Origin of the sequence: Celeribacter sp. PS-C1 (assembly GCF_019429625.1) — a bacterium.
Classification (GTDB): domain Bacteria; phylum Pseudomonadota; class Alphaproteobacteria; order Rhodobacterales; family Rhodobacteraceae; genus Celeribacter.
Genome location: NZ_JAHXRW010000004.1, coordinates 340,493 through 384,060, shown reverse-complemented (window position 1 = coordinate 384,060; position 43,568 = coordinate 340,493). Strand labels below are relative to the sequence as shown.

Genomic DNA, 43,568 nt, shown 5'->3' with positions numbered 1-43,568 from the left:
CGCACCCGACGATGTCGGAAATGATGCACGAATCCGTGCTGGCCGCTTACGGCCGGGCGCTTCACATCTAAGGGCGACACACGCGCCAGTGAGAGAGATCGGCCGCGCTTCGGTGCGGCTGATTTGTTTTGATACAGGCGGCATGCATTTCGCTTGATGTATCAATATCTGTGATGGGTGATATTATATGCGCCCCTCTTGTGCATAAATGTAGGTCATGTAATCTGACGCTTATGACTGATTGGGATTCTCTTCGTTATATTCTCGCCGTGGCGCGCGAGGGCGGGCTTTCGGGCGCGGCGCGTGTGCTTGGCGTGAACCATGCGACCGTGTCGCGGCAGTTGGCCAAGGCCGAAGACGCCGCAGGTGTTCGTTTCTTCACGCGTCTGGCGTCAGGCCTTCAGCCGACCGAAGCCGGGCAGGTTGCCATCGCGCACGCAGAAGAAGTCGAGGCGCGCATGGTTGCGCTCGATATGGCTTTGGCGGCGCGGGATGAGACCGAAGAAGGCGAGTTGAAAGTGACCATTCCGCCTTTGATGGCGGAAGACAACTTTGCCGAAGACATCAAGGAATTCAAAGCGCTGCATCCGGGGATCGACGTTCATCTTTTGGGTGCGACCGAGGTACTGAACCTGCACCGGCGCGAGGCGGATGTGGCCATTCGTGTGACCCAATCGCCGGAAGAAAGCCTTTGGGGCCGCATGGTAACACCGCAACGTGCTGGGTGGTTTGCCTCGCCAGAGTTTGTTGAGCGCTACAAGGACGTGTTGGAGCGCCGCGATATGGAGACGGCGCTGCCTTATATCGCCTTCTCTGCTTGGTTCACCACGACGCCCGCGGGGCTTTTCTCTGACCTGCCGCCCGTGCGTGCGGCAATCAAAACCGACGATATGGTCTCCGCCATGTCATTGGCGCGTCAGGGTATGGGCATGGTGCGCACCTCGCATCTTTTGGGGTCGAGCGATCCCAAACTGGTGCGCGTGCCGGGCGTGCCTTTGTCCGATCACATCCCGATCTGGGTGCTGACCCATCCCGATCTGCGCCATGTCCCGCGTGTGACGGAATTCATGCGCTTTATCGCCAACCGGATTACGGCCCGGCGCGCGCTCTACATGGGGCCGGACGAGCCCTCGGCCGATGCGGCAACGCGGTCCGATGGGGCGAAACTCGAGGGCACGATCAGCGAGATTGCAGAATAAAAGAACGGCCCCAAGTTGAAACTTGGGGCCGCTTTTTTCGACCGGGGGCGGTTAGACGTTGTGCAGTTCACCACCGCCCGACACCCAATCATGTAGGCCGCCGAGGTTTTGCACATCTTCATGGCCCAGTGATTTCAAAAGCCTCACGCCGCCCGACGACCGTGCCCCGGAGGCGCAATAGAGCACCTTCGTGGTGGTCGTGTCCTTCATTTCCGGCAGGCAGTTGGGCGAGTTGGGATCGCACTTCGCCTGAAGCTCTTGCAGAGGAATATGCAGCGCACCTTTCGCGGTGCCGGACATATGTAGTTCCATCGCATCGCGCACATCAACGAGCACTAAGGTGCCTTTCGCCATGCCGGCTCTTACATCATCCACGGAGATTTTCGGGGCGCCGCCGCCAAACAATCCAAACATAGGGGTCACCTTCGCAGTTCTTTGTTGCCTTCTTTTACCGCAGGACGGGTGGGGGCGTCTGTGATGTAATCACGCTGGGCCGCCGGGGAGGCGATCTGACGTGTTTCTGTGGTTAAAAAAGGGGCGACAGGCGCGCTAGTTCTTGTTATGTTCTCAATTTCCTGTTGGAAGAGGCAACGCTCTCCACTAGATAAGAGGGCAGAATCCGAGTGGGGTGCCCGATGGCCGAGTTGAAATCGATCGAAGTGCGCGGTGCGCGCGAACACAATCTCAAAAGCGTAGATGTGGATATCCCCCGAGACGAATTGGTGGTGATCACCGGGCTGTCCGGCTCGGGCAAATCCTCGCTGGCCTTTGATACGATCTATGCCGAAGGGCAGCGGCGCTATGTCGAAAGTCTTTCGGCCTATGCACGGCAGTTTTTGGACATGATGGGCAAGCCGGATGTGGATCACATTTCCGGTCTCAGCCCTGCAATTTCCATCGAGCAAAAGACCACGTCGAAGAACCCTCGTTCGACCGTGGGCACGGTGACGGAGATTTACGACTACCTGCGTCTGCTGTTTGCGCGCGCGGGCACTCCCTATAGCCCTACGACCGGCGAGCCGATTGAGGCGCAGCAGGTGCAGGACATGGTGGACATCACCATGCGGATGGAAGAAGGCACGCGAGGATACCTCTTGGCGCCCATCGTGCGCGACCGCAAAGGCGAATATCGCAAGGAATTTCTGGAGCTTAGAAAGCAGGGTTTTCAGCGGGTGAAGGTCGATGGCGAGTTCTATGACCTCGACGAGCCGCCCACGCTGGACAAAAAATTCCGTCACAACATCGACGTGGTGGTGGACCGGATCGTGGTGCGTGAGGGCTTGGAAACCCGGCTGGCGGACAGCCTGCGCACCGCTCTGGATCTGGCCGATGGCATCGCCATTCTGGAAACCGCGCCGAAAGAGGGCGACCCGGAACGCATCACGTTTTCCGAGAATTTCGCCTGTCCGGTGTCTGGGTTTACGATCCCCGAAATTGAACCGCGGCTGTTTTCCTTTAACGCGCCTTTCGGCGCCTGCCCGCATTGTGACGGGCTTGGCGTCGAGCTGTTCTTTGACGAACGCCTTGTGGTGCCGGATGCAGCGCTGAAAGTGGCCGACGGGGCGATTGCACCCTGGCGCAAGGGCAAGACGCCCTATTTCCTGCAAACCATTGAGGCGCTTGCGAAACATTACGGGTTCAAACCCTCGACGCCGTGGAAAAACTTGCCCGCCAAGGTGCAGAACATGTTCCTCTACGGCTCCGGTGAGGAAGAGATCAAATTCCGCTATGACGACGGCGGGCGGGTCTATGAGATCGAACGCAGCTTTGAGGGTGTGATCCCCAATATGGAGCGGCGCTATCGCGAGACCGACAGCAATTGGGTGCGCGAAGAATTCGAGCGTTACCAGAACAACCGGCCCTGTGGCCATTGCGGCGGCTATCGCCTGCGTGAGGAGGCTCTGGCCGTTAAGATCGACCAGCATCACGTCGGGCAGGTGGTGGAGAAATCCATCAAGGAGGCGTTCCAATGGATCGACGGGGTGATGGAGACGCTCAGCCCGCAGAAACAGGAGATCGCGCGGGCCATCGTCAAGGAGATCCGTGAACGGCTCGGGTTCCTGAACAATGTCGGCCTCGAATACCTCACGATGAGCCGCAACGCAGGCACCTTGTCGGGCGGCGAGAGCCAGCGGATTCGTCTGGCGTCGCAGATCGGCTCGGGGCTTCAGGGTGTGCTTTATGTCCTCGATGAGCCATCCATCGGCTTGCACCAGCGCGACAACGACCGGCTGATCGGCACGCTCAAGAACCTGCGCGATCAGGGCAACACGGTGATCGTGGTCGAGCATGACGAGGACATGATCCGCGAGGCGGATTACGTCTTTGACATGGGGCCGGGCGCGGGGGTGCATGGCGGTCAGGTGGTCGCCAAAGGCACGCCGCAGGAGATCGAAGGGGACGCCGCTTCGCTCACCGGGCAATATCTGTCGGGCACGCGCGAGATCGCCGTGCCGACCGCGCGCCGTAAGGGCAATGGCAAGAAATTGACCGTGGTGAAAGCGACCGGCAACAACCTCAAAGAGGTCACCGCCGACTTCCCGCTGGGCAAATTCGTCTGCGTTTCCGGCGTGTCGGGCGGGGGCAAATCGACGCTCACCATCGAGACACTGTACAAGACCGCCGCGACACGTTTGAACGGCGCGCGGGAGACGCCTGCGCCCTGCGAAACCATCAAGGGGTTCGAGCATCTCGACAAGGTCATCGACATCGACCAACGTCCCATCGGCCGCACCCCGCGGTCGAACCCGGCGACCTATACGGGTGCCTTCACCCCGATCCGCGACTGGTTCGCCGGTCTGCCGGAATCGAAAGCGCGCGGGTACAAGCCGGGGCGGTTCTCTTTCAACGTCAAAGGTGGGCGCTGTGAGGCCTGTCAGGGCGACGGTGTGATCAAGATCGAGATGCATTTCCTGCCCGATGTCTACGTCGAATGCGAGACCTGCAAGGGCAAGCGCTACAATCGTGAAACGCTGGAAATTCAGTTTAAAGGCAAAAGCATAGCCGACGTTCTTGATATGACGGTCGAGGATGCGCAGGAGTTCTTCAAAGCGGTGCCGTCGATCCGTGAAAAGATGGATGCGCTGATGCGGGTCGGCCTTGGCTACATCAAGGTCGGGCAACAGGCGACGACGCTTTCGGGCGGTGAGGCGCAACGCGTGAAGCTGTCGAAAGAGCTCGCGAAACGCTCTACGGGGCGGACGCTTTATATCCTCGACGAGCCCACCACGGGTCTGCATTTCGAAGATGTGAAGAAGCTGTTGGAAGTGCTGCACGAGCTGGTCGATCAGGGCAATTCGATGATCGTGATCGAGCACAATCTCGACGTGATCAAGACCGCCGACCATATCATCGACATCGGTCCCGAGGGTGGCGATGGCGGGGGTCAGATCGTCGCCTCCGGCACGCCCGAAGAGGTGGCCGAGGTCGCGACGTCGCACACCGGGCGTTACCTCAAGCCGATGCTGGACAAAGCCGCCAATCGGAAGGCGGCGGAATGAGCGGCATGCCAAAGCTCGCGGTGCTTGCAGTCTGTGAGCGCGACGGAAAATTCCTCACGGTCCAGCGCGGCAAAGCGCCCGCGCGCGGCTCATGGGGCTTTCCCGGCGGGCATGTGGAGTTCGGCGAGACGCTGGCCGAGGCGGCGGTGCGGGAACTCCATGAGGAGACTGGCGTGGTGGCGACTGCGGGTGCCGTAATCGACCACGTCGAATTAATCGAAGCGGGCTCCTATCACTTCCTGCTCATGGCGGTGCGCTGTGACTATGTTTCAGGCGAACCGTTGGCTGCCGACGATGCGGCGGATGTGGATTGGATGAGCCTCGAAGATCTTCTGACGACCACCCGCGAATTGTCAAAAGACGTCACGCGCGTGGCGCAAAATGCGCTTAGGGCGCGGGGCGTCGCCACGCTTTGAGCGCAAGCGCCAAAAGCAACACCGTGCCAAGACCGGCCAGCGTCGCAACTCCCCATTCCGAACCCCAGTTTTTCACCACGATGGCGACCAAAGCCCAAGCCGTGCCCAGTGGATAAAGCGGCGCGTCGGGCCGCAGACGGCTGCCCGCATAGGCCACCGCAAGCGCGCCGATGAGGCAAATATAGGCCCAGCCGACCGCGCCGAAGATAATGCCATAGCCCGCGCCGACATAGCCCAAAGAGGCAAAGGACGCCGCCGTCAGCCAGCCCGCGAAAAGCGCATTGGGCGCGCGGGCCAGCCACGGATCAAGCACGGGGGCGTGGCTCATGGCTTTGAGCGCGAATGCCAACATGGCAAAGATCATCACGGTGGCGAGGATCGGGCTGGCGACCGCGACGCTGAGCCAAGGCGCGCCGATCACGAGCGCAATGATCAGCGGCCCCCGCATCGGCGCCCAGTCGGGGGCGTCATGGCGTTTGAGGCCGACGGCAGCGGAAATGATCAGCCAGAGGTAAATCACCCCCCAGATCGAGAACGCATATCCCGCAGGCCCCACGGGCGCATTGTCTTGCGGGATCGGGAAATCTGCTTGGTCGTAGCCCCGGAAATCGGGCGCCAGAAGTGGGCCTGCGATGGCGAAGGCCAGAGCAGCGGCGAGGTGGAGAAGGGCGATCAGGCGTGTCTTGGTCATAGGATTGATCTAGAACGAAAAACGGCGCCGTAAAGGGCGCCGTTTGTTTGAGTATTTGTCGCAGCAAAGGAGGTTCAGACGAGGTGACCTTCGGCTGTCAGCGTCAGCTTGCCGCGCAGGTAGGGCGAGAGCGCCTCGGGCAGGGTGACGGAGCCGTCGGCGTTCTGGCCGTTTTCCAGCACGGCGATGAGCGTGCGGCCGACCGCAAGGCCCGAACCGTTCAGCGTGTGGAGAAATTCCGGCTTGCCACCGTCTTTAGGCTTGAACCGCGCGTTCATGCGGCGGGCCTGAAAATCGCCACAGGTCGAGACCGAAGAGATCTCGCGGTATTTGTCCTGACCGGGCAGCCAGACTTCGATGTCATGGGTGCGCACGGCGCCAAATCCGATGTCGCCGGAACAGAGTTTCACGGTGCGGTAGGGCAGGCCGAGGGCCTCAAGGATGTTCTGCGCCTGGGTGGTCATGCGGATGTGCTCCGCCTCAGATTCGTCGGGGCGGGTGATGGAGACCATCTCGACCTTTTCGAACTGGTGCTGGCGCAGCATACCGGAGGTGTCGCGACCTGCGGAGCCGGCCTCAGAGCGGAAACATTGCGTGTCGGCGACATAGCGGCGTGGCAGGTAATCTTCGTCCACGGTCACATTGTTGACGATGTTCGTCAGCGTCACCTCGGCGGTCGGGATCAGCCACCAGCCATCGGTGGTTTTATAGCTGTCCTCGCCGAATTTCGGCAATTGCCCTGTGCCGTAGAGCATCTCTTCGCGCACCAGCACCGGCGTCATGGTTTCGGTCAGGCCATGGTTGTCGACATGGGTGTCGATCATGAACTGCGCCAACGCGCGGTGGATGCGGGCCACGGCGCCGGAGAGCAGGACAAAGCGCGCGCCGGAGAGTTTCGCCGCCGTCTCGAAATCCATCCCGGCTTTGACGCCTTCGATCTCGTAATGCTCTTTCGGCGCGAAATCGAACGTGGCGGGCGTGCCCCAGCGGTGAATTTCGACGTTGTCGTCTTCGTCCGCGCCATCCGGCACGTCGGCGGCCATGATATTGGGCAGGCCCATGAGGATGTCGCGCAGACGCTCGTCCTCGGCCTTGGCTTCGTCATTCAGCCGGGCAATTTCGGCCTTTTTCTCGGCCACTAGCGCGCGAAGGCGCTCGAACTCAGCCTCGTCGCCTTTCGCCTTGGCAGCGCCGACCTCTTTAGAGGCTTTGTTCTGCTCGGCCTTGGCTTCTTCCGCGGCGGCAATCTTGGCCCGGCGGTCGGCGTCGAGGGCGAGGACCTCGGAAGACACGCCAGACAACCCTCTGCGCGCCATGGCGGCGTCGAAAGCTTCGGGGTTTTCGCGAATGGCCTTGATGTCATGCATCGGTTGGGTCCTCGGAGGTTGGTTGATCTCGGCGCGGTTATGCAACAGGGGAAGGGAGGAGGGAAGGGGATTTCGGTGAATATCTGTCTCCGTCATGCTCTTGGCCCTTGCTTCCGGCCGTTGCCGCTCACATGTAGCCTTCACGATCGAAAAAGAGGGACATTATGACAGCCAAAGCCATTCACTCCTGTATCCGCGTCTTTGATGAGGCGCGGTCTGTTGCGTTTTATGAGGCGGCGTTTGGGCTGACGGTTGCGGAAAAGCTCGACTTCCCGGAGTTTGCGCTGATCTACATGTCGAACCCGCTTTCCGAGTTCGAGCTGGAATTGACCGTCAACAAAGGCACCTCAGAGCCTTATGATCTTGGCAATGGCTACGGGCATTTCGCGGTGTCGGTCGCGGACTTGGAGGCCGAGCACGCGCGCATGGACAAAGCCGGTCTCACTCCCGGCAAGGTTGTCGATTTCGCACCCGCTGGCACCCGCGTGGCGAAGTTCTTTTTCATCACCGACCCGGACGGCTACAAGATCGAGGTGATCCAGCGCGGCGGGCGCTTCAAGTAAGCGTTTAACAGAGCCGTGAAACCCTTCGCCCCTTGCTGGACAAGGGGAAAGGCCCACTATAGGGTGCGCGGCGACTTTCATGGGCGAAAAGCCCTCCCAAAGAGACACAAAGGACCAACAGATGCTCGTGACCCCCGCTTATGCGCAGGCCGCAGGTGGCGCCGCCGCCAACCCCGTAATGCAGTTCCTGCCGCTGATCCTGATCTTCGCGATCATGTATTTCCTCATGATCCGCCCGCAGCAAAAGAAGATGAAGCAGCACAAAGCGATGATCGAAGCCGTGCGTCGCGGTGACGAGGTCGTGACCGCTGGCGGCATCATGGGCAAGGTTGCCAAGGTGCGCGAAGACGGCTTTGTCGAGGTCGAGATCGCCGAGGGCGTCAAGGTCAAGGTTCAGAAGGCGACGCTCGCCAACGTGGTGTCGAAAACCGAACCTGCCGCGGAAAAGTAATTTCGCGCGCGTGAACATTCAAAGGCCCGCACTTGCGGGCCTTTCCCATTAAAAGACGTCTTAGGACATTCCCATGTTGCAAATGCCTCTCTGGAAACGGATCGTGATTTGGGGCCTCGTCGCCCTTGGCCTTTTGGCCGCGCTCCCCAATGCTTTTTACCCGCGGGTCGAAGGCCATAACGATGCGATCGTCGCCATCGAGAGAGCGGGTGAGACGCCCGAGCGCGCCGCAGCCCGAGATGCTTGGCCGTCGTTCCTGCCGTCGTCTTTGGTGAACCTGGGCCTCGATTTGCGCGGTGGCGCGCATCTCTTGGGCGAGGTTGAAGTGTCCGAGGTTTATGCTGCGCGCATGGATGCCTATTGGCCGGAGGTGCGTGATGCGCTGCGCGATGAGCGCGACAGGGTTGGCACGATCCGCCGTTTGGACGCCCCGACTGGCCAGCTTCGCGTGCGGATTTCCGAACCCGCAGGCATGGAAACCGCGCTGTCTGCCGTGCGCGCCTTGGGGACCGCCGTCGTGTCCCTGACCGCAGCGGGCGAACGCGACATCACCGTTTCCGCCACCAATGATATTATTACCGTGCAACTGTCGGAGGCTGAAAAAGCCGCTACCGACGATCGCACCATGCAGCAGTCTCTTGAGATCATTCGCCGCCGTGTGGATGAGGTCGGCACCCGCGAGCCGACGATCCAACGTCAGGGCGAGGACCGCATTCTCATTCAGGTTCCGGGCATTGGCTCCGCCGCCGAACTGAAATCGCTGATCGGCACCACCGCAAAGCTGACCTTCAATCCGGTCGTGGGCCGGACAACGAACCCGGACGAAGCCCCCGGCGCGCGCAACTTCCTCGCGCCGTCGATCAGCGAGCCGGGCGTCTATTACATTTTGGAGCAGACCGCTGTGGTCTCTGGCGATGAGTTGACCGACAGCCAACCGGCCTTTGACCAAAACGGGCGGCCTTCGGTGACCTTCCGGTTCAACCCGACCGGCGCGCGTAAGTTCGGTGACTACACCGCCGCCAATGTCGGCGCGCTGTTCGCTATCGTGCTCGACAACGAAGTGATCTCCGCGCCGCGCATTCAGGACGCGATCCGAGGCGGCTCTGGCCAGATCACCGGCTCTTTCTCCGTCGAGGAATCGACCGAACTGTCGGTGCTTTTGCGCGCAGGTGCGTTGCCCGCCAAGATCAACTTCCTCGAAGAACGGACCATCGGGCCTGAGTTGGGCGCCGACAGTATCGAAGCGGGCCGTATCGCTACGATGGTGGCTTTTGCTGCCGTGCTGCTCTTTATGGGGCTGGCCTACGGTCTCTTTGGTATGTTTGCCAATATCGCGCTCATCATCAACGTCGGGCTGTTGTTCGGTCTGTTGTCCTCCATCGGCGCGACGCTGACGCTGCCCGGGATCGCCGGGATCGTGCTTACGGTCGGGATGGCGGTCGACGCCAACGTGCTGATTTTCGAGCGCATCCGCGAGGAGTTGAAAAACTCGAAATCGACGGGCCGCGCCATCGAGCTTGGCTATGAAAAGGCGCTGTCGGCCATCATCGACGCCAACATCACCACCTTCATCACCGCAGCGATTCTCTTTGTCATGGGCTCCGGCCCGGTGAAAGGTTTTGCCGTGACGCTTGCGCTGGGTCTGATCACCTCGGTCTTTACTGCGATCTATGTGACCCGTGCCATGGTCGTCGCCTGGTATGGTCGCAAGAACCGCAAGGGTTGGAAACTCAACGGGGTCAATCTGGTGCCCGCCGAGACCGCGATTGATTTCTTCAAACGTGCGAAACTGACCTTTGGCTTCTCCGCCACGATGGTTGCGGTGGCGCTGGCCGCCTTCCTCGCCATCGGCCTCAATTTCGGCATCGACTTCAAAGGCGGCACGACCATTCGGACGCAATCCGAATCCGCCGTAGATGTGGGCGATTACCGCGCGGCGATGACCGATCTGGGTCTGGGCGACATTTCGATCACCGAGGTCTTCGATCCGAATTTCGACGAAAATCAACACGTCGCCATGGTCCGCATCCAGGCCCAAGACGATGTCGAAGCGATCACGCCGGAGACCATCCAACTGGTCGAAGACGCGCTCAAGACCGTCGATCCCTCGATCACCTTCCCTTCCGTCGAATCCGTCGGGCCGAAGGTCTCGGGTGAGTTGATCTGGACCGCGGTCGAGGCCGTGGCCGCCGCCATCGCCGCCGTGCTGTTCTACATCTGGCTGCGGTTTGAATGGCAATTCGCGGTCGGCGCCGTGGTGGCGCTGGTGCATGACGTGGCGATCACCATCGGCATCTTCGCGCTCTTTGGCATCCAGTTCGACCTCACGATCATTGCGGCTTTGCTGACCATCGTCGGCTACTCGCTCAACGACACCGTGGTCGTGTTCGACCGGGTGCGTGAGAACCTGCGCCGCTACAAAAAACTGGACCTCGCAGGCGTGTTGAACATGTCGATCAACGAGACCCTGTCACGGACGGTCATGACCTCCGGCACCACTTTGATCGCACTGATCGCGCTTCTGGTGCTGGGCGGCGACGTGATCCGGGGCTTTGTCTTTGCGATGACCTTGGGCGTTGTGGTCGGCACCTGGTCGTCTGTGTTTGTCGCCTCCAACATCCTGTTGTGGCTCGGCGTCAAACGCGACTGGGACAAGAAAGAGCCCGCCAAAGGCATTCAGGCCGACGGCAGCGCGGTTTGACGCGCGGGTTTGAGTATTTTAAGCACAAAGGAAAGGCTCGCGCGGGACGCGGGCCTTTTTATCAAGGGAGACAGCCATGCAGTTCAATGAAATGCCGTTCGAGGATGCCGTGCCGGTGGATGGCTATGGTCCGAACATGTTTCGCATCGACGGCAAGGTCTATGAGGGCGCGATGCTGGTCTGTGGCGACACGGTGGTGCCTTGGGGTGGCTATGCCGACACGGCCTCTCTCATTGAGCTGCGCGGGCGGATTGATTTCATCGTGATCGGCACGGGGCCAGAGATGACCCATCTGCCCAAGGATTTCCGCGAAGCACTGGACGCGGCAGAGATCGGTTTGGAGCCGATGGCGACGCCGACGGCGGCGCGGACCTATAATGTGCTGGCCTCAGAGGGGCGGCGTGTCGCGGTGGCGTTGCTGCCCGTTTGATCGCGGCTTGATACAAGTCAGATAAGAATCTCAGAATCGCTGTAAACAGGGCCGCATGAGTTTGATTTCCGTAAAAGATCTGACCGTCTCACGTGGCGGTATGCCGGTGCTCGAAGGGCTGAGCTTTGCCGTCTCTGCGGGCGAGGTGTTGGTGCTGCGTGGCCCGAACGGTTCTGGCAAGACCACGCTCCTGCGCACGCTGGCCGGTTTGCAGCCGCCCTATGCGGGCGAGGTGACGGCCGAGCCCGAGAGCGTGGCCTATGCGGCTCATGCGGATGGGTTGAAAGCGACCTTGAGTGTGGCGGAGAACCTTGGCTTTTGGGCCGGGGTCTACGGTGGGCATGACATCGAGCCTGCGATCCAGCATTTCAATCTCGACGCGTTGCGCGACCGTCCGGCAGGGAACTTGTCGGCGGGGCAAAAGCGGCGTCTGGGTCTTGCGCGACTGATGGTGACCGGGCGCCCGATCTGGGTGCTGGACGAGCCGACGGTGTCTTTGGACGCGGCGTCTGTGATGCTCTTTGCCTCGGCGGTCAAAGCCCATGTTGCGGCGGGCGGGGCCGCCGTGATCGCGACCCATATTGATCTCGGTTTTGAGGAAACCGTCTTTGATGTGACGCCCTTCAAAGCCCGCATGGATGTGGTCCGCGACGATTTCGACGAGGCGTTCTTATGATCCGGCTGTTGTGGCGCGACATCACTCTGGCGTTCCGTTCTGGCGGCGGTTTCGGGCTTGGGCTCGGGTTCTTCCTGATCCTCGTGACGCTAGTGCCCTTTGGCGTTGGCCCCGATGGCGAGATGCTGAGTGCGATTGCGCCGGGCATCCTCTGGGTCGGTGCTTTGTTGGCCTGTCTTCTGTCGCTGGACCGGATTTTTGCGTTGGATTTCGAGGATGGCTCGCTCGATCTTTTGGCCACAGCTCCCATCCCGTTGGAGGGCGTGGTCGCGATGAAGGCTCTGGCGCATTGGATCACCACGGGTCTGCCCCTCGTGATCGCGGCGCCTGCGCTTGGGTTCCTTCTGCATCTCGACAGCGCGGCCTATCGTTGGCTGATCGTGACGCTGCTCATTGGCACACCTGCGTTGTCCTTCATCGGGTCTTTCGGGGCGGCGCTGACCGTGGGGCTGAAACGCGGCGGGCTGTTGATGAGCCTTCTGGTGCTGCCGCTTTACATTCCGACGCTGATTTTCGGCGCGGAGGTGGTCCGGCGTGGGGCAGGTGGCTTTCTGGTCGCTACTCCTTTGGCGATGCAGGCGGGGATCACTTTGGGGGCCATCGCCTTGCTGCCCTTTGCCGCAGCGGCGGCCATCCGGGTCGCTTTAAGGTGAGTTGAGATCATCTGCGCGAGAGCATAGTCTGGCGCGGACCATTGGGGAGAGAGCGAGAATGGCCATCAACTGGAATGCCTTTTGGGAATGGGCAAACCCGCGCAAATTCATGCGCTGGACTGACCGGGCTCTGCCCGTGATTTCGGTTCTGGCCGCTGTGATTTTCGTAAGTGGGCTCGTTTGGGGCTTTTTCTTCACGCCCGATGACTATCGTCAGGGCGCCACGGTCAAGATTTTCTACATCCACGTGCCGAGTGCGATGATGGCGATCAACATCTGGGCGATGATGTTGGTGGCCTCTCTCATCTGGATCGTGCGGCGGCATCATGTCTCGGCCTTGGCGGCGAAATCTGCCGCAGCGATTGGCATGACGATGACGCTGATCGCGCTGATCACAGGTGCCGTCTGGGGCAAGCCGATGTGGGGAACCTATTGGGAGTGGGACCCGCGGCTGACCTCGTTCCTGATCCTTTTGCTGTTCTACATCGGCTATATGGCGCTTTGGGAAGCGATCGATAATCCGGACACGGCGGCGGATCTGACCTCTGTACTCTGCCTTGTGGGCTCGGTCTTCGCTCTTCTCTCGCGTTATGCGGTTCTCTTTTGGAATCAGGGGCTTCACCAGGGGGCATCCCTGTCTCTGGATGCCGAGGAAAACGTCTCCGATGTCTATTGGTATCCCGCGCTCGTGGCGATTGCAGGGTTTGTTTTGCTGTTTGTCTCATTGGTGCTCCTGCGCACCCGGACTGAAATTCGCGCGCGCCGGTTGCACGCGCTTGAGATGCGCGAAAGGGTGAAAGATGCCTGATCTCGGAAAATATGCGGGCGACGTGTTGATGGCCTATGGCGCAACGCTTTTGCTTTTGGCCGGGTTGATCTGGTGGTCGCTGGTGCGGTCGGCCAAGGTGAAACGCCTTTTGAAAGCGGCTGAGGAGCGGAAAAATCATGGCTAAATTCAACCTGCTCATCGCGCTGCCGCCCTTGTTGTTTGGGGGGCTTGCGGGGCTATTCATGTTTGGCATGGGGCGTGAGGACGCGGAGCAATTGCCCAGCTCTCAGATCGGGCGCGCGGCGCCGTCGATTGAGGGGGTGGGGCCTCTGGGCGAACTTGCGCCGCTCTCGGATGACATGTTGCGGACAGGGGGCGTGAAACTGGTGAACTACTGGGCGTCTTGGTGTGCGCCCTGCCGCGCCGAGCATCCGCAACTCGAAACCTTGGCCGAAGAAGGCGTCACAATCTATGGCGTCAACTATAAGGACGAGACGGATAATGCTCTGAAATTCTTGAATGAACTGGGAAATCCCTTCGCTGCGGTCGGCCAGGACGAACCGGGCCGCACAGCGCTCGAATGGGGCCTCTACGGCGTGCCTGAAACCTATATCCTCAATGCCGAAGGCGAGATCGCCTACCGTTTCGCCGGTCCGATCACGGTCGAGATCATGGAGAAATACATCAAGCCAGAGATCGCAAAAGCCGGGCAGTGAGGGCGCATGATGTCGCTGTAACTTCCCCGTCTCTTGCAAGCGCATGATGTGCTTCTAGCACGCATTAAGATTAATCTGATTAAGGTTAATGCGTTGGTGTGAGGGGCTCTCTTTTGGTGTTCACATTGTGAACTTTGTACTCGCTTGTGAGGAGAGCCTAGAAAACCCGCCAAATTTTCGGCGGGGTTTGCATTTTTAACGCTCTAAAAGATCAGCTCAGAGCCTGATCCAGATCGCCGATCAGGTCGTTGGCATCCTCAATCCCGATGGACAGGCGCAGGATGTTCGGACCGGCGCCCGCTTTGACCTGCTCTTCCGGAGCAAGCTGACGGTGGGTCGTTGAGGCCGGGTGGATGACCAGCGAGCGGGTATCACCAAGGTTCGCCACATGCGAGAACAGCTTGAGCTTGGAGACGGTTTCGACGCAGGAATCATAGCCACCCTTGAGCGCCACGGTGAACAGCGCGCCTGCGCCGCGCGGGCAGATGCGGGTCATGCGGTCGTAATAGCTAGACGAGGGCAGGCCGCTATAGGTCACAGCCTCGACGCGGTCGTCGCCATTGAGCCAATTCGCGATTTCGCGGGCGTTCTGGACGTGTTTCTGCATCCGGAGCGACAGCGTCTCAATCCCCATCAACGTATAATGCGCCGCCTGCGGGTTCAGCGTCATGCCGAGGTCGCGCAGCCCCACGGCGATGCCGTGGAAGGTAAAGGCGAGCGGGCCGAAAGTGTCATGGAAATCAAGCCCATGGTAGGCGGGCTCGGGCTCAGAGAGCGACGGGAATTTGCCCGAAGCGGACCAGTCGAAGGTGCCGCTATCGACGATGCAGCCGCCGGTCACAGTGCCGTTGCCGGTGAGGTATTTTGTTGTGGAATGCACGACCAAGGTGGCGCCGTGGTTGATCGGATTGCAGAGATAGGGTGTCGCCGACGTGTTGTCGACGATCAGCGGAATTCCGGCTTTTCGGGCGATCTCGCCCAACGCGTCGAGGTCCATGATCGCACCCGTCGGGTTGGCGAGGCTTTCGCAGAAAATCGCCTGGGTGTTCTCGTCGATCGCGGCACGGACGGCGTCGAAATCGTCGAAATCCACGAATTTTGCGGACCAACCAAAGCGTTTGAAGGTCTGTGTGAATTGCGTCAGCGTGCCGCCATAGAGGCGGGTCGAGGCGACGATGTTCTTGCCCGGCGCCATGAGCGGGAAGAGCGCCATGATCTGCGCGGCATGTCCGGAGGAGCAACAAACAGCACCTGCGCCACCTTCGAGCGCGGCCATGCGGTTTTGCAAAGCGGCGACGGTCGGGTTCGTGAGGCGCGAATAAATATAGCCGACCTCTTCGAGGTTAAAAAGCCGGGCGGCATGATCGGCGTCTTTAAAGACATAGGCCGTGGTTTGGTAAATCGGCACCTGACGCGCGCCGGTGGCCGGATCCGGCTCGGTGCCTGCATGCACTTGAATCGTGTCAAAGCCTTGTTTTTTATCGGACATTTTGCCCTCCCTAATCGCAAAATCCCTGTGACCTTACGCGCGGTCGAACGCGCTTTCAACAGGGAGACTGACAACAGGGAGACTGCGCAAGGAGATGGTGAGCTCTGTTCAAGTGCTCGCGACCGCCTGACAGATTACGAGCGTTCAGCCCGCAAGGATCATGAAGGCGAAGAACGGCACCAGAAGCAGGAGCTCAGTCAGGGGGAGTGGGCTTTGTGGCAATGGGATATGGTTCATCATGCGTTTCATGATAACAGACCTCGGGCGTAATCGTTAATCAAAACTGACGTCAGGGCAGCTTGAAGCGGAAACAATGCGTTTCTCCTTTGTTCTTGTTGTCCGCGCTCCGCCGAGGGCGCAGGTTGTAGGAAACAAAGAGGTTCTGAGATGGCAACAATCTACCATAATCCTCGTTGCTCGAAGTCGCGCGAGACGCTGAAACTGATCGAGGCGGAAGGGATCACGCCCGAGGTCGTGCTCTACCTCGAGACACCGGTGTCGCGTGAAAAACTGGCCGAATTCGTGGCGCGCTCCGGCCTGCCTGCAAGCGCGTTTTTGCGGGCGAAAGAGGAGGAAGCGAAGGCGCTTGGGGTGACGGCAACATCCGACCCTGAGGTCATTTTGGATGCTATTGCAGCCCATCCTAGGCTGATGGAAAGGCCCGTGGTGGAAAGCGCGAAGGGCGTCGCTTTGGGACGTCCGCCCGAAGCGGTCAAATCTGTGTTGTAAGGCCTTCTTCCGCCATGATCCGACGCCCGTCCTCGCAGGCGGGCGATATCTTATAGCGGGTGCGCAACTCTGACATATAGTCGCGCAGCATCGGCACGCGGCGCGGGCGGAACGCCTCTTCGCCCAATGACAGAGACAGGATTGAGCCGACGAGAAATTGCCGAAATGCTCCGCGCAAACGACAATGGGCGAGCAGCATCAGCTCCTGATCGAGATAGACTATGGCCAGCGGCCAGATCATGCGCGTGCTCTCTCGCCCCTCCCGGTCGCGGTAACGCAGGTGCAGGGCGCGTTCCTCCCAACAGGCTTGGCGAATGAGCGAAAGGTCGGCTTCGTACTGTTTTTGTGGCTGATACCGGTGCACGAGCCCCACAGAATGTTCGATATGTGTGCGTTTTGTCTCTGGTAAACTAGCGGTGATCTTACTCAGCGCATCGCTTGCGGCCTGTGACAGCGCCGGATCTCCGCGCAGACGCACCTCGGACAGACCTAAGACCAGAGCCTCGATTTCCAACTGTGACAGGCTTTGCGGCGGCAGGGCGAAATCCTCGGTCAGGGTGTAGCCAAATCCCGCCTCTCCCTCGATCCGCGCACCGGCACAGCGCAACGCCTCAATGTCGCGATAGAGTGTGCGTTGAGAGACGCCGAGTTCCTGCGCCAAAAGAGTGGCCGTTACCGGCGGGCGCAGGCTGCGCATGAGATGCATCAGGCGAAACAGGCGATCCGATTTGGCCATAGGGTCTCCTTTTTCACGCGAAAGTGCCAAAGCCCTGCTGACGGTTTCTGTCAGCAGAAGACTGCCATGGTCCGCCTGAATTGCAAAGCTCTGAAAGGACAGACCATGCTCACCCTTTATCATGCCCCCAAGTCGCGCAGCTCGCGGATCGTCACGCTTTTGATGGCGCTCGACGCGATGTCGGAGGTCGACATTCGCCTGACCGATATTCCGCGTCAGGACGGGTCTGGTGGGCGCGATCCGCACAACCCGCATCCCGAGGGCAAAGTGCCGTTCCTGATCACGGACGATGGCGAGACGATCCGCGAAAGCAATGCGATCATGCTCTACCTGACCGACCGTTTCGCATCTGATTTTGCGCCCAACGTCGGGGAGGCGGGGCGGGGCGCCTATCTGACCTGGCTGTTTTGGTACGGCAATGTCTTGGAGCCCGCCTATGTGCATCAGATCGCCGGGCTGTCGCACCCGGCTCTGACGGCCACCTTCCGGGGCATGCCGGAGGCGGTGGCCTATCTCGTCGCGGGGCTTGAAGGGCGAGATTTCCTGTTGAGCGATCAGTTCAGCGCCGCCGATCTGTTGATCGCGTCGCCGTTTTTGTGGTTCCCGGAGGCGACACCTGATGTGGCGGTGATCCGCGACTGGGTGGCGAGGTGCGGGGCGGAGCCTGTGATGGCAGAAGCCGCCACCTATGACGCGAAAGCCGCACAAGAGATGGGGCTTGTCCCCGCCTGATGGACTTTCCGGACGTCCTGTGGTCTCTCTGGCCGGATCCACGCCAGAGAGACATCAGATGCAGTTCGATTTCACCACGCTTCCCGCCCGCGATCGCTATCGCTTGCTCACCAATTTCGTGGGGCCACGCCCCATCGCCTTGGTGACCACGGTGAACCCGGACGGCAGTTCGAACGCCGCGCCGATGAGCTTTTTCAACGTGATGTCGTCTGAGCCGCCGCTTTTGGTGTTGGGCATCGCCTCCAAGCCGGAGCAGGAAAAAGACACCGCCGCCAACATCCGCCGCACCGGCGAGTTTGCCATTCATATGGTCGACAAGGCGCTCTCCGAGGCCATGTTGATCGGCGGTCTTGCGGTGCCGACAGGGGTGGATGAATTGGCGTTGGCGGGCGTTGAGACGGAGGCCTGCACGATGATTTCCGCGCCGCGCATCACCGGCGCGTCCTGTGTGTTTGAATGCAAGACCGAGCGTCTTTTGGACTGGCCGAACCGGGTGCTGGTGATTGGCGAGGTGGTGCAGATGCATGTGCGCCGCGACTGCCTCGATGCCGAGGGGCGCTATGTGAACCCCGAGGTCTATCAGCCCATCGCGCGGCTGCATGGCGACAATTATGTCGGCTCCGAGGATCAATTCGTGCTCACCGCGCCGCCGATTGAGACGGTCTTCAAAGGCTAGGATGCTGGTCTCAAGGTTGCGCGGATCTGGTCCCTTCCGGTGCCGGGAAATCCAGTGCAGCATGCCGTCATGGAGCCGATTCTACAGACAAAACTGAGCTTTGCCCCCTGGGCCGATCCGCGCACCGCGCGGTTGCCTGGGGTGATCCCCTTTGAGCTGCATGACTGGCTTGAGGTGGACACGGCTTATGATGCGCAGATGGCCTTGCGCGATCATTTGATTGCCACGACACCGGAGGAGGTCATCGCGTTGGATGAAAGCGCGCGACCGGCGGCTTTGGAATTGCTTGACATGCTTCTGGGTCTCTTGCCAGGGCTCGGGTTTACCATATCTGAGACGGAGATCACGCGCCCCGATGGTGTAACTGTACCGCTTGATCGCGACCAGCCGATGCACAGCTTGGGGCGGCTTTTGCAATGCGATATCTGCCTGATGCAACCCGACCCAAGCGGCGCAACGGAAGAGAGCGTGCTGACGGGCGGGGTGCTCTGTTTTCCCTCCGGCTGGCGGTTGCCCGAGAAATTCATGAAGCCGATGCTGCGTATTCATCAACCGATCGAGGCCTACACCCCCGATCTCGCCACGCGGGTGCAAAGGATGATGAATGGCGTGCAGGTGGGCAGGGGGCTGATGCGAGGGACGGCCTCGCGATCCGATGCGCATCTTTGCGATCCGCGCTCCGAGGGCGAGTACCGTCACGGCACGAACACGTCGAAGTACATCCGGGTGGAGCGCCAAAGCCTTGTGCGTTTGCCGGAAACCCGTGCTGTGGTGTTTACGATCCACACGCAGGTCGTGTTGCCGGAGGCGTTGACCCCGGATCAAGCCGCCGCTTTAGACGCGCGCCCGATCCGCCTCGCGGATTGATCACCACTCCTGCGAGAGCGCCAGAAACTTGGCGAGGCTGTCATCTTCGGGAAAGCGTTTTTTCGCCGCCTTGGCTGTGGCAATCGCGTCGTCGATACGGCGCAGTCCAGCCAGCGCAATCGCTTTTTGCACATGGAGACGCGCACTGGTCTTGGAGTGAAATTCCAGGCCCCGCTCCGCCACCTCCAGCGCGTCTTGCGGGCGCTCCACGATGTTCAAAGCGCGCGCGTAAAAATAGGTGACATCCTCGTTTTCACTGTCGAGATCCATCGCCGCGCCACAGTCCTCCACGGCCAACTCATCCTTGCGAAGCTCTTGGCGCACGACGCAGCGCGACAGATAGCCCTGCATTGTCGGGGCCTCTTTGAGCACCCGCGTGTAAAGCCATTCCGCCGTCTTGTCATAACCCAGTTCATGCCAGGTCCAGGCCAGCATCCGCTGGGTGTTGTGCGAGGGTTCCAGATGTTTCGCGCGGCGCAAGTCTCGGAGAGATTTGCCGTTTTCCCCCAGTTGCCGCCACTCCACCCCGCGCGCGGCCAGCGCCTCGGCCAGTTGATAGTCCGAAAGCTCGGTCTCAAGTGCGGCGGTGCAGGCCTCCACTGTCTCGACCGGCTGCCGATTGGCGTTCAAACTGATACAGGTTTCATACTCCGCAAAAGCCCCCTGCGCCCAGAGCATCAGCCCGCCCGCCAGAACCGTTCCAATCCGCATTCCGTTCTCCTTTTGGGAGAACCTAACCCGTTTCCTTTGCTGCCGAAAATACTCAAAACAAAAGCCCCGTGTGTCCACGGGGCTTTCGCATAACAGATTGGCGTTTTGCTTACGATTTCGCGAGGTTGCGCAGCACGTAGTGCAACACGCCGCCGTTTTCGATGTATTCGATCTCCGGCGCGGTATCGATGCGGCATTTGACCTTGATGGTCTTGGTCGTGCCGTCCGCGTAGGTGATCGCGCAATCGAGCGTCTCAAGCGGTTTCACCGTGTCGAGGCCCATGATGGTGACGGTCTCATCGCCCGTGAGGCCCAGGGTTTTGCGGGTGTCGCCGCCGGTGAATTCGAACGGAACAACGCCCATACCGACTAGGTTGGAGCGGTGGATACGCTCAAAGCTCTCCGCGATCACGGCTTTGACGCCCAATAGCGCGGTGCCTTTCGCGGCCCAGTCGCGCGAGGACCCTGCGCCGTATTGTTCGCCGCCGAAGACCACCAAAGGCGTGCCCGCTTTCTGATAGGCCATCGAGGCTTCGAATACTGAGGTCTGTGCGCCGTCCGGGCCTTTGGTGTAGCCGCCTTCGACGCTGTCCAGCATCTCGTTCTTGATGCGGATGTTGGCAAACGTGCCGCGCATCATCACCTCGTGGTTGCCGCGACGCGACCCGTAGGAGTTGAACTCGCGCACCGGCACGCCGCGCTCTGTGAGGTATTTGCCGGCAGGGGTGCTTTCCTTGAACGAGCCAGCCGGCGAGATGTGGTCGGTGGTGACCATATCGCCCAGAATGAGCATGACTTTCGCGCCTTCGATGTTCTGGATCGATCCTTTCTCGGCCCCCATGCCTTGGAAATAGGGCGGGTTCTGGATGTAGGTCGATTCCGGCGGCCAGTCGTAGGTTTCGCCACCCGAAACCTCAACGCCTTGCCATTTCTCGTCGCCCTTGAAAACATCGGCATATTTCGCCTGAAACGCTGCGCGGGTCACGGTTTTCTCAACGAGTTCCGCGATCTCGGCGTTCGACGGCCAGATGTCTTTCAGGAAGACGTCATTGCCATCTCTGTCTTGGCCGAGTGGCTCCGACGTCAGGTCGATGTTCATGTCACCGGCCAGCGCGTAGGCGACGACCAGCGGCGGGGAGGCGAGGTAGTTGGCGCGCACATCGGGCGAAATCCGGCCTTCGAAGTTGCGGTTGCCAGAGAGCACGGAGGTGGCGATCAGGTCGCCCTCGGCGATGGCTTCGGACAGCTCGGGCGCGATGGGGCCGGAGTTGCCGATACAGGTCGTACAGCCATAGCCCACAAGGTTAAAGCCCACGGCGTCGAGGTCCTCTTGCAGGCCAGCGGCCTCCAGATATTCGGTCACCACCTGAGAGCCGGGGGCGAGCGAGGTTTTCACCCAAGGCTTGCGGTTGAGGCCCAAAGCGCGCGCTTTGCGCGCCACAAGGCCAGCGCCGATCATCACATAGGGGTTCGATGTGTTGGTGCAGGACGTGATCGAGGCGATCACGACGGAGCCGTCATGCAGCTCGTAATCCTGACCTTTGACGGCCTTGGATTTGTTGATGTCGACGGCTTTGGTGGCCGCGGGGCCTTCCTCCAACATGTCTTTGGCGGCGTCGGAGACGTCGATGCCGCGGTAATCGGCGACGACTTTCTCGAAAGCCGAGGCGGCTTGCGTCAGCGCGACATAGTCCTGCGGGCGCTTCGGGCCGGAGATAGCGGGCACGATGGTGCCCATGTCCAGTTCGAGCGTGGAGGAATAGATCGGATCGTAATCCGCGCCACGCCAGAAGCCGTTCTCTTTCGCATAGGCCTCGACCAGCGCGATGCGGTCTTTGTCACGGCCGGTTTGTTCGAGATAGCGCAGCGTCTCGGCGTCAATCGGGAAGAAACCACAGGTCGCGCCATATTCCGGCGCCATGTTGGCAATCGTCGCCCGTTGCGCCAGCGGCAAGTTGTCGAGACCGTCGCCGTAGAATTCAACGAATTTGCCAACCACGCCATGTTCTCGCAGCATTTCGACGACTTTGAGCACCAAATCGGTGCCGGTGGTGCCCTCGATCATCTCGCCGGTGAGTTTGAAGCCCACGACCTCAGGGATCAGCATGGAGATCGGCTGGCCGAGCATGGCGGCTTCGGCCTCGATCCCGCCAACGCCCCAGCCCAGAACGGCGGCGCCATTGACCATTGTGGTGTGGCTATCGGTGCCCACGAGCGTGTCGGGGTAGGCGACTTCCACGCCGTCCGGGTCCGTGTCGGTCCAGACGGTCTGCGCGAGGTATTCGAGGTTCACCTGGTGACAAATCCCGGTGCCCGGCGGTACGACGCGGAAGTTCTCAAATGCGGTCTGGCCCCATTTCAGGAACTGGTAGCGCTCCATGTTGCGCTCATATTCACGATCGACGTTCATCTGGAAGGCACGCGGGTTGCCGAATTCGTCGATCATCACGGAGTGGTCGATCACGAGATCGACCGGCACCAGCGGGTTGATTTTCTTGGCATCGCCGCCCAGGGCCTTGATACCGTCACGCATTGCGGCGAGGTCGACCACGGCGGGAACGCCGGTGAAATCCTGCATCAACACGCGGGCGGGGCGATAGGCGATCTCGCGCGGGTTCTGACCACCATTCTCGGCCCATGCGCCAAAGGCCTTGATGTCATCAGTGGAGACGGAAAAGCCGCCATCCTCGAACCGCAGCATGTTCTCCAGCACCACCTTGAGCGCGGCAGGGAGTTTAGAGAAGGTGCCGAAGCCGGCCTCTTCTGCGGCGGGGATGGAATAATAGGCGAGCGTTTTACCGTTTACCTCTAACGTGCGGCGGGTTTTTGCGGTGTCTTGACCGACAACAACTGTCATGGAATGCCTCCGGCTCTTACTAAAACTGCGCGGTGCAACGATCTGTTGCGCCTGACGTGGCTCTCATGAGTCTTAGCGCATTCTTGCGTCATGTCCATGACCGGGCGGGCAATGGGGATGTGTTTCGGTGGACAGGGCAGAGGGCAGGGGGGTAGAAGAGATTTTAACTGCGGGCGCTGGCATATCTTGCATCCGCCGCGCACTTCGTATACTTTTGCATACAAATAATTCGAGAGTCGGGTGAAGCAAAGATTTGTGGCCCGGCTTTTGAGCTTTCTGTCACCAACTCGCATCTCAAATCGCAGGGACCGTCATGAGCTTGTACACCGACTACCTAACCGAAATCGAAACGCGCAAAACCGAAGGCTTGCACCCGAAGCCCATCGACGATGGCGCGCTGGTTGCTGAGCTGATTTCCCTGATCGAAGACGAGGGCAGCGAGCACCGCAAAGACGCGCTGAACTTCTTCATCTACAACACCCTGCCGGGCACGACCTCCGCCGCTGGCGTGAAAGCCGCGTTCCTGAAGAAGATCGTTTTGGGCGAAGTCACCGTGGCCGAGATCACCCCGGATTTCGCCTTTGAGCTTCTGTCCCACATGAAGGGCGGGCCGTCTGTTGAGGTTCTGCTCGACATCGCGCTGGGCGACGATGCCGCACTGGCCGCGAAAGCCGCAGAGGTGCTCAAAACTCAGGTCTTCCTCTATGAGGCCGACACCGATCGTTTGAAAGCCGCCTATGAGGCCGGCAATGCGGTCGCCAAAGACATTCTCGAAAGCTACGCGAAGGCTGAGTTCTTCACCAAGCTGCCGGACGTCGAAGAAGAGATCAAAGTCGTCACCTATATCGCCGCTGAAGGCGACATTTCCACCGACCTTCTGTCCCCGGGCAATCAGGCGCACTCGCGCTCTGACCGTGAACTGCACGGCAAATGCATGATCACGCCCGAAGCACAGGCCGAGATTCAAGAGCTGCAAAAAGCCAACCCCGATGCCCGCGTCATGCTGATCGCGGAAAAAGGCACCATGGGCGTGGGCTCGTCGCGGATGTCCGGCGTGAACAACGTGGCGCTTTGGACCGGCAAGCAAGCCTCTCCCTATGTGCCGTTTGTGAACATCGCGCCGGTCGTGGCAGGCACCAACGGCATCTCGCCGATCTTCCTCACCACCGTTGGCGTGACCGGCGGCATCGGTCTCGACCTCAAGAACTGGGTCAAGAAAGTCGATGCCGATGGCAAGCCGGTGCTTGACGAGAATGGCGACCCGATCCTCGAGCAGAAATACTCTGTCGAGACGGGCAAGGTGCTGACCATCAACACCAAAGAGAAGAAACTCTATGACGCTGACGGCACCGAGCTGGCTGATGTGTCCTCCGCCTTCACGCCGCAAAAGGTCGAGTTCATGAAAGCCGGTGGCTCTTATGCCGTTGTCTTCGGTAAGAAACTCCAGACCATCGCCGCTGAAACCCTCGGTGTCGAGGCGCCGCTGGTCTTTGCGCCGTCGAAAGAGATCACCAAAGAGGGCCAAGGCCTCACCGCTGTTGAGAAAATCTTCAACCGCAACGCCGTCGGCGTTCTGGCGAAAGAGCCGCTTCTGGCCGGTTCCGATGTGCGTGTGAAGGTCAACATCGTTGGCTCGCAGGACACCACGGGTCTCATGACTTCGCAGGAACTCGAAGCCATGGCCGCCACCGTGATTTCACCCTCCGTGGACGGTGCCTATCAGTCCGGCTGTCACACGGCGTCTGTTTGGGACAAAAAGGCGCAGGCCAACATCCCCAAACTCATGTCCTTCATGAACAAATTCGGCCTGATCACCGCGCGTGACCCGGAAAACCACTACCACGCCATGACCGACGTGATCCACAAGGTGCTGAACGACATCACTGTGGATGACTGGGACATCATCGTGGGCGGCGATAGCCACACCCGCATGTCCAAAGGCGTGGCCTTCGGCGCCGACTCCGGCACCGTGGCTCTGGCGCTGGCGACCGGTGAGGCGACCATGCCGATCCCCGAGTCCGTTAAAGTGACCTTCAAAGGCGAAATGAAGGATTACATGGACTTCCGCGACGTGGTGCATGCCACCCAAGCGCAGATGCTCAAGCAATGCGGAGACAACGTCTTCCAAGGCCGCGTGATCGAAGTGCACATCGGCACGCTTCTGGCGGACCAAGCGTTCACCTTCACCGACTGGACCGCGGAAATGAAGGCGAAAGCTTCCATCTGTATCTCCAATGACGACACCTTGATCGGCTCGCTGGAACTGGCGAAATCCCGTATTCAGGTGATGATCGACAAGGGCATGGACAATGAGGCGAAAACGCTTCAGGGCCTGATCGACAAAGCCGACAAGCGCATCGCGGAGATCTCCTCCGGCGCGAAACCGGCGCTGACCCCGGACCAAGGTGCGAAATACTTCGCGGAGGTTGTTGTTGATCTCGATCTGATCGACGAGCCGATGATCGCCGACCCGGACGTGAACAACGCCGACGTGTCCAAGCGCTACACCCACGACACCATCCGCCCGGTTTCCTACTACGGCGCCGAGAAGAAGGTGGATCTGGGCTTTGTTGGCTCCTGCATGGTGCATAAGGGCGACATGAAAATCGTCGCTCAGATGCTCAAAAACCTCGAGAAAGAGACGGGCAAGGTCGAATTCAAAGCGCCGCTCGTGGTGGCCGCGCCGACCTACAACATCATCGACGAGTTGAAGGAAGAGGGCGACTGGGAAGTGCTTCAGAAGTACTCCGGTTTCGAGTTTGACGATCTCTTCCCGAAGGCCAACGCGCGCACCGAGTATGAGAACACGCTCTACCTCGAACGTCCGGGCTGTAACCTCTGCATGGGCAACCAGGAGAAAGCCGCCAAAGGTGACACCGTTCTGGCGACCTCGACCCGCCTGTTCCAAGGCCGTGTTGTGGAAGACAGCGAGAACAAGAAAGGCGAAAGCCTCTTGGCCTCCACCCCTGTTGTGGTGCTCTCCGCGATCCTCGGCCGCACGCCGACGCTCGACGAGTACAAGCACGCGGTGGAAGGCATCGACCTGACCAAATTCGCCCCGCCGCTTCAGGTGCCGAGCACGGCGAAATCCGCACATTTCTGATCCGTCAGAGATAAAGTTTGAAGAAGGGCGGCACATTATGTGTCGCCCTTTTGCATTGGTCTTCCGGCTGTGACCCTCACGGCACGTTCAACGCCCTGTAACAGCATCTCGCAAATCCTTGATTGGCCTGAAACGCGCAATCGGCTTACACCTGTTGGGCAACCGACGGAGCCGACATGCGACAGATTTTTGCAGCTATGACATCCATTCTCCCCTCTCGCGCCCTGCGGAGCGGAGTTTTGGCGCTTGCTGTTGCCTTGCCGTTCGCGGTGCCCGGGGTCGCTCAAGACGCTCAAAGAGAGGCGAACCAGCCGCTCGTCGTGGTGGAACTCTTCACCTCGCAGGGCTGTTCCTCTTGTCCGCCCGCTGATGCAATGATGGCCGAGCTTGCGACACGCGAGGGGGTTTTGCCGCTGTCCTTGCATGTCGATTACTGGGACTACATCGGCTGGCGCGATGAGTTTGCGAAACCGGAATTTACTAAGCGTCAAAAAGCCTATGCCCATGCCGCTGGCAAACGCACGATCTACACGCCACAACTTATTGTGCAGGGCGCCGATCATCTGGTGGGCGCCAAGCCGATGCATCTGGCCGATCTGATCATGCGCCATAAGGCCCAACCCGCCGCGCCCGTGAACCTTTCCGTGTCGCAATCGGGTCAGACTTTGATGATTACGGCGATGCCGATGGGCGGTTTGCCCGCCAACATGCGTCTGCAAATCGTGCGCTTTGATCCGCATGAACGCGTGTCCATCACCCGTGGTGAAAACGCCGGGCGCGAGGTGGATTACACCAATATTGTCACCGAATGGCGCCCGCTCGTCGATTGGAATGGGCAGGAGCCTCTGGCCGTGTCGCTTGATCTCGATGGCCCCGACAGCGCCGCCGTGCTGCTTCAGGCGACAAGCCCCAACGGCCCTGGTCCTATCTTGGCCGCAGTGCGCGCCGAGGCTCCCATCGGTCAAATCGCCTCGCAGTGAAGTCGTGCGATTTGGTGACCGGGTTTAATCCAACGTAAAGGCTTCGCCGCTAACAAGGTCCCGATGTTGCGCGTTGCAACCTGACTGGAGACTGTTGTGCGCCTTATGCCCCCACTCCCCTTTCACTCTGTTTGGATCCTGTTTCGGGCAATTTTTGCGTCGTTGGTTGCGCTTGTCGTGACTAGTCTGCCCATGAGGGCTGCTGAGCCAGAGGCAGGGCTGCTGAGCCGAGATGATATCTCTCAGGTGCTTCAGGCGTATTTCGACGAGGAGATCGCCGGTTTGGTGCAGGAACCAACGCTGCTTGGTGCTATTCGTGCGCAGAACGAGCGCACAAAAGATCTGACAGAAGCGGAAATTCTCGACCTCGATCTGCAGTGGCGGGCTCAGGTCGGCGAAAAGGAACGCCCATTGGTCGATGCGGTGGTGAAGGGGCCTTCGGCCGAGCGTTTGTTGCACAAAATCGCCCGTGCAGGGGGCGTGATCGCGGAAATTTTCGTTATGGATGCGCAGGGCTTGAACGTGGCTGCCGCAGCCGCGCCCTCGGATTATTGGCAGGGAGATGAGGCCAAGTTCAAGAATTCTTTTGGCGCGGGAAAAGACGGTATGGAGATCGGCGAAATCGAATTCGATGCCTCAATCGGCATCTCTCAGGCGCAGGTCTCGGCCACCATTGTCGATCCGTCTACGGGCGAGCCAATCGGCGCTGTGACCGTCGGTGTCGTCGCGGATTTGCTGCTGTAACTTGATGCTTTAAGACATGCGATCTTGCGCGGCCTTTTTCGCCATGGCTTTCGCAAGACGCTCCGGCTTCCAGCGGCGGTGAATCCAGAACCATTGTTCCATATGCTTCCGCGTGATGGCCTCTAGACTATCGTTCAGGGCCTGCGCCATCTCTTCCGGTGCGCCATGTGGGATCGGCGTCTCGACCTGAACCCGGAAATTCAGCCCATCCGCTTCGCGCACGCCATAGATCGGCACAAGCAGCGCGTCATATTTCAACGCGAGCTCTGCCGCTGAAAGCGCGGTGCGGGCCGGTTTTCCGAAAAACGTCAGCATCGCGCCCTGATGGACATAGACGTCAGAGAGAAACCCGATCATCCCGCCGGATTTCAGATGTTTCAAAAGCTGCGCGTACCCCTTACGACCGCGCGGAAAAAGGGGCTGGCCGATGGTGCCGATCGCTTTGACATAATGCGCGTTGAAGAATTTGTTCTTCATCGGATTGTAAAGCGAGCCGACATCATAGCCGTGGGCAATGAGGGCGGCGCGCGGCACGTCGTAATTGCCGAAATGCCCGGTGTGCAAGATGACAGGGCGGCGATTGTCCCGTGCGTCACGCAGAATCTCGGCGCCGGGGCCATCAAAGCGGATGTCTTTCATCTTGGCGATGAATTCCGGGCCGGAGTAAATCTCGATCAATGTGCGGCCCGCGTTGTCCGGTACTGCCCGCGTCAGGCGTTTGACCTCCTCTTCGGGCAGATCGGGCAGGACGTGGTGCAGGTTTTCGCGCACGCGGGACGTATAGCCGGCCAAAGGGGCAAAGACCCGCGCCATGAACCAGCCCATAAACCGCACTCGCGCGCTGTACGGCAGCGACAGTGCCAGTGCCAAAAGTCCACGCGTCGCGAGATTGCCCAGGTACTGCCCCAGCGTCCCCTCGATCTCTCCGCGTTTGATTTTCATGGCTGACCCATCTCTTCGGGCACGGTGACAGCTGTGCCGGTCTTGCGTTCTCGGTGCCAGACATAGAGCGCGGCGGCCACGATCACAAGGCCACCCAGAACGGTCCAGAGATCCGGCAAACTGTCGAAGACGACATAGCCCAGAGCGACGGCGACGAGGAGGCCGAGGTGTGAAACGGGGGCGATGGCGGAGGCCTCGGTGACGGAATAGGCGCGGATCAAGGTCAATTGCGCGAGAGTGCCGAGACAACCGATGGCCAGCATCAGCCCCACTGAGATGGCGTCCGGGCGCACCCAGGTGAAGGGCACGATTATACTCATCAACGCAGTGCAAAAGAGCGCGGAGTAGAGCAGGCCGGTGATCGGACTTTCTTTGAGGCCGATGTGCCGAGTTGCGAGGGCATAGGTCGCGACGCAGGCCGCCGCGGCCAAGGGCATCAAGGAAGCTGGGGTGAACACATCAGAGCCGGGGCGGATGATGATGAGGGCACCGAGCAGACCAAAGGCGACGCCCAAGCCCCGGCGCGGGCCGACTTTTTCTTTCAGAAACAGTGCTGCCCCCAAGGTGATCAGCATCGGCTGCAATTCGGCGATCGCGATCACCTCAGCCAACCCAAGATGTTGAAGCGCGCCAAAGAAGAACGCGGTCGCGCCGAGGAGCATGATGGCGCGCAGCATTTGAAGCCAAGGGTGGTCTGTGCGCAGCGCGCGACTCAAGCGCGGTGCGAAGATCAGAACCAACACCAGGAGCTGCCCGGCATAGCGCGCCCAAAGCACTTGGGACAGGCTCACGCGCTCCCCCAAAAGTTTGGCGGTCATATCCATCACAGCAAAAGCCGTGACGGAGATTAGCAAATAGATGACGCCGCGCGAGTGCGCGGGGAGGCGGGAAAACCAATTCATAGGGGTGACGCTAGGAGCGGCGCCGCCTTTTGTCCAGCGGATCAAACACGAGAGCGATCCGCGATAGGGCGGAGGAGGCGCAGTCTCAGTCGTCGCCGGTCAAAAGGAAGATCTCGCCGGTGGCTTCCAAATCGCGGATCGCGCTGACGACTGCGTTCATCGCCTCTTCTGTATCGCTGTCCTTCACCTTGCCAAGATTCTCCATCTCTTCGCGCAGCCCGTCCGCCATGCGTTTGGACATATTGGAGAGGATAAAATCGGTGGAGGCGGCAGCTTCGCCGGTGGCGCCCGCGAGCGCTTTGATCAGTTGATCCTGCTCGACACCTCGCACGACTTTTGAGATGTCCCGCGGGTCGATGCGGGTGGCAATGTTGGCATAGGTGAAGATGTTCTTACGGACCTGCTCGGCGAAGGCCTTGTCGGTTTCGTCGAGCCCCTCAAGCACACCGTCACGAGTGCTCGACGAAGAGAAATTGAGGATCGCGCCGACGCGCTCTGGCGGCTCGTCGGCGAAGGCCTGAGACGGTTGCGCGTCGAGTTGCGCGGCCAGCGAAAGGCCGATGCGCTGCACCACCTCGGGCGAGACGGAGGAGGTCAGAGAAATTGCATAGGCCACACGCCGCGCGCGTTCACCGGGGAGCATGGACATGAGCTGCGCGGCTTTGGATACTTTGAGTTTCGACAATAGCACGGCGCCCACCTCGACGCTTTCTTCCTGAAGGATGGGCAACAGTCGGGGAATGTCGACATCTGAAATGCGTTGCCACGGGTCGCCGGTAAGCGAGAAGCCCGCATTGGAGCGCAGTTTCGAGGCGATCGTCGCAGAGATCGTGCCATGGAGCACGTTGAGGGCCCCCTCAAGACCGCCGGGAAAACTAAGTCCGATAGCTTCGAGTTCTCCGAGAAATTCCTCGACCACTGAAGTTAGCGTGGTCTTGTCGATATAGCGTAGATCGGTCAGCTGATGGGCCAGCTCGACCTGCATCTCTTCGGGAAATGTGGCCAGCGGCAGTTTGACCTCTTGAGACGCGAGAAGTTTGACGATGATCGCTGCTTTGGCCTTTTTCGACAGGCGGGCGGGCATGCGAGAAACGGGAGGTGGTAGGTCGAAGCTTTCATTACCCCCCCCCCATGTTTTCCAGCCCGCCCAGATCGGGCAGGGCCCCCATGTCATCGGATATTTGTGGCAATCCTTCCACGCGCGCCTCACAGCCATTTTAGCGATTCACTTTGTTGGAATCACCATGGAGGATGAGCCTTAACGCAAAGTGACCAGCGGTGAGAAACTTGCCAAAAATCGTTCGGGACGGTGGCGCTTAGCCCATGACCTGTTCAACGCAGGTGCCGGTTTCCTTGTCCCAGGTGTAGCCATCCGCGCAGGAGGCGAGTTTTTGTTCGTGTGAGCAGCTGGCATCCTGAGCGGCGAGGGAAAAGGGGGCGAGCAGGACAGTGACGAGAAGGGCGCGTTTCAACATGAAAATCTCCCGAAAGCATGGTGACCTTCGGGAGACTGTATCACAGAATCAGTGATTTTCTCAGGGGTTTGAACAGCGCGTTTATTCGCCAAACACCCGCTTAAAGATCGTGTCGACATGTTTGGTGTGATAATCCATGTCGAATTTCGCATTGATGCCGTCAACGCCCAACGCCTTGACCACGTCTTCGTCGGCCAGAAGTTGTTCGCGGAAATCGACGCGATCTTCCCAGACTTTCAACGCGTTGCGCTGCACCATAGAATAGGCGTCTTCGCGCGACACACCGGCTTGGGTGAGCGCCAGAAGCACGCGCTGGGACATCACGAGGCCCGGGAATTTGTTCATGTTGGCCAACATGTTCTCCGGGTAGATGATCATTTTGTCGACCACACCGGCGAGGCGGTTGAGCGCAAAATCGAGGGTCACAGTGGCGTCCGGACCAATGCCGCGCTCCACAGAAGAGTGCGAAATATCGCGCTCGTGCCACAGGGCGACGTTTTCCATCGCGGGTACCACGGTCATGCGCACGAGACGGGCAAGACCCGTGAGGTTCTCGGTCAGAACCGGGTTCTTCTTATGCGGCATCGCCGAGGAGCCTTTTTGGCCCATGGAGAAAAACTCAGCGCCTTCCAACACTTCGGTGCGCTGCATGTGGCGGATTTCAATCGCGATGTTCTCGATCGACGACGCAATCACGCCCAAAGTGGCAAAGAACATGGCGTGGCGGTCACGCGGGATGACTTGCGTGGAGATCGGCTCCGGGCGCAGGCCCATCTGTTCGCAAACATGCTCTTCGACGGCCGGGTCGATGTTGGCGAAGGTGCCGACAGCGCCGGAAATCGCGCCGGTGGCAATCTCCCATTTGGCTTTTTCGAGACGGTTCTTGTTGCGATCCATCTCGGCGTAGAAGCGCGCAAAGGTCAGACCCATGGTGGTCGGCTCGGCGTGGATGCCGTGGGAGCGGCCAACGCGAACGGTCATCTTATGCTCAAGGGCGCGTTTTTTCAGCGCGGCCAGAACCTTGTCGACGCCCTCGAGGAGGATGTCGGCGGCGCGCACGAGTTGAACGTTGAGGCAGGTATCCAAGACGTCAGAGGAGGTCATGCCTTGGTGCACGAAACGGGCTTCTTCGGAGCCAACGTGTTCGGCCAAGTGCGTCAGAAAGGCGATAACGTCATGTTTGGTGACGGCTTCGATTTCGTCGATGCGGGCAACGTCGAATTCGACATCTTTGGCTTTCCACACGGCGTCCGCGTTTTCCTGCGGGATCACGCCAAGTTTCGCTTGGGCGTCACAGGCGTGGGCCTCAATCTCATACCAGATTTTGAACTTGGTGGCGGGTTCCCAGATGTCGACCATCTCTTTGCGGGCATAACGGGGGATCATCGGCAGGCCTTTCAGGTTTCAAACGCGTCGCGGCTCTCTTACGGGGATGGGGCGCGGCGCGCAAGTCTGACGCATACATAGTAGGGGCAAAAGCCAATGGCGCAGCGGATGAGAAAACGCTGGTCAGAGCGCGATGATCCTGAGAAAAACGCCACAGATTGCGGGCGTGCCGTTTGGCCAGCGCCGTGAGGAGGGTGGGATGATCCGATTGCAAGACTTTGCCGGGCTTTGGTCCATGGCGCGAGAGATCGAGGATTTTCGCGCTGATGCGTGCTTCGAGTTGACGGGCACTTGCGAATTTGTGTCCCACGATCAAGGCGGGTTCTGGCAGGAAGAGCGCGGGCTTTTGCATCTGCCGGGGCGGGATAAGCCCTTGCAAGCAGAGCGGCGGTATCTTTGGCAGGCGGCCGTGGCCCCCGCGGAAGAGATCGCGGTGTTTTTCGACGATGGGCGGTTTTTCCATAGCTTCGATCCGAATGCGGCCACGCCTGAGGCCGATCACGCCTGCGATCCAGACAGCTATCAGGTGCGCTATGAGTTCGGCGATTGGCCCAACTGGTCGGCCAGTTGGCGCGTCACAGGTCCGCGCAAGGATTACCGGTTTCAAACGCGCTATTGGCGCGAGGCCTAACGTCCCATCAGATTGACGATGCCGTCCCGCAGGAGGCCGAAGAGGGCGTGACGCAGGTCGTCCTGAACCACAAGCAAACCGAGAAAGATGAAGAACCCGCTGAAGCGAAACCAGAAGCCCATGCTGTAGACGCCGTCAATGAAACGGGCAAAGCGGCTGGGGTTAGGTTTATCATTCATGGTTTTGTGGTCAGCGAGGTGCTGCCGATCCTGAGTTCGTCAATCAGCGCCTCGATCGCCGGGACAAGGCCGCCCTCGGTAAGGATCATCGGGATCAGGACTGCGCCGATCGCCAGTAGATGCCAGATGGTCCATGTGTCACGGGTTTTGCGGCCACGCACTGACCATTGGCCACGCATCATCGCATAGGCACGGATCGGCGTGCCGAAAATCAAACGCAGGGGCATGGGAAAGCGTCTGAGCGTGTCTTTCTCGGTCTGATGACGATCCAGTGCGTAGAGGCGGGCCTCAAGGCTTGTAAACTCGCGCTCTTGGCTGTGAGTGAGATGCGGCTTGGATTTCAATTCTGCCAGACGGGTGCGGGCCGTGTCTGCTTTGGGCGGCAAAAAGAAATGCCGTGTCGCATGGCCTTTTTCTGCCGTGCGAAACCCTTCGCGCCGTTCTTTGATGGCGCGGTCGATCTTGCGGTTGTTCGGGTGGCGGCTGTCGAGTGGGTGCAACTCTCGCGACAATCCAAACATCGGGGCCTCATTCTATGATCTCTGCGGGATCAGATTAGCGAGACGCCGTGGCAGGATTTGGGCGAGATCGGGAAAAATAAAGCGCTAAGGCCTCTTTTCATGTTCGCTTGTGCGCGCGAATAAGGCTCGAGCCACTGGGGCCATGTCAGGGCCTGAAGCGCCCCCCCGGGAAGCCGTCCTTGGCCACCTCCGTGCAGAGCGCTTCCCATTCGCAGCCCGGGCAGGCGCTTCGGATTTCACCGGTGGCGAATGCCGCGCGTAGGGCGGCGGTGATCTCTGGCGTAAGGGTCAGGCGCGCACCGGGGGTGATCTCTGTGCCGAGGAGCTGGGCCACATCCTGAGCGGCGCGTGCGTCCCGCGAGATCACCGAGGTTCCATGGCAATGCTCGGTGAGATCACAGGCAATCGGTGCGCAGATGTCGTCGGGGCCGGAGATGATCTCAATCTCTTCGCCCGCACTCAGTCGCGCGACGATCCGGTCATAGCCGGCAACAAAGGCGGGAGAATAGCCTTTGCCGACATAGGTCAGCAGGCACAAGAGATGATGAGGGCGCAGCGCGATGGTTTTGGCAATGGTCATGGCGAGGGCTTACCGCAGCGGCGCGGGGATGGAAACAGATGGGAACATCGGGGCCTCTTGCGGCGTTGAAAGAGATGGGAGTGCATTCTCGAAGGACGGGCGGAATATGTCGCAGAAAACACCAAAACATCAATCCGAGGCACATCAGGAAGAGGTGCTTGAAGAGGCGTCAAGCATGGCCGCTCCTCTGGTCTTTGAGGTGATCCGCCGCGAAGGCGCCGAAGAGTTGCAACGGCCGAATTCATCTCTGGCCATGTCCGCGATGATCGCCGGGCTGGCGCTCGGGTTTTCGGTGCTGGGCAAGGCGCTGTTTCATGCGCATCTGCCCGATACGGATTGGCGCCCTCTGGTGGAGAACCTCGGCTATGCCATCGGCTTTGTCATTGTGATCATGGGGAAAATGCAGCTTTTCACCGAGAACACCATCACCGCCGTCGTGCCATTTCTGACCCGCCCGACGCATCGGGTGTTTGTGCGGATCATGCAGCTTTGGGGCATTGTTTTGCTCTTTAATCTCGCCGGATCGGCGCTTTTCGCCGCGGCGGTCTATCACATCCGCTTCACGGAGCCGGAGGTGTTCGAGGCGTTGGTAGCAATCTCGGAACATGCGGTGGAGGGCGGCGTCTGGCAGACGTTGTTTCTGGGCATCGGCGCCGGGTGGCTCATCGCCTGTCTGGTCTGGATGATGCCCAATGCCGGATCGTCCAAGCTGTTTTTAATCATTCTTGTCACTTGGCTGATCTCTCTGGCCGGGTTCTCGCATGTGATCGCCGGGACCTGTGAGGCGGTTTTGCTTATGTTCACAGATCATCTCACTGTGGGGCAGGGCCTCTTTGGTTTCATCCTGCCCGCGCTGGTTGGCAATATCCTTGGCGGTACGGTGATTTTCACCGGGCTGATCTGGGCGCAAATCCGGGCGGAACGCTGCGAGGTGGACCCGGCGTTTATCGTTCAGAAATTGCGCAGGCGGCATTGATTCAAAAGAGTTGATCGATAAAGAAAAGGGCCCCCGAGAGGGAGCCCTTTCCAAATCTGTATGTCTCGTGCCGCTTAGCAGGAGTAGTACATTTCGTATTCGACCGGGTGCGGGGTGTGCTCGTAGGAGTACACTTCTTCCCATTTGAGGTCGATGTAACCTTCGATCTGGCTCTTGGTGAACACGTCGCCTGCGGTGAGGAAGTCCATGTCTTTTTCGAGCTCTTCGAGCGCTTCACGGAGAGAGCCGCAAACGGTCGGGATTTCGGCCAGTTCTTCCGGCGGCAGATCGTAGAGGTCTTTGTCGGAAGCGGGGCCCGGATCGATCTTGTTCTTGATGCCGTCGAGGCCGGCCATCAGGAGCGCTGCGAAGCAGAGATACGGGTTTGCGGACGGGTCGGGGAAGCGAGCCTCGACGCGTTTTGCTTTCGGGGATTCCGACCACGGAATACGCACGCAGCCAGAGCGGTTACGAGCGGAATACGCACGCAGAACCGGAGCTTCGAAGCCCGGGATCAGACGTTTGTAGGAGTTCGTGGACGGGTTGGTGAAGGCGTTCAGCGCTTTCGCGTGCTTCAGGATGCCGCCGATGAACCACAGAGCTTCGTCGGAGAGATCAGCGTATTTGTCGCCAGCGAAGAGCGGCTTGCCGTCTTTCCAGATCGACATGTTCACGTGCATACCCGAGCCGTTGTCGCCTTTGATCGGCTTCGGCATGAAGGTCGCGGAACGGCCGTAGGCCAGAGCCACGTTGTGGATCACGTATTTGTATTTCTGCAGGTTGTCGGCTTGCTCGGTGAGCTGACCGAAGATCATGCCCAGCTCGTGCTGCGACGTTGCCACTTCGTGGTGGTGCTTGTCGACCTTCATGCCCATGTTGGCCATGGTGGTCAGCATTTCGCCACGGATGTCCTGGCCGTCGTCGGACGGGTTCACCGGGAAGTAGCCGCCTTTGTAGCCCGGACGGTGCGCAAGGTTGCCCATTTCGAACTCAGCGTCGGTGTTCCAGGCAGCGCCGTCGGCGTCGATCTGGTAGCCCACTTTGTTCGGGGTGACGGAGTAACGCACGTCGTCGAAGAGGAAGAATTCAGCTTCCGGGCCGCAGTAGAATGCGTCGCCGATGCCGGAGGACTTCAGGTAAGCCTCGGCGCGCTGCGCACAGCCGCGCGGGTCGCGGTCGTAGGATTCGCCGGTGTCCGGCTCAACCACGGTGCAGTGCACGCAGAGCGTTTTCTCGGCGTAGAACGGGTCAATGTAAACCGAGTCCGGATCCGGGATCAGTTTCATGTCGGATTCTTCGATCGATTTCCAGCCAGCGATGGAGGAACCGTCGAACATAAAGCCTTCTTCAAAGAAGTCTTCGTCCACTTCAGTGTGGCGCAGCGTCACGTGCTGAAGTTTGCCGCGCGGATCGGTGAACCGCACGTCTACATATTGGACGTCTTCGTCCTTCATGGTCTTGAGAACGTCTTGGATGCTCATTTTTGACCTTGTCCTTTGGTTGAGTATTGCGTTTTGGCGAAAGGCGCGATCCCGGATTGCCACAGGGTTTCGCGCCATGCGCCTCCCTTAAAGCGCGTCTTCGCCAGACTCGCCTGTTCTGATGCGGATGGCCTGCTCGACGGGCGAGACAAAGATTTTGCCGTCGCCGATTTTATCTGTCTTGGCCGCAGCCACGATCGCCTCGATCGCGCCGTCCACCTGATCGTCCGATAGAACGACCTCGATTTTCACTTTCGGAAGGAAGTCCACAACATATTCAGCGCCCCGGTACAGCTCTGTGTGCCCTTTTTGACGCCCGAAGCCCTTCACCTCGACTACGGAAAGACCCTGTACGCCGATTTCTTGCAGCGCTTCTTTCACTTCGTCGAGCTTGAAGGGCTTGATGATCGCTTCGATCTTTTTCATGGACCTTCGACTCCCTAAATTTCATTTGCTGACTGTGAGACCATTTCTCTTATCCGGCCACAATCGACTAACCTGAGGGCAAGTGAAACGCCCACAGGATTCGCGTTGCTCTGCATATTATTTGTGCGATGTGGATTCAAAAAGGGCGATTTGAAAACTTATGAGGTTTTTTATGGCAGAATTGCTGACCCGTGCACAAATGCGCGCCATTGATCTTGTGGCTTTCGGCGCTGTTGCGTTGATGAGACGGGGAGGCGCGCTATGAGCGAGATTCTGACATCGGCGCAAATGCGTGCCATCGAGCAAGCCGCCATCGACAGTGGAGAGGTCACCGGCCTCGACTTGATGGAGCGCGCGGGTGCGGGTGTGGTCGAGGCCGTCATGGCGGAATGGCCCGAGTTCGCGCAGACCTCCTATAAAGCCGTCGTCCTCTGTGGCCCCGGCAACAACGGCGGTGACGGCTTCGTCATCGCGCGCCTGTTGAAGCAACGCGGCTGGGAGGTGGAAGTGTTCCTCTATGGCGATCCCGACAAGCTGCCGCCGGATGCAAAGGTGAATTATGAACGATGGGGGGAGATGGGGGAGGTGTCACCTGTCCCGGAGGGATTTTGGTTGCCTAGCTGCAATCTTTATATCGACGCGCTTTTTGGTACCGGGCTGACACGGTCAATTTCAAAAAGTATCTCGTATACGCTTAGCTATCTCCATAAGCATAATCCTCACTTCCGGGCAGTTTCTGTTGATATACCCTCGGGCCTTTGTGCTGATAGTGGTACCTCTCTGGGCGGGGTTTGCGCGAAAGCAGACTTGACCGTAACCTTTCACAAACAAAAAATTGGCCATTTCTTAGGACGGGGACCGTTTGTTTGCGGAAAAATTACTGTTTGCGATATTGGCTTGCCGGTGCCGAGGTTTAAGTTTGTCGAGGATATAATTGCCACTATAAATGCCCCAAAACCTCTGACATCAGAGGAGGCACAGGCACAATTCTCAAAGTCAAAAACCGATGAGATTTTGCGTGTGCGACTGGTCGGACGTCCAGAGCCTTATCATCTCAGAAAAGACACATTTTCAATTCGGTCGAACCAAAATCACAAATACACCCACGGCCACGCCCTGATCCTCTCCGGTTTCTCTGGCAAAACCGGGGCCGCCCGTCTCGCCGCCCGCGCGGCGCTGCGTGTCGGCGCTGGCCTCGTCACCCTCGGCACCCCGCATGAGGCCGTCACAGAAGTCGCCGCCCAGATCACCGCCATCATGCTGACCGAGATTGACACGCCGGAAATCCTGTCTCGTGTGCTGGCCGACAAACGCCTCAATGCGCTCTGCATCGGTCCCGGTTTCGGTGTCGAACGCGCTGTGGAATTCCTGCCTCATGCACTCGCCGCCAAACGCGCCACTGTGCTCGACGCCGATGCTCTCACGGCGCTCTCGGAAAGCGAAACTGGCTTTGCCACTCTGCATGAAAATTGCGTCCTCACGCCCCACGCGGGCGAGTTCAAACGCCTCTTCCCCGACCTGGCCGCCAAACTTGCCGAACCGCCCATCAAAGGTCCGGCATATAGTAAAGTGGATGCCACCCGCGAAGCCGCCAAGCGTGCAGGCTGCACGGTGCTGTTCAAAGGGCCCGATACAGTGATCGCAACCGCCGATGGACGCTGTTCGATCCATGCCGCCGTCTATGATCGTGCCGCGCCTTGGCTCGCAACGGCTGGCTCGGGAGATGTGCTGGCGGGGTTGATCACGGGCCTCTTGGCGCGCGGATTTTCTTCGCATCAGGCCTGCGAGACCGCCGCATGGCTGCATGTCGAGGCCGCGCGCAGTTTTGGCCCCGGCCTGATTGCCGAGGATTTGCCCGAAGAGCTGCCAAAGGTCTTTCGAGCGCTGAGCCTTTAGTTTTTTTCGTGGCCCATATTTTCGGGTCTAAATGCTCAAAACAAAAGCCGCCTCAAAAGGGGCGGCTTTTCTCATTCCCTAGCTGTGCTGACTATCAGGCGGAAAAGGGCAATCCTGTCTCGCTCATTACCATTTGGCCGTCTGCGTAGATCACTTCTTCGCGCTCGAAGGTCAATTTGAACCGCTTCGGCGCAGGCGTGTCGATGCCGAGCAATCTGCGCATCCCCGCTCGCGTGATCACCCTATCACCGGGCTCAAGATACTCCACGGGCAGGATGCCATCGGCAGTCATAACCTTGGTCCCGAGGGGCAGGCCCCTGTCATGATTGGGTAAAATGTCACGCACGCGGAGCGGAATCGACGGAGTTCTCCCGTCGTCATGCTCGTGATCGCGCCCGCTGCCTTTATAGGTCATGTCAGGGCCTCTGAATGTCTCTGCCTCAATAGTTCAGCAGAATATGGTAATTTTGTGTTACCGGACAGCATTTTCTTGAGCGGGTTGTTCGATGTGCTGAGCAACACATGCGATTGCCTCTTTCCCTCGCAAAAACCTTTTGCTATCTGAGCCCCCACGCGGGTGTGGCGAAATTGGTAGACGCACCAGATTTAGGTTCTGGCGCCGCAAGGCGTGGGGGTTCAAGTCCCTCCACCCGCACCACCACCTCATTCAGAGGATGACGTTGGGCTATACCTCCCAAACAGCAGCAATTGGCAGTCGTTTTCGGCAGGGAAACGATGAAAGCCAATGCAAACAAAGTTGTTGCTGTCTTGCTCAACCTCAAGATCAGGCCGACACAGAGGCCATCACTCAAAGAGACGCGCAAATACAGGCGGAATAGCCTTGCGCGATAGGGATTCTGCCCCTAGAAGGGCGTCTGATTTATCAGGTCGCGGTCCAGCGGCCGGAAGAGACGTAAGAACGTAAAAAGGACGCCAAGATGCAGGTCACCGAGACCCTGAACGAAGGTCTGAAGCGCGGCTATCAGATCACCATCACCGCCGCTGAGCTTGACACCAAAGTCAACGAGAAGCTCAAGGAAGCCCAGCCCGAAGTCGAGATGAAGGGTTTCCGCAAAGGCAAAGTGCCGATGGCGCTCCTCAAAAAGCAATTCGGCCAGCGTGTTCTTGGCGAAGCCATGCAGGAAGCTGTCGATGGCGCGATGAACGATCACTTCGAAGCCTCTGGCGACAAGCCGGCGATGCAGCCGAATGTCACCATGGAAGGCGGCGAAGAGTGGAAAGAGGGCGACGATGTCATCGTCACCATGACCTACGAAGCCCTGCCGCAGATTCCGGAAGCCGACCTCTCCACCGTGACGCTCGAGAAACTCGTCGTCAAAGCGGGCGAAGATGAGATCGAAGATGCTCTGAAAAACCTGGCGGCCACCGCGCAGAACTTTGAAGACAAAGACGGCGAAGCTGCGGATGGCGACCAAGTCGTGATCGACTTCCTCGGCAAAGTTGACGGCGAAGCCTTCGACGGCGGTGCTGCAGAAGACTACCCGCTGGTGCTGGGCTCCGGTTCCTTCATCCCGGGCTTCGAAGAGCAGCTCGTGGGTCTGAAAGCTGGCGACGAGAAAAACGTGGAAGTGAAATTCCCCGAGGAATACGGCGCAGAGAACCTGGCCGGCAAAGACGCCGTGTTCGAGTGCAAAGTCAAAGCGGTCAAAGCTCCGGCTGATTCCGCCATCGACGACGAGCTGGCGAAGAAGTTCGGCGCCGAAGACCTCGCCTCCCTGAAATCCCAGATCGCTGAGCGTCTCGAGGCCGAATACGCCGGCGCCGCCCGCGCTGTGATGAAGCGTGGCCTGCTGGATCAACTCGACGCTGTTGTGTCCTTCGATCTGCCGCCGTCCTTGGTTGAAGCTGAAGCGAAACAAATCGCGCACCAGCTGTGGCACGAGGAAAACCCGGACGTGCACGGTCACGATCACCCGGAAATCGAGGTGAGCGACGAGCACAACACGCTGGCTGAGCGCCGTGTGCGCCTCGGTCTTCTGTTGGCCGACATCGGTCAGAAGCAAGAAATCCAGATCACCGACGCAGAGTTCACCCAAGCGGTTATGATGCAAGCGCGTCAGTACCCGGGCCAAGAGCGTCAGTTCTTTGAATTCGTTCAGCAAAACCCGCAGATGCGTCAGCAGATCCAGGCTCCGCTGTTCGAAGACAAAGTGGTCGATTACATCGCTGAAAACGCTCAACTGACCGAGAAAGAAGTCTCGAAAGAAGAGCTGGAAAAAGCTGTCGAAAGCCTCGACGACGAATAAGATAAGTCCTTAAAGGACATCTCGCATAAAGCGAGGGACAGAAGGCCGCTTCCGTGAGGAGGCGGCCTTTTTTTGTCGCGGTGGTCGTATGCAATGTGGGCAAAGAAAAAGGGGGCTCTGCCCCCTTCGTTGCGATTGCCGGATATTTTCAGACAACGAAGCGGTTAGCTGCGCAGTCCCGTCTCATACAAAAGCCCTTTTTCCTTGGCTTCGTAGTAGTAGCCGCGCGCGTACCAGCCCATCGCGCCATCAATGTCGCCACCGGACACCATATAAGCGCCGCGCAGGTATTTGCCTGCGTATTCGAGGTTCACATTCGGGTCCAAGAGCTCTTCCGCAGGGCCGCGGTGACCCATGGTGCGGGCGGTTTGCGGCAGGATTTGTAGGAGGCCCCAATAGGGTCCATTGCGGGCCCAGGGGCGGTGGGTGCTTTCGCGCACGGCCTGACGATGCACCAGCTCGCGCGGGATTTCGTAATGGTCGGCCCATTTGTTGATCAGAGCCCGCAGTTCCGGCGTCTCATTGGGGTAGAGCGGCGGATCGAAAGGGCGGTTGCGGGAGACTTCGGCCTTGTTGCCACAGGCGGCGAGGGCGAGTGCAGACAGAAGGAAGGTCCGGCGGGCGACTGCGGTCATGGGGGGCTCATTAAAAATTCAACTGTGTTTATTGATCATGTTCGGGCCTCTCTGCCAAGATGTTGTGGTTTTGCTCGGCAAAACCTCGCTGAGGGCCTGCAAAAAGGGCCAACTTGTGACGACTCGCCAAGTCGCGCACCATGTAGGTGGGCGCAGACGTAAGATTTGCGTCCACTTTGGGAGGAGAAAATCATGAGAAAATGCACAAAACTTGCAACCGGCTTTGTCGCTGCGCTTGGCTTCGCGGGGGCGATACAGGCGGAGACCTATGATCTCGACGAACTGCGCAGTGCGGCGGAAAAGTATAAGGACGTCAATGTTGCGCTGGCTGAGGGCTATATTCCCGATCCATCGGGCCATTGCGTGGAAGCGGCGGCGGAAGGTCTGCCTGCGGAGTGGGGTGGAATGGGTATTCATTATCTGCATCCCGCGATGCTTGAACTGGCGCCTCCGGGAGGCCGCGTTGATGGCACCGGCACGCATACGGATTTCATGAAGCCGGCGATTTTGCTTTACGAGCCCCAAGCGGACGGCTCGATGGAGCTGGTCGGGATTGAGAATCTGGTGTTCGAGGCGGCTTGGAAGGCCGCCGGAAATGAGGAGGCACCGATGATCAATGGGCGCATGTGGGACCGTATGGCGGACGACCCGGAGACGCCGGGGGATGAGGCGCACGGGTTTATGCCGCATTATGACCAGCATGTCTGGTTGTTCCGGGAAAATCCGTCTGGTGATCTGATGCCGTTCAATCCGAATGTGACCTGCGATCATCACAAGATGTAAGTGACGCCAAAGAACGGAAGACCAAAGAAAAAGCCCCGCTGAAACAGCGGGGCTTTCGAATTTTTCGACAGGGAGAAGATTACTCTTCTTCTGCCTCGACAGCTTCGGCCAGATCGTCGTCGTCGGACGCGGCGGAACCGATGTCGTCGAACAGTTCGGAGATCTCGAATTCGGCCTGTGCTTCGGCTTCTGCAGCAAGCTCCTGAATGGATTTGCCTTCGGCTTGAAGCTCGGCTTCCTCGGTGGAACGAGCCACGTTGAGGATGACGGTGGCTTCAACTTCCGGGTGCAGGATGACGTGCACTTCGTGCAGGCCGAGTTCCTTGATCGGAGCTTTCAGAGCAACCTGTTTGCGGTCAACGGTGAAGCCGTTTTCGGTGGCGGCGTCTGCGGCGTCACGCGGGGTGACGGAACCGTAGAGGGAGCCAGCGTCGGAAGCGGAGCGAATCACGACGAACTTCTGACCGTCGAGGGTCGCAGCCAGAGCTTCGGCCTCTTTCTTGGACTCGAGGTTACGGGCCTCGAGCTGAGCTTTTTGAGCTTCGAAAGCTTTGATGTTCGCTTCAGAGGCACGCAGCGCTTTTTCCTGCGGCAGCAGGAAGTTGCGGGCGTAGCCGTCTTTGACGGACACGACGTCGCCCATTTGGCCAAGTTTGGCCACGCGTTCGAGAAGGATAACTTCCATGGGATCTACTCCTTACTTCACAGCGTAGGGCAGCAGGGCGAGGAAGC

Annotated in this window: 45 protein-coding genes and 1 tRNA gene (1 of these 46 cut by a window edge); 25 read left to right on the top strand and 21 right to left on the bottom strand. The window is 59.4% G+C overall.

The window, feature by feature from the left end; all coding sequences use genetic code 11:
• Positions 1–233: 233 nt before the first annotated feature.
• On the top strand, positions 234–1,199 hold the full coding sequence (locus J5Y17_RS08655) for a LysR family transcriptional regulator (protein WP_219784827.1): 966 nt from the start codon (positions 234–236) through the stop codon (positions 1,197–1,199).
• Positions 1,200–1,250: 51 nt separating this feature from the next.
• Here J5Y17_RS08655 and J5Y17_RS08650 read toward each other — a convergent pair whose 3' ends face one another.
• Positions 1,251–1,613 carry a rhodanese-like domain-containing protein gene (locus J5Y17_RS08650; protein ID WP_219784826.1) on the bottom strand — a complete coding sequence of 121 codons (363 nt, stop codon included), beginning with the start codon at positions 1,611–1,613 and terminating at the stop codon, positions 1,251–1,253.
• A gap of 221 nt (positions 1,614–1,834) precedes the next feature.
• Here J5Y17_RS08650 and uvrA point away from each other — a divergent pair, with 221 nt between their 5' ends.
• Together uvrA and J5Y17_RS08640 are read left to right on the top strand one after the other, a co-directional pair.
• A complete protein-coding gene (uvrA, locus tag J5Y17_RS08645) occupies positions 1,835–4,699 on the top strand; it encodes an excinuclease ABC subunit UvrA (RefSeq protein WP_219784825.1) in 2,865 nt (954 codons plus the stop codon).
• A complete protein-coding gene (locus tag J5Y17_RS08640; protein ID WP_219784824.1) occupies positions 4,696–5,115 on the top strand; it encodes an NUDIX hydrolase in 420 nt (139 codons plus the stop codon). Before uvrA ends, J5Y17_RS08640 begins: the two co-directional genes overlap by 4 nt.
• Here J5Y17_RS08640 and J5Y17_RS08635 read toward each other — a convergent pair.
• Both J5Y17_RS08635 and serS read right to left on the bottom strand, forming a co-directional pair.
• On the bottom strand, positions 5,087–5,806 hold the full coding sequence (locus J5Y17_RS08635) for a hypothetical protein (RefSeq protein WP_219784823.1): 720 nt from the start codon (positions 5,804–5,806) through the stop codon (positions 5,087–5,089). The genes J5Y17_RS08640 and J5Y17_RS08635 overlap by 29 nt on opposite strands.
• A 74-nt stretch (positions 5,807–5,880) precedes the next feature.
• Entirely contained in the window at positions 5,881–7,173 is a 1,293-nt protein-coding gene (gene serS, locus J5Y17_RS08630; RefSeq protein WP_219784822.1) for a serine--tRNA ligase, read from the bottom strand.
• A 164-nt stretch (positions 7,174–7,337) separates the two neighbouring features.
• Here serS and J5Y17_RS08625 point away from each other — a divergent pair, with 164 nt between their 5' ends.
• The 9 genes from J5Y17_RS08625 (at position 7,338) to J5Y17_RS08585 (ending at position 14,132) form a co-directional block, all read left to right on the top strand.
• Complete coding sequence (locus J5Y17_RS08625) at positions 7,338–7,736, top strand: VOC family protein (RefSeq protein ID WP_219784821.1); 399 nt, start codon at positions 7,338–7,340, stop codon at positions 7,734–7,736.
• 121 nt (positions 7,737–7,857) lie between these two features.
• Positions 7,858–8,187, top strand: coding sequence for a preprotein translocase subunit YajC (yajC, locus tag J5Y17_RS08620; RefSeq protein WP_219784820.1), 330 nt, complete (start codon positions 7,858–7,860; stop codon positions 8,185–8,187).
• A 73-nt stretch (positions 8,188–8,260) separates the two neighbouring features.
• Positions 8,261–10,888 (top strand): protein translocase subunit SecD, encoded by a 2,628-nt coding sequence (gene secD, locus J5Y17_RS08615; protein WP_219784819.1) that lies wholly within the window; start codon positions 8,261–8,263, stop codon positions 10,886–10,888.
• A gap of 76 nt (positions 10,889–10,964) precedes the next feature.
• The gene (locus tag J5Y17_RS08610; RefSeq protein WP_219784818.1) at positions 10,965–11,318 is read left to right on the top strand and encodes an Mth938-like domain-containing protein; all 354 of its coding nucleotides are present in this window, start codon (positions 10,965–10,967) and stop codon (positions 11,316–11,318) included.
• A gap of 55 nt (positions 11,319–11,373) precedes the next feature.
• Entirely contained in the window at positions 11,374–11,994 is a 621-nt protein-coding gene (ccmA, locus tag J5Y17_RS08605; RefSeq protein WP_219784817.1) for a heme ABC exporter ATP-binding protein CcmA, read from the top strand.
• On the top strand, positions 11,991–12,647 hold the full coding sequence (gene ccmB / locus J5Y17_RS08600) for a heme exporter protein CcmB (protein ID WP_219784816.1): 657 nt from the start codon (positions 11,991–11,993) through the stop codon (positions 12,645–12,647). Before ccmA ends, ccmB begins: the two co-directional genes overlap by 4 nt.
• A 58-nt stretch (positions 12,648–12,705) precedes the next feature.
• Complete coding sequence (locus tag J5Y17_RS08595; RefSeq protein WP_219784815.1) at positions 12,706–13,455, top strand: heme ABC transporter permease; 750 nt, start codon at positions 12,706–12,708, stop codon at positions 13,453–13,455.
• Positions 13,448–13,600 (top strand): heme exporter protein CcmD, encoded by a 153-nt coding sequence (gene ccmD, locus J5Y17_RS08590; protein WP_219784814.1) that lies wholly within the window; start codon positions 13,448–13,450, stop codon positions 13,598–13,600. Before J5Y17_RS08595 ends, ccmD begins: the two co-directional genes overlap by 8 nt.
• Positions 13,593–14,132 carry a DsbE family thiol:disulfide interchange protein gene (locus tag J5Y17_RS08585; protein WP_219784813.1) on the top strand — a complete coding sequence of 180 codons (540 nt, stop codon included), beginning with the start codon at positions 13,593–13,595 and terminating at the stop codon, positions 14,130–14,132. Before ccmD ends, J5Y17_RS08585 begins: the two co-directional genes overlap by 8 nt.
• 211 nt (positions 14,133–14,343) lie before the next feature.
• Here J5Y17_RS08585 and J5Y17_RS08580 read toward each other — a convergent pair whose 3' ends face one another.
• Positions 14,344–15,621, bottom strand: coding sequence for an O-acetylhomoserine aminocarboxypropyltransferase/cysteine synthase family protein (locus J5Y17_RS08580; RefSeq protein ID WP_219784812.1), 1,278 nt, complete (start codon positions 15,619–15,621; stop codon positions 14,344–14,346).
• 387 nt (positions 15,622–16,008) lie between these two features.
• On the opposite strand from J5Y17_RS08580, the gene arsC reads away from it, so the two are divergent.
• A complete protein-coding gene (gene arsC / locus J5Y17_RS08575) occupies positions 16,009–16,350 on the top strand; it encodes an arsenate reductase (glutaredoxin) (protein ID WP_219784811.1) in 342 nt (113 codons plus the stop codon).
• Here arsC and J5Y17_RS08570 read toward each other — a convergent pair.
• On the bottom strand, positions 16,334–17,086 hold the full coding sequence (locus J5Y17_RS08570) for a YafY family protein (RefSeq protein WP_219784810.1): 753 nt from the start codon (positions 17,084–17,086) through the stop codon (positions 16,334–16,336). The genes arsC and J5Y17_RS08570 overlap by 17 nt on opposite strands.
• A gap of 105 nt (positions 17,087–17,191) precedes the next feature.
• On the opposite strand from J5Y17_RS08570, the gene J5Y17_RS08565 reads away from it, so the two are divergent.
• The 3 genes from J5Y17_RS08565 to J5Y17_RS08555 all read left to right on the top strand — a co-directional run bounded on the left by J5Y17_RS08565 (position 17,192) and on the right by J5Y17_RS08555 (position 19,361).
• Positions 17,192–17,818 (top strand): glutathione S-transferase family protein, encoded by a 627-nt coding sequence (locus J5Y17_RS08565; RefSeq protein ID WP_219784809.1) that lies wholly within the window; start codon positions 17,192–17,194, stop codon positions 17,816–17,818.
• Between the two features lie 58 nt (positions 17,819–17,876).
• Positions 17,877–18,494 carry a flavin reductase family protein gene (locus J5Y17_RS08560; RefSeq protein WP_219784808.1) on the top strand — a complete coding sequence of 206 codons (618 nt, stop codon included), beginning with the start codon at positions 17,877–17,879 and terminating at the stop codon, positions 18,492–18,494.
• Between the two features lie 69 nt (positions 18,495–18,563).
• Positions 18,564–19,361: a heme-dependent oxidative N-demethylase subunit alpha family protein gene (locus tag J5Y17_RS08555; protein ID WP_219784807.1), complete on the top strand. Its 798-nt coding sequence runs from the start codon at positions 18,564–18,566 to the stop codon at positions 19,359–19,361.
• On the opposite strand, the gene J5Y17_RS08550 is transcribed toward J5Y17_RS08555, so the two are convergent.
• Positions 19,362–20,072, bottom strand: a complete 711-nt coding sequence (locus tag J5Y17_RS08550) for a tetratricopeptide repeat protein (RefSeq protein ID WP_219784806.1) — start codon at positions 20,070–20,072, stop codon at positions 19,362–19,364.
• A gap of 109 nt (positions 20,073–20,181) precedes the next feature.
• Positions 20,182–22,929, bottom strand: coding sequence for an aconitate hydratase AcnA (gene acnA / locus J5Y17_RS08545; protein ID WP_219784805.1), 2,748 nt, complete (start codon positions 22,927–22,929; stop codon positions 20,182–20,184).
• A gap of 313 nt (positions 22,930–23,242) precedes the next feature.
• Here acnA and J5Y17_RS08540 point away from each other — a divergent pair, with 313 nt between their 5' ends.
• From J5Y17_RS08540 to J5Y17_RS08530, 3 genes are all read left to right on the top strand, one after another.
• Entirely contained in the window at positions 23,243–26,032 is a 2,790-nt protein-coding gene (locus J5Y17_RS08540) for a bifunctional aconitate hydratase 2/2-methylisocitrate dehydratase (RefSeq protein ID WP_219784804.1), read from the top strand.
• Between the two features lie 176 nt (positions 26,033–26,208).
• Positions 26,209–27,012 (top strand): thioredoxin family protein, encoded by an 804-nt coding sequence (locus J5Y17_RS08535; protein ID WP_219784803.1) that lies wholly within the window; start codon positions 26,209–26,211, stop codon positions 27,010–27,012.
• A 177-nt stretch (positions 27,013–27,189) separates the two neighbouring features.
• Positions 27,190–27,756 carry a hypothetical protein gene (locus tag J5Y17_RS08530; RefSeq protein ID WP_219784802.1) on the top strand — a complete coding sequence of 189 codons (567 nt, stop codon included), beginning with the start codon at positions 27,190–27,192 and terminating at the stop codon, positions 27,754–27,756.
• A 9-nt stretch (positions 27,757–27,765) separates the two neighbouring features.
• On the opposite strand, the gene J5Y17_RS08525 is transcribed toward J5Y17_RS08530, so the two are convergent.
• The 5 genes from J5Y17_RS08525 to purB all read right to left on the bottom strand — a co-directional run bounded on the left by J5Y17_RS08525 (position 27,766) and on the right by purB (position 32,461).
• A complete protein-coding gene (locus J5Y17_RS08525) occupies positions 27,766–28,698 on the bottom strand; it encodes a lysophospholipid acyltransferase family protein (protein ID WP_219784801.1) in 933 nt (310 codons plus the stop codon).
• A complete protein-coding gene (locus tag J5Y17_RS08520; RefSeq protein ID WP_219784800.1) occupies positions 28,695–29,600 on the bottom strand; it encodes a DMT family transporter in 906 nt (301 codons plus the stop codon). Before J5Y17_RS08520 ends, J5Y17_RS08525 begins: the two co-directional genes overlap by 4 nt.
• Positions 29,601–29,685: 85 nt before the next feature.
• On the bottom strand, positions 29,686–30,684 hold the full coding sequence (locus J5Y17_RS08515) for a flagellar motor switch protein FliG (protein WP_219784799.1): 999 nt from the start codon (positions 30,682–30,684) through the stop codon (positions 29,686–29,688).
• A 232-nt stretch (positions 30,685–30,916) separates the two neighbouring features.
• A complete protein-coding gene (locus tag J5Y17_RS08510) occupies positions 30,917–31,075 on the bottom strand; it encodes a hypothetical protein (protein WP_219784853.1) in 159 nt (52 codons plus the stop codon).
• Between the two features lie 81 nt (positions 31,076–31,156).
• On the bottom strand, positions 31,157–32,461 hold the full coding sequence (gene purB, locus J5Y17_RS08505) for an adenylosuccinate lyase (protein ID WP_219784798.1): 1,305 nt from the start codon (positions 32,459–32,461) through the stop codon (positions 31,157–31,159).
• Between the two features lie 199 nt (positions 32,462–32,660).
• Between purB and J5Y17_RS08500 the strand changes: the two genes are divergently transcribed.
• Positions 32,661–33,092, top strand: a complete 432-nt coding sequence (locus J5Y17_RS08500; protein WP_255571965.1) for a DUF6314 family protein — start codon at positions 32,661–32,663, stop codon at positions 33,090–33,092.
• Here the strand turns inward: J5Y17_RS08500 and J5Y17_RS08495 are convergent.
• From J5Y17_RS08495 to J5Y17_RS08485, 3 genes are all read right to left on the bottom strand, one after another.
• On the bottom strand, positions 33,089–33,271 hold the full coding sequence (locus J5Y17_RS08495; protein WP_219784797.1) for a hypothetical protein: 183 nt from the start codon (positions 33,269–33,271) through the stop codon (positions 33,089–33,091). The two genes, J5Y17_RS08500 and J5Y17_RS08495, sit on opposite strands and share 4 nt — an antisense overlap.
• Positions 33,268–33,792: a hypothetical protein gene (locus J5Y17_RS08490; RefSeq protein ID WP_219784796.1), complete on the bottom strand. Its 525-nt coding sequence runs from the start codon at positions 33,790–33,792 to the stop codon at positions 33,268–33,270. Before J5Y17_RS08490 ends, J5Y17_RS08495 begins: the two co-directional genes overlap by 4 nt.
• A gap of 145 nt (positions 33,793–33,937) precedes the next feature.
• Entirely contained in the window at positions 33,938–34,372 is a 435-nt protein-coding gene (locus tag J5Y17_RS08485) for a DUF1284 domain-containing protein (protein ID WP_219784795.1), read from the bottom strand.
• Between the two features lie 106 nt (positions 34,373–34,478).
• On the opposite strand from J5Y17_RS08485, the gene J5Y17_RS08480 reads away from it, so the two are divergent.
• Complete coding sequence (locus J5Y17_RS08480) at positions 34,479–35,348, top strand: formate/nitrite transporter family protein (protein WP_219784794.1); 870 nt, start codon at positions 34,479–34,481, stop codon at positions 35,346–35,348.
• A 74-nt stretch (positions 35,349–35,422) separates the two neighbouring features.
• On the opposite strand, the gene glnA is transcribed toward J5Y17_RS08480, so the two are convergent.
• Positions 35,423–36,829: a type I glutamate--ammonia ligase gene (glnA, locus tag J5Y17_RS08475; RefSeq protein ID WP_219784793.1), complete on the bottom strand. Its 1,407-nt coding sequence runs from the start codon at positions 36,827–36,829 to the stop codon at positions 35,423–35,425.
• 87 nt (positions 36,830–36,916) lie between these two features.
• Positions 36,917–37,255 (bottom strand): P-II family nitrogen regulator, encoded by a 339-nt coding sequence (locus J5Y17_RS08470; protein ID WP_090056705.1) that lies wholly within the window; start codon positions 37,253–37,255, stop codon positions 36,917–36,919.
• A gap of 261 nt (positions 37,256–37,516) precedes the next feature.
• On the opposite strand from J5Y17_RS08470, the gene J5Y17_RS08465 reads away from it, so the two are divergent.
• Entirely contained in the window at positions 37,517–39,151 is a 1,635-nt protein-coding gene (locus J5Y17_RS08465; RefSeq protein ID WP_219784792.1) for an NAD(P)H-hydrate dehydratase, read from the top strand.
• A gap of 94 nt (positions 39,152–39,245) precedes the next feature.
• On the opposite strand, the gene J5Y17_RS08460 is transcribed toward J5Y17_RS08465, so the two are convergent.
• Positions 39,246–39,566 (bottom strand): Hint domain-containing protein, encoded by a 321-nt coding sequence (locus J5Y17_RS08460; protein ID WP_219784791.1) that lies wholly within the window; start codon positions 39,564–39,566, stop codon positions 39,246–39,248.
• A gap of 158 nt (positions 39,567–39,724) precedes the next feature.
• On the opposite strand from J5Y17_RS08460, the gene J5Y17_RS08455 reads away from it, so the two are divergent.
• Positions 39,725–39,809 (top strand) — tRNA-Leu (locus J5Y17_RS08455).
• A 280-nt stretch (positions 39,810–40,089) separates the two neighbouring features.
• Positions 40,090–41,418 (top strand): trigger factor, encoded by a 1,329-nt coding sequence (tig, locus tag J5Y17_RS08450; protein ID WP_219784790.1) that lies wholly within the window; start codon positions 40,090–40,092, stop codon positions 41,416–41,418.
• Positions 41,419–41,582: 164 nt separating this feature from the next.
• Here tig and J5Y17_RS08445 read toward each other — a convergent pair whose 3' ends face one another.
• Positions 41,583–42,053 (bottom strand): lytic transglycosylase domain-containing protein, encoded by a 471-nt coding sequence (locus J5Y17_RS08445; protein ID WP_219784789.1) that lies wholly within the window; start codon positions 42,051–42,053, stop codon positions 41,583–41,585.
• A gap of 192 nt (positions 42,054–42,245) precedes the next feature.
• Between J5Y17_RS08445 and J5Y17_RS08440 the strand changes: the two genes are divergently transcribed.
• The gene (locus J5Y17_RS08440; protein ID WP_219784788.1) at positions 42,246–42,836 is read left to right on the top strand and encodes a hypothetical protein; all 591 of its coding nucleotides are present in this window, start codon (positions 42,246–42,248) and stop codon (positions 42,834–42,836) included.
• A gap of 79 nt (positions 42,837–42,915) precedes the next feature.
• Here the strand turns inward: J5Y17_RS08440 and rplI are convergent, their stop codons facing one another.
• Both rplI and rpsR read right to left on the bottom strand, forming a co-directional pair.
• Positions 42,916–43,521, bottom strand: a complete 606-nt coding sequence (rplI, locus tag J5Y17_RS08435; protein WP_219784787.1) for a 50S ribosomal protein L9 — start codon at positions 43,519–43,521, stop codon at positions 42,916–42,918.
• A 12-nt stretch (positions 43,522–43,533) separates the two neighbouring features.
• A protein-coding gene (gene rpsR, locus J5Y17_RS08430) for a 30S ribosomal protein S18 (RefSeq protein WP_005852865.1) crosses the window boundary here: on the bottom strand, positions 43,534–43,568 show its 3' portion. Its footprint extends 193 nt past the window's final position; the window shows 35 of its 228 coding nt (coding positions 194–228); its start codon lies beyond the right edge, outside the window; its stop codon occupies positions 43,534–43,536.

What these genes read in the sequence shown, in the direction of transcription:
- J5Y17_RS08655 (WP_219784827.1), top strand. Translation starts at nt 234, where the DNA reads ATGACTGATTGGGATTCTCTTCGTTATATTCTCGCCGTGGCGCGCGAG.
- J5Y17_RS08650 (WP_219784826.1), bottom strand. Translation starts at nt 1,613, where the DNA reads ATGTTTGGATTGTTTGGCGGCGGCGCCCCGAAAATCTCCGTGGATGAT.
- uvrA (WP_219784825.1), top strand. Translation starts at nt 1,835, where the DNA reads ATGGCCGAGTTGAAATCGATCGAAGTGCGCGGTGCGCGCGAACACAAT.
- J5Y17_RS08640 (WP_219784824.1), top strand. Translation starts at nt 4,696, where the DNA reads ATGAGCGGCATGCCAAAGCTCGCGGTGCTTGCAGTCTGTGAGCGCGAC.
- J5Y17_RS08635 (WP_219784823.1), bottom strand. Translation starts at nt 5,806, where the DNA reads ATGACCAAGACACGCCTGATCGCCCTTCTCCACCTCGCCGCTGCTCTG.
- serS (WP_219784822.1), bottom strand. Translation starts at nt 7,173, where the DNA reads ATGCATGACATCAAGGCCATTCGCGAAAACCCCGAAGCTTTCGACGCC.
- J5Y17_RS08625 (WP_219784821.1), top strand. Translation starts at nt 7,338, where the DNA reads ATGACAGCCAAAGCCATTCACTCCTGTATCCGCGTCTTTGATGAGGCG.
- yajC (WP_219784820.1), top strand. Translation starts at nt 7,858, where the DNA reads ATGCTCGTGACCCCCGCTTATGCGCAGGCCGCAGGTGGCGCCGCCGCC.
- secD (WP_219784819.1), top strand. Translation starts at nt 8,261, where the DNA reads ATGTTGCAAATGCCTCTCTGGAAACGGATCGTGATTTGGGGCCTCGTC.
- J5Y17_RS08610 (WP_219784818.1), top strand. Translation starts at nt 10,965, where the DNA reads ATGCAGTTCAATGAAATGCCGTTCGAGGATGCCGTGCCGGTGGATGGC.
- ccmA (WP_219784817.1), top strand. Translation starts at nt 11,374, where the DNA reads ATGAGTTTGATTTCCGTAAAAGATCTGACCGTCTCACGTGGCGGTATG.
- ccmB (WP_219784816.1), top strand. Translation starts at nt 11,991, where the DNA reads ATGATCCGGCTGTTGTGGCGCGACATCACTCTGGCGTTCCGTTCTGGC.
- J5Y17_RS08595 (WP_219784815.1), top strand. Translation starts at nt 12,706, where the DNA reads ATGGCCATCAACTGGAATGCCTTTTGGGAATGGGCAAACCCGCGCAAA.
- ccmD (WP_219784814.1), top strand. Translation starts at nt 13,448, where the DNA reads ATGCCTGATCTCGGAAAATATGCGGGCGACGTGTTGATGGCCTATGGC.
- J5Y17_RS08585 (WP_219784813.1), top strand. Translation starts at nt 13,593, where the DNA reads ATGGCTAAATTCAACCTGCTCATCGCGCTGCCGCCCTTGTTGTTTGGG.
- J5Y17_RS08580 (WP_219784812.1), bottom strand. Translation starts at nt 15,621, where the DNA reads ATGTCCGATAAAAAACAAGGCTTTGACACGATTCAAGTGCATGCAGGC.
- arsC (WP_219784811.1), top strand. Translation starts at nt 16,009, where the DNA reads ATGGCAACAATCTACCATAATCCTCGTTGCTCGAAGTCGCGCGAGACG.
- J5Y17_RS08570 (WP_219784810.1), bottom strand. Translation starts at nt 17,086, where the DNA reads ATGGCCAAATCGGATCGCCTGTTTCGCCTGATGCATCTCATGCGCAGC.
- J5Y17_RS08565 (WP_219784809.1), top strand. Translation starts at nt 17,192, where the DNA reads ATGCTCACCCTTTATCATGCCCCCAAGTCGCGCAGCTCGCGGATCGTC.
- J5Y17_RS08560 (WP_219784808.1), top strand. Translation starts at nt 17,877, where the DNA reads ATGCAGTTCGATTTCACCACGCTTCCCGCCCGCGATCGCTATCGCTTG.
- J5Y17_RS08555 (WP_219784807.1), top strand. Translation starts at nt 18,564, where the DNA reads ATGGAGCCGATTCTACAGACAAAACTGAGCTTTGCCCCCTGGGCCGAT.
- J5Y17_RS08550 (WP_219784806.1), bottom strand. Translation starts at nt 20,072, where the DNA reads ATGCGGATTGGAACGGTTCTGGCGGGCGGGCTGATGCTCTGGGCGCAG.
- acnA (WP_219784805.1), bottom strand. Translation starts at nt 22,929, where the DNA reads ATGACAGTTGTTGTCGGTCAAGACACCGCAAAAACCCGCCGCACGTTA.
- J5Y17_RS08540 (WP_219784804.1), top strand. Translation starts at nt 23,243, where the DNA reads ATGAGCTTGTACACCGACTACCTAACCGAAATCGAAACGCGCAAAACC.
- J5Y17_RS08535 (WP_219784803.1), top strand. Translation starts at nt 26,209, where the DNA reads ATGCGACAGATTTTTGCAGCTATGACATCCATTCTCCCCTCTCGCGCC.
- J5Y17_RS08525 (WP_219784801.1), bottom strand. Translation starts at nt 28,698, where the DNA reads ATGAAAATCAAACGCGGAGAGATCGAGGGGACGCTGGGGCAGTACCTG.
- J5Y17_RS08520 (WP_219784800.1), bottom strand. Translation starts at nt 29,600, where the DNA reads ATGAATTGGTTTTCCCGCCTCCCCGCGCACTCGCGCGGCGTCATCTAT.
- J5Y17_RS08515 (WP_219784799.1), bottom strand. Translation starts at nt 30,684, where the DNA reads ATGCCCGCCCGCCTGTCGAAAAAGGCCAAAGCAGCGATCATCGTCAAA.
- J5Y17_RS08510 (WP_219784853.1), bottom strand. Translation starts at nt 31,075, where the DNA reads ATGTTGAAACGCGCCCTTCTCGTCACTGTCCTGCTCGCCCCCTTTTCC.
- purB (WP_219784798.1), bottom strand. Translation starts at nt 32,461, where the DNA reads ATGATCCCCCGTTATGCCCGCAAAGAGATGGTCGACATCTGGGAACCC.
- J5Y17_RS08500 (WP_255571965.1), top strand. Translation starts at nt 32,661, where the DNA reads ATGATCCGATTGCAAGACTTTGCCGGGCTTTGGTCCATGGCGCGAGAG.
- J5Y17_RS08495 (WP_219784797.1), bottom strand. Translation starts at nt 33,271, where the DNA reads ATGAATGATAAACCTAACCCCAGCCGCTTTGCCCGTTTCATTGACGGC.
- J5Y17_RS08490 (WP_219784796.1), bottom strand. Translation starts at nt 33,792, where the DNA reads ATGTTTGGATTGTCGCGAGAGTTGCACCCACTCGACAGCCGCCACCCG.
- J5Y17_RS08485 (WP_219784795.1), bottom strand. Translation starts at nt 34,372, where the DNA reads ATGACCATTGCCAAAACCATCGCGCTGCGCCCTCATCATCTCTTGTGC.
- J5Y17_RS08480 (WP_219784794.1), top strand. Translation starts at nt 34,479, where the DNA reads ATGTCGCAGAAAACACCAAAACATCAATCCGAGGCACATCAGGAAGAG.
- glnA (WP_219784793.1), bottom strand. Translation starts at nt 36,829, where the DNA reads ATGAGCATCCAAGACGTTCTCAAGACCATGAAGGACGAAGACGTCCAA.
- J5Y17_RS08470 (WP_090056705.1), bottom strand. Translation starts at nt 37,255, where the DNA reads ATGAAAAAGATCGAAGCGATCATCAAGCCCTTCAAGCTCGACGAAGTG.
- J5Y17_RS08465 (WP_219784792.1), top strand. Translation starts at nt 37,517, where the DNA reads ATGAGCGAGATTCTGACATCGGCGCAAATGCGTGCCATCGAGCAAGCC.
- J5Y17_RS08460 (WP_219784791.1), bottom strand. Translation starts at nt 39,566, where the DNA reads ATGACCTATAAAGGCAGCGGGCGCGATCACGAGCATGACGACGGGAGA.
- tig (WP_219784790.1), top strand. Translation starts at nt 40,090, where the DNA reads ATGCAGGTCACCGAGACCCTGAACGAAGGTCTGAAGCGCGGCTATCAG.
- J5Y17_RS08445 (WP_219784789.1), bottom strand. Translation starts at nt 42,053, where the DNA reads ATGACCGCAGTCGCCCGCCGGACCTTCCTTCTGTCTGCACTCGCCCTC.
- J5Y17_RS08440 (WP_219784788.1), top strand. Translation starts at nt 42,246, where the DNA reads ATGAGAAAATGCACAAAACTTGCAACCGGCTTTGTCGCTGCGCTTGGC.
- rplI (WP_219784787.1), bottom strand. Translation starts at nt 43,521, where the DNA reads ATGGAAGTTATCCTTCTCGAACGCGTGGCCAAACTTGGCCAAATGGGC.